The following is a 47,991-nucleotide window of genomic DNA, read 5'->3' as shown; positions in this document are numbered from 1 at the left end:
GAAGCCGGAACGCGGGTACCCTGAGCCTAGGCGAAGGGCCAATGGGCAGGGCGCGCCGCACAGGCCCGCAGCAAAGGCCCACACTGCAATCTCAAAACCCACCTCCAAAACGCTTCCCTGCTGTATTCGATGCAAGTCCCCCAGCGAAAGGCCGAAGCAAACTCAAAGTACCAACTGGTTTTAAGTTTATAACCTCAAGCATTAATCAATAATGTTCAGCCGTTTATATAACCATAGAACATAACGCTCTTTCCGTTCCGCGTGGCTTTGCTCTATTACTGCTGTGCCGTAACTGCGCGAGTGACTGCCTGAAAGTCGCCCCGCCAGTGCACGTTCTGTAAAGGAGTCATCGCCATGCGTCAGTCCGCTTCGCCCTTGTCGTCGCCCGCTCTCGAAGTCGCCGAGGTGCCTTTGGTCGAGTACCGGTTTCACGAGGGCGTGGGGGCGCCCGCTGGCTGGTTGGGGCGGGTGCGGCGTCAGGCCGGTCGGTTGGGCGGGTTGCGGTTGCTCATCCCGATTGTGCTGCTGTGCCTGTGGCAGCTCAGTGCCCAGGCCGGCTGGCTCAGCGAGTTCGTCTTGCCTTCGCCGTGGAGCATTATCCAGGCCTATCAGGAGCTCTGGCACACCGGCGAGTTGCAGGCAGCGCTGCCGGTGTCCCTCGGACGCGCCGGGTTGGGGCTGTTGATCGGCGGTGGTCTGGGGTTGGTGCTGGGCGTCGTCGCCGGCCTCTCGACCCTGGCCGAGCGTCTATACGACGCGCCGCTGCAGATGCTGCGCACCATCCCGTTCATTGCCCTGGTGCCGCTGTTCGTGGTGTGGTTCGGTATCGGCGAGTGGTCCAAGGTGCTGCTGATCATCGGCGCGTCGATCTTCCCGGTGTACCTCAACGCCTACCATGGCATCCGCGCCATCGACAAACGCTTGCTGGAACTGGGTGCCAGTTTCGACATGAACCAGCGCCAGGTGGTCCGCCTGATCGTGCTGCCGCTGGCCATGCCGAGCATCCTCGTGGGCTGGCGCTATGCCGCCGGCGCCGCGCTGCTGGGGCTGGTGGCCGCCGAACAGATCAACTCCAACGCCGGTATCGGCTACATCCTCAACAACGCCAACCAGTTTCAACGCACCGACATCATCATCGCCGGCATCCTTATCTATGCCGTGCTGGGGGTGATCGTCGACATCGTCATGCGCCTGATCGAACGCGCGCTGCTCAGCTGGAGACCCCGCCATGAGCCATCTTGAGAGCCTCGACCGTTACCACGCCGCGCGCCTGACTCCGCCTGCGGCAAAGCCGGCCGTCATTGAATTGCACGGCCTGAGTAAACGCTATGGCGACCAGGTGATTCTCGACGCCCTGGACTTCACCCTGCGCAAGGGCGAGTTCGTCGCCCTGGTCGGGCCTTCGGGCACCGGCAAGACCACCTTGCTGCGCATCGTCGGCGGCCTTGAAACCGCCAGCGCCGGCAGTGCCGCGATTGCCGAACAGACCTCGGTGGTGTTCCAGGACCCGCGTCTGATCCTCGCGCAGAAAGTCTGGCGCAACGTCGTGCTCCAAGACCACAAGGCCCCCGACAGCTATGCCCGGGCGGTGGCGGCGCTGACCGAAGTGGGGCTGGGCAGCAAGGCCGATGCCTGGCCGTCGAGCCTGTCCGGTGGCGAGGCGCAGCGGGTCGGCCTGGCCCGGGCGCTGTATCGCGCGCCTGACCTGTTGCTGCTCGACGAACCCTTCAGTGCGCTGGACGCTTTCACTCGGCGCAAGGCCCAGGATCTGGTCATCGACCTGTGGCGCGAGCACCAGCCCGGCGTGCTGCTGGTCACCCACGACATCGAGGAGGCGATCCTGCTGGCCGACCGCGTGCTGGTGCTTGGCGCCGGTTTCGTCAAGGCCGACATCGCCGTCGACCTGCCGCGCAAACGCGACCCCACGGCCAGCGATTTCAACCAGATCAAGCGCAGCGTGCTGCAAAACCTTGGCAGCGTCGCCTGAAAAAACTTCTGCCAGATGCCCTTATTCAACAGTAGAGAAGATCATGAACAAGATTGTCCGCGGCCTGCTGCTGCCCACCTTGGGGCTTATCGCCTTGCACGCCAGTGCCGAAGAACGCACTACGCTCACCATCGCCTATCAGGACGCTGGCTTCCCAGCCCTCATCAAGGAATCCAAGGTCCTTGACGGTGCGCCGTTCGACGTCAAATGGGTCCTGCTCACCGGCCCGGCCGCCAACCTCTCGGCGCTGTACGGCAAGGCCATCGACGTCGGCCATATGGGCGATACCTCGCTCACCATCGAGCAGGCCAATGCCCGCACCGACTGGACCAGCGCCAACGCACCGCTGAAGATCGTCGCCGGCTGGCGCAACGACTACAGTCCCGACTACTCGCCACTGGTCACCGCCGTGCGCACCTCGGCCAACATCGACACCCCGGCGCAGCTCGCCCATCACAGCTGGGCCTACAACTACGGTGGCTACAACCACGCCCAGTATCTGCTGTCGCTGGTCAAGGCCGGGCTCACCGAAAAGGACATCAGCCCGTTCAAGTTCAATGACGGCGCTTCTTCGGCGGCTGCGTTCAACTCCGGGCAGACCGACGCCTATTCCGGCAGCCTGGGGCCGATCCTGCAAAGTGTGAGCGGCGGCCAGGCCAAGGTGCTGCTGGATGATCGCGCCACCGGTATTCCGGCGCTGGGGGTATGGACTGCCCGCGCCGATGTGCTCGCCGATCCGGCCAAGAGCGAAGCGCTCAAGGGCTTCTTCCAGCGGGTGAGCAACTACTGGGCCTGGCACAAGAGCCACCAGCAGGAAGCCACCCAAGTGCTGCAGACCACCCTCAAGCTGACGCCGGAGCGCGCGGTCTACGAGTATCAAGTGCGCAGCGGCGCCTTCCGGCCGTTCGATGCCAAGTTGCTGGCCGAGGAGCAGAACGTCGCCGATGCTTTGCTCGCCGGTGGTGCGATCAAGAAGAAGGTCGACGTCAAGATCGGTTTCGACGACCGCTACAACGCTGTGCAGCAAGCCGTCGCTCCCCAAGTGGCGGGGCGCTGAATCATGACCGACGCCGTGAAATTTCTTGCCGACCTCAGTGCCCTGGCCGAAGGTATCGCCGCCACTGCCGATGCCCGCGATCGCCAGCGCGTCTACGCCCATGACCATATCGACCAGCTGCGCCAAATAGGCTTCTGGCGCCTTAACGTGCCAGTGGCCTACGGCGGCCTGGGCTTCGATCATGAGGTGCTGATCCAGGCTGTGGCCATCGTCGCCAAGGCTGATGGCAGCCTGGGGCAGATCCCGCAGAACCACTTCAACTCGGTGGAGCGCCTGCGCGTCGCTGGCAGCCCGGCGCAGCGCGACCATTATCTGTCGCAGATCGGCGCCGGACACTTTTTCGGCAATGCCACCGCCGAGCCTGGCGAGCGCCACCCCGGCGAGGCCGCCGCCGCGTTGACCAAAGCCGCCGACGGCTGGCGCCTCAATGGCCGCAAGGTCTATTCCACCGGCGCCTTGCTCGCCGATCACATCAGCGTGCAGTGCCTGGATGAAAACGGCCGCGGATGCTCGGCCATCGTCACTCAGGGGGCTCCCGGCGTGACCATCACCGATGACTGGGACGGCCTCGGCCAGCGCACCACTGCCTCCGGCAGCTCGGCGTTCGTCGACACCCCGGTGTCGGCCCTCGGGGTGATCGGCCACCCGCGCGACCCGCAGTTGTCGTACCGGATTTCGGCGCAAAGCCAGCTGCTGCATGCCGCCATCGATGTCGGCCTGGCCGAAGGCGCACTGCAGCGCGCAGTAGCGTTGTCGCGCCACGTGCATGGTGGCCGCGGCAGTGGCGCCAAGGCCTTTGCCGACGATGTGCTGGGCATCGCGCAACTGGGCGAACTGGTGCTGCTGGCCGGTTCCGCGCGGCGCCTGACTGAAAGCGCAGCGCGGCGCCTGGCTGCCAGTGACGAGCACACCGCGCTGGAAGACGTGCTGGACATTTTTTACGAAGTGGCCCAGGCCAAGATCCTCACCACCCGCGCGGTGCTGGAGGTGAGCTCGGCGCTGTTCGATGTCGGGGGCGCCAGTTCGGCGCGAATCGGCAGCGGTCTGGATCGCTACTGGCGTGACGCACGCACCCACACCCTGCACGATGCGGTGCGCTGGAAGCCCCATTCCATCGGCTTGTGGGCCAGCCAGCGGATCGTCGCGGACCCTTGGAGCATCGGCCATCCCTATCGCGCCTTCGACGAACTCCTCGAGCTGCACCGGGCGGCGCGCCTCACTTCAGCGCAGGAGCCACACCCATGACTCGCCAGCTGCACCTCAATGTCAACGTCAACAACAGCGGCCGCCACCCGGCCTCGTGGCGAGTAGCCGATGATCCGCTGGGCTTTCTCAGTCTGGAGTTTTACGAAAACATTGGCCGCCTGGCCGAGCGCGGCAAGCTCGATGCGGTGTTCTTTTCCGATGGGTTCGATTACGGCGGCCCCCATGTGGAGCGGCCCTGGCAGTCGCTCGATCCGTTCATAGCGCTGACCGCCGTGGCGCGGGTGACACGGCACGTCGGCCTGGTGGCGACGGTGTCTTCGAGCTTCCACGAGCCCTACAACATCGCCCGTACCGTGGCCTCGCTGGATTACATCTCCGGCGGCCGTGCGGCCTGGAACGTGGTCGGCACGCGCACCCCGGAAGTGGCGCAGCTGTTCGGCCTCGAGCAACTGCTCGACCACGACGCGCGCTATGCCCGCGCCGAAGAGGCCGTTGAGGTGGTCAAGGCGTTGTGGGGCTCGTGGGGCAAGGACGCCTTGGTGGCGGATCAGCGCAGCGGCAGATTCGTCGACGCGCAGGGCATTCATCCCATCGATCACCAAGGCACCTGGTTCAAGGTCAAGGGCGCGTTGAACGTTCCGCGCTCGCCCCAGGGCCGTCCGGTGCTGCTGCAGGCCGGCGGTTCGCCTCAGGGTATGGGCCTGGCGGCGCGGCATGCCGATGCGGTGTTCACCGTCAACCACAGTTTCGAGGCCGCGCAGGCGTTCTATCGCAGCATCAAGGCCGAGGCCGCCAGGCACGGGCGCAGCGCCAACGAGATATTGATCCTGCCGGGGCTGTTGCCGATTCTTGGCAGTACCGAGGAGGAGGCCATCGCACGCAAGGACTGGCTCGATGAGGTGTCCGGCTTTGAACGCGAGCGCCTCGACCTGGCCAACTCCCTGGCCATCGATCCCCAGCACTTGCAACTCGACGAACAGCTGCCGTGGGCCAAAATCGAAGACGCCGCCCGCAGCCGCGCCGGCCAGGGCTTCGCCAAGGCGGTGTTGGATCTGGCCGCGCGGGAGCGCCTGACCGTGCGCGAGCTGCTCAAGCGCAACCCCAACGGCCACCGCAATATCGTCGGCACCGCCGAGCAGGTCGCCGATTCCATCGAGCACTGGTTTCGCGGGCACGCCGCTGACGGCTTCAACTTGAACGCCGACTATTTCCCCCAGGGGCTGGAGGCGATCGTCGAGCAACTGGTGCCCGAGTTGCAGCGCCGTGGGCTGTTCCGCCGCGAATACGAAGCCAGCACCTTGCGCGGCAATCTCGGGCTGCAACTGCCGTGGGCGTGATCGTGCAGCGGTGCTACCAGGGCCGCAGGAGGGTGCATGCGCGGTGACTCCATCACCTTGCGGCTGGCCACCGCGGCCGCCGCGCTGCGTTATGAGGACCTGCCCTCCGAGGTGGTGGATCAGGCACGGTTGCTGATGACCGACACCTTGCTGGTCGCCGCCGCCGGGCAGACCTCGGCCCTGGCCCGCAACCTGTGCGCCACCGTGGCGCCCTCGGCCGGTAACTGCCATGCCTGGTTCGTCGATACGCGCGCGCCCATGGCGCCGGTGGACGCGGCCTTCATCAACAGCCTGCATGCGGCGATGCCCGGTTACGCCAGTATCAACGACAAGGTTCACGCCGATATCGTCTGCCTGCCGGCCGCCTGGGCGATGGCCGAACACCTGGGCAGCAGCGCTGCGGATCTGCTGCTGGCGTTCGTTGCCGCCATAGAAATCGTCGGGCGCCTGTCCCATCACGCCACCCAGCGCAGCGCCGGCTGGTCGCACACGTCGCTGTATGGGTGTCTGGGCGCGGCGTTGGCGGCTGGCTTGTTGCTGAAACTGCCGCCCGAACAACTGGCCGATGCCATGGGCCTGGCCCTGGCGCAGGGCGCAGGCACCCAGCAGGGCAGCCTGGAAGCCGCCATCAGCCGCCGCTTGCAGCCGGCCTTCGCCACCCGCAACGGCGTGTTTGCGGCGCAGCTGGCCGCCGCTGGCGCCACCGCAGCGAGTCAGGCGGTAGAAGGGCGTTTCGGCTTGCGCGCGCTGTATGAGGCCGGGGATGACAAGCGCCTGTTCACGGGGCTGTGGCAAGAATGGCAATTGCTCGACACCTCGCTCAAGCCGTGGCCGGTGTCCGCCTGCAGTCAGGCTGCAATCGCGGCGACGCTGGATCTGCGTCAGCGCCACGAGATCGACGAGCAGGAGATTCTGCAGATCGTCGCCTACGTCTCGCCGTTCATGTTTCGCTACGTCGGCGCCGAGTTCAGCCTCGACGGCGATATCGAAATGCTCGCCCAGTTCAACCTGCGCTATCACTTGGCGACTGCGGTGTTGCGCGGCCCCGTGACCTTCGCCCACCTGCGGCCCGAGGCGCTGCAGGATGCCGATATTGCCCGGGTGCTGCGCAAGGTGCATCTGCGCGTCGACCCGCGCAACCCCCATGATTTTGCGCCGGTCACCGTCGCCTTCACCCTGCGGGACGGGCGGGTGCTGGAGGCGCTGCAAGCGCACCTGCCAGGCTCGCGTCAGCAGCCGATGAGCGCCGCTGAATTCGCCGCCAAGGCCGCCAGCTGCGGCGCCCAGGCCGGTATCGACGGGCTGGCGCTGCTCGAGCGTCTGCGCCATTTCGAACACGCCACAATCGATGTGGGAGCGGGCTCTGCCCGCGAAGCGCTGCTGCGGTTTTCCCGCGTATGCCCCACGCCCATTCACTAACTCGATGAAGGATCACGACATGTCAGTCCCACAAAATACCGAACAGGCGGTGGTTCCGGCCGTGACCGTCAGTCAGCTGCGCGAGCGCCTGGCAGGCCATGGCGAAATCGCCTTGATCGACGTCCGCGAGCAGGGCGTGCAGGCGCGCGATGGCTACATCCTGCGCAGCGCCGGGCTGCCCCTGAGCCAGCTGGAGTTGCGCGCGGCGACCTTGCTGCCGCGTTTGCACACGCCAGTGATCGTCACCGATGCCGGCGACGAGACCCTGGCACGACGCGCAGTGGCCAAGCTGCAGGCGCTCGGCTACAACCAGGTCAGCGTGCTGCTGGGCGGCGTCGCGGCCTGGCAGGCGCAAGGCGGCGAGCTGTTCACCGGCACCAGCGCCTTGAGCAAGGGTTTCGGCGAATTCGTCGAGCACCAGTACGGCACGCCGCACCTGAGCGCCGAGGCACTCAAACAGCGCCTGGATGCCGGCGAGCAGATTGTCCTGCTCGATGGCCGCACCCTGGCCGAGTTCGACAACTTCAGCATCCCCGGCGCCCAGGCCTGCCCCAATGGCGAGCTGGTCTATCGCGTGCATCCGCTGCTGGCCGACGACAGCACGCCGGTGGTGGTCAACTGCGCCGGGCGCACGCGCTCGATCATCGGCGCGCAGACGCTGATCAACGCCGGGCTGAAGAACCCGGTGCTGGCGCTGGAGAACGGCACCATGGACTGGCTTAGCGCCGGTTTCGAGCTGCAAAGCGGCGTCGAGGCCACGGTGGCCGCGCCGGCTCGGTTGCAGGCCGCGGATGCAGCAGCCAGGCACTTGATCGAGCATTTCGAGGTGCCGGTGATCGATCTGCAGACCTTGGAGCACTACCGTCTGGAGGCCACTCAACGGACCTTGTATCTGTATGACGTGCGCACCCGCGCCGAGTACCAGGCCGGGCACTTGCCGGGCGCGCGCTGGGCCGAAGGCGGCCAGTTGGTGCAAGGTGTGGATGTGTACATCGGCGTGCAGAACGCACGGGTGGTGCTGGTCGACGATCAGCATGGCGCGCGCGCGGCGGTGGCCGGTTCGTGGCTGGCGCAGATCGGCTGGGCCGAAGTGTCGATCCTGCGGGTCGATGCCGAGCAGGCCAGCGAACGCGGCGACGATCCACAGCCGCTGCGCGCGCCCTTGCCCAAGGTGCAGAGCCTGAGCCCGGCGGCGCTGGCAGCGCTGTTGCCGGCGGGGCAGACCGTGGTGCTGGATCTGGACAGCAGCCTGGTCTATCGCGAGGGGCATGTACCGGGAGCCTGGTTCGCCATTCGTGCGCGGCTCGATCAGCGGTTGCGCGAATTGCCGGGCAGCGGCGCGGTGGTGCTGACCAGCGGCGATGGCCGCCTCGCACAACTGGCGGCGGCCGAAGTGCAGGCGCAGGTGGCACGCCAGGTGCTGGTGCTCGAAGGCGGCACTCGGGCCTGGATCAAGGCCGGGCTAGCGCTGGAGCAGGGCGAGACGCAGCTGTGGGACAAGGCCGATGACGTGTGGCGCTCGCCGTATCAACTGGAGGATCGCAACGCGGCGTTCCGCGAGTATCTGGACTGGGAGCTTGGGCTGGTGGAGCAGTTGAGGCGTGATGGAACGTCGCGGTTCAGAACCTTCCCGTAGCCCTGTAGCGAGGGGGCTTGCCCCCGATTGCGGTGTGTCAGATAAATCAATGTGGCTGACACACTGTTATCGGGGGCAAGCCCCCTCGCTACAGGGCCCGGCTTGATTGGGCCATCATCGCCGCACTGCCGACAACTGGCCGTTACACCCCATGGCGCACTCTGGGAAAGCCGTTAGCGTCACGCCGCATCGATCTCATGCCCCTTGGCTTCAGCGGCCTGGGCTCAGACGGGCGCGGCTACGACGGCGCCGTTGTCCTGCAGGTCGCGCTGCCAGGCGCGCAGGCCATAGATGGCCAGCAGAATGAAGCCGGCGTAGAGCACGGCAGTCAGCGGCAGCGCCTTGTAGAAGTACAGGCCGGTATAGAGCGCGTCGAGGACGATCCACAGCCACCAACTGGCGATGAACTTGCGCGCCGCCCAGTAGCTGGCCACCAGGCTGAAGCCGGTGAGGCTGGCATCGAACCAAGGCAGCGAGGCATCGGTAAAGTGCGCCATGGCCGCGCCCAGCGCCACCGAGATCAGTGCTCCGAATGCCAGACTGACCGCCGCCAGTGGCGCTGACAAGCTTTCGACGCGCACCTTGCCCTGGTCCATGCGCCCGGTCTGCCAGCGCCACCAGCCGTAGCCCTGCATGCCGGCGAAGACCAGTTGCAGGAGCATGTCCGAGTACAGCTTGACGTCATAGAAGATCCACACGTACAGCAGCACCGCCACCACCCCCACCGGCCAGCACCAGGGCGTGCGCCGCGCGGTCAGCCACACACCGACGACGTTGACCAGCACAGCGATGATTTCGAGTGGGGACATCGGCTAACTCCTTCAGAAATGATTTTGGCCAGGAGACGCGGAGTGCGCGCTACCCCGTCAAAGCCGGGAATGCAGCAGTCGCTCGACGGGCTGGCTCGCAACTTTGGCACATTGATCACCGAATGCCCATCTTCAGCGGCGCTGCCTCTGGCATTGCCCTTGGCGGATTCGACGTCTGAAATCCTATCCAGTCCATGCTGCTTGAATAGATCGGCTCATCCTGCAAACGCCCTAGGAATCCTTGGTTTTTTCACCGTTTTTTTCAAGATATTGATCACCAATGATGCTCATCAACAGCGTTGTCAGGAAAGACAGGGCATTTATCATTAACACAATGGATGCCAATGCCAGGAAGTCCAGATTTTTGAAATCACCGAATCGGGACACGACGATGGCCCATATCAGGTAGTAAATCCCGATCAGTGTTTCGGTGCTTGATGAGTATAAGTTGCTGATCAGATTGCTGCGTTGCTTGAATTTGTTCGTCCTGACCCAAGCCATTTTCACGCCTAGCAGCGGCAGAACAAATGCGAGAACGTTGGTCCAGCGCAAGGCGCGTTTTATGGATAAAGTCATCAAGTAGTCAACAATGTTTGCTTTTCTGAGATCTTTTACTTCAATCCATACCTGTATGTTCTTCTGTAGGTTTATCGCCAGGATCAAAAATAGAATGCCATAGGGAATATAGAGAGTTTGCTGATTCATGATCAAATAAAGGCAAAGCAGTGGCAATGTAAATTCCGCAACGAAGCGACAGGTATGCATGCAGTCTTTGATGAATGCGTAGAACCGAAGGCTTCGCTGTGCTGTGGTGAGTTTTGCTCCGGGAATCAGCCCGAAATAGCGTCGCCAATGCTTTTTGAGTTCTTGGTTAGGGCCTGCCCACCAGCGAAATTGCTGCTTCTTTATCCCTTCCATCGTTTCAGGAATCAAACCTCTGCCCCAGGTTTCAGAAAATACGTGCCCCGTATAACCTGCCGCCATGATCCTCATGGACAGTTCCAGGTCTTCAGTCAAACTCCATTCTGCCCAGCCTCCCAGGTCATTTAGCAGGGAGCGTCTTATGATACAGACGGTTCCCACCAGATAAGCTGTTCCATACTCATTCAGCGCTGGGTGTACAGTCTTGTGGGGAGATACATAATGGTGGTACACACCTGACAGCAGGGGGTTGGTTTCCCAGTCTCGATAATCGTGACTGGTTTGGATAAAACCAGTGCGTTCGTCTTTGAATAATGGCGTGAATCTGCTCAGGTAGTCGGGAAGTACAAGGTAGTCTGCATCAATGACCGTTATCAATTCGGCATCCGCAGCAGTGTGTAGCAGCGCGAAATTCAAAGCGCCTGATTTTGCGCCTGGTAATGGGTCGACGTGAAAGAAGCGAAAATGGGAACCCAAGGTTTTGCAGTGATCTTGTACAGGTTTCCAAAGGTCGGGGTTTTTGGTGTTGTTATCAATGACTAAAACTTCGAAATCAGGGTAATTCAAGCGTGAAACGGCTTCCAAAGTTTCAATGACCAGTTCTGGAGGTTCTGCGTAGCAGGGCACGTGAATCGATATTTTCGGATTGAGTGCGTCGTGGGTTAGGCTGATCGTTGCCAGTGATGCCTGTAGTCTGGGATAGCTGATAGAATATTTTGGAAGATCTATGACTAACGTGCACAGAATATAGAAACTTGTGATGAAGAGGAATGCGACGAGTAGCAGGAAGTATAATAAGAGCAAGGGACGGGACAGGTTGCTGTTTTGTATGGCTGCCGTGCAGGCTATCAGGATTGCTAGAGGAAAGCTAAATTTGCAGGCTAGATATCCAATGCCCCATGCATTGATGGAGTGGATTAAAGATTTCGCCGCTGCGGCAAATACAAGAGCGCCCGTGGCTGCCAAGAGTGTCGAGTATGTGTCTTTGGTTGTGTACAGCGCTATAGTCGACGCAATGAGCGCGGCGACCAGCCATAGGACTCCCCAGTAGGTCGTATTGAGTTGCTTGTAACGCCAGCGGCTCAAACTGATCAAGCTAGCGATGCAATAGAAACTAGCGGAGAAGTATAATGCACCCATGAGGATCATCCTCAGTAAAGAGCTGTAATGACAGCGGCTGTTGACTATCCGAAGCGCGGGTTTTTAATTAAGCTCAATGTCTTGGGGTGGACGATAATGCTAATCTTGATTATGCCTGCGTACTCGTTAGAGACTTTGGTGCGCCACGTTGTCGAGCGGGCTCAGAAATATAATCGCAATGCGTTGATCGTTGTTTGTCGTCAGCACCAAGGTGCAAGACTTGTGATAATCGATTGCGTATAAGAGGCCCGAGCCATCAGTACCGATGGGCTGGGCTCGAGTTTTGCATGATTATGAGTCATCCGGGTACTATCAGATCTGCTAGTTGCAAACTAGCAGCGTAGCCCAATGGATCGTATGCGAGTTATAAGTCAGCGCACTTACGCTTTTCCTTGTTCGCGGAGCCTGGATCAGTTATCTGGCTGGGCGCCCGGCTTCACGAACCGCAACGTCAACCGATCCGATTCGCCGATCGCGACATATCTGGCCCGGTCCTGGTCACCCAGTTTCAGCGTCGGCGGCAGTGTCCACACCCCGCCCGGGTAGTCCTTGGTGTCCTTGGGATTGGCGTTGATTTCGCTTTGCGCCTGCAGCTTGAACCCGGCATCGGTGGCCAGCTTGACCACGTAGGCGGTAGGCAGGTAGCCGCTGTCCTTAATGCTTTGCAGGTCGGCGCCGTCTTTGGCGCGATGGTCGACCACGCCGAGTACGCCACCGGGCTTGAGCACCTTGAAGAAGGCCGAGAACATCTGTGGCGCGTCGTCCGCCATGACCCAGTTGTGCACGTTGCGGAAGGTCAGCAGCAGGTCGGCGGAAGCCGGTTTGCCGAAGACCGGCGCGGCCGGATCGAAGGTCACGAATTGTGCCTTGGCGTAATGCTCGGGGTCGGCGTCGAACTTGTGCTTGAGCGTATCGCTGGGCGTCGGGCCTTGCAGGGCGGCGATGTAGTGGCCGTGATCCTTGAGCAGCGGGGCGAGGACTTCGCTGTACCAGCCAGCCCCCGGGGTGATCTCGATGACCGTCTGGTCGTGGCGCAGGCCAAAGAATTTCAGCGTCTGCTCGGGATGGCGATAGGGGTCGCGGACGCTGTTTTCCGGCGCCCGCCAAGGGCCTTTGAGGACCTGCTGGTATTGCGCATCGGTAATGGTGGCAGAGGCATTGGCGGCATGGGACAGGGCCGGGGCCAGCAAGGTGGCGAGGGTCAGGGCCAGTAGCGAACGGTTCATGGGTGTCCTTGGCGAAGTGAAGGGTTCATAGCGGACGCTATCACGTCAGACCCTGAGTGCGCTGCGTTGGTGGAGCATAAGGTCATAACCTTCTGGTCGCTGAACGGACCTGTGGCGAGGGGGCTTGCTCCCGATACGGTGGATCAGCTCGAGCGTGGGTGACTGAATGACCGTATCGGGGGCAAGCCCCCTCGCTACAGGGAGCGAGCCCCTTGCCACCGGGAGTGAGCCCTTTGCCGCAGGGAGCAAGCCCTTTTGCCACAGGGAGTGAGCCCTTTGCCGCAGGGAGCAAGCCCTTTTGCCACAGGGAGTGAGCCCTTTGCCATGGGGAGCGAGACTTCAAATCGAAAAGTGCGTCAACGGCGGGTTTTCCAGTGCCAGCAACGGCGCCCTTCGCTTGTTCACCACCAGGGCGCCGATCCGAATCAGATGCGCCCGGGTGATGTTGCGGCTCAAGCCCAGCAGCTCGGCGGTGTGCACCTGGTTGTGCTGGCAGTAGCGGTAGGCGGCCTGCACCAGCGCATCGCCGACGCGCTCGTGCAAGCGCTCGGGCTGATCCTGAAACAGCTGATCGAAAGCGCGCTGCAGCAAGGCGTCGGCGTCCTGCGGGGCGTCATAGGCGACGGCCGTGTGCGCGGGTGACGTATCGAACACCGCTGTCAGCTCGGACAGCTGCAGGTCGGCCTCGCGGATACGTTGGTCGCGGCACACCAGCAGCGCATGGTGGATGGCATTCTCCAGCTCGCGGATGTTGCCGGGCCACGAATAGCGCAGCAGCTTGTGCTGGGCCTGCAGCTCCAGCTCGATATGCCGCGCGCCCATACGCCGGCCATGGCGCGCGACGAAATGCCGAGCCAGCGGCAGGATATCCCCAGGCCGCGCACGCAGCGGCGGCAGGTCCAGGCGCGCGACGTTGATGCGGTAATACAGGTCCGCGCGAAAACGCCCGGCCGCGACCGCCTTCTCCAGCGCGACGTTGGTGGCGGCGACTATCCGCACATCCACGGCAATGCTTTTGCGTGAGCCTACGCGCACGATCTCGCGCTCCTGCAGAACCCGCAGCAGCTTGACCTGGATGGCCATCGGCAAATCGCCGATTTCATCGAGGAACAGGGTGCCGCCATGGGCCTCCTCGAACCATCCGGCCTTGGTCGTCAGGGCACCGGTGAACGCGCCTTTCTCGTGCCCGAACAACTCCGCCTCGACCAGATTCTCGGCGAACGCCCCGCAGTTGACCGCCACGAACGGCCCTTGGCGCCGTTCACTGAGCTGATGTACATGGCGCGCCACCAGTTCCTTGCCGGTCCCGGTGGCGCCGATCACCAGCACACTGGCGTCACTGGGGGCGATCTGCTCCAGGCGCGCCAGCAGCGCGCGCGAGCGCGGGTCTTCGAAGACTTGCGCCGTGGCGCGGATCGAGGTGGCCAGCAACGGGGTATCTGGCAGGGTAACGATGTGCATGGCAGGGCCTTGAGTCTAAGGGTGAAGAGATCGCCGGCGAGCGCATTCTTCACGGCGCGCCTGGGCAAATCCTGCCCGGGGCCGTGCAGCCTTGGAACCATAGGTAGCTGCAGTTCGTTCGTAAAAGAACTTGTGGTTATTTGCTAATGAACAGATGTCAGCAAGGGGGCCGCAGGCAGCCCCGTGCACAGGCCTAGCGCTCGATCGAGCGGCTCCAGCGGGCGTTCCATTCCGGGCGCTGCTGGTTGACCTGATCCCAATCGATGGAAATTGCCGTTTCCAGGTATTTGTCCATGGCCTCGACACCCGCGCGGGTCTTGTCGGTGGTCGGGGTCTTGGGGTTGGACGGGATCTGATCGCCTCCTTCCAGCGCCGGCGCCTGGGCCTCGGGAGAAAGCAAAAAGGCCACCAGCTTCTGCGCCAGTTCTGGCTGGTCGTTGTGGGCGATGGCGCATTCGGCAACGTTGAGCACTACCGCGCCTTCCTTGGGCTGGGCGTATTCCACCGGTATGCCCTTGAGTTTCAGCGCGCTGACCTGGGTCGGGGTAAGGGGGAACACGGCGGCTTCGTCGGTTTGCACCATCTCGGAGATCTGCGCGGAGCTGGCGATGTATTCCAGCACGTTGGCGCCGATGGTCTTCGGCCAGGCGGTGAAGCCGGGTTCTACGTTGGTTTCGCTGCCGCCCTGGATGCGGTTGAACATCAGGAAGCCGTGCAGGCCGAAGGTCGACGAGGCCAGGGACTGGAACACGACCTTGTCCTTGAACCGCGGGTCGGCCAGATCCATCCACGAGGTCGGCGCGGCCCAGCCTTTGTCCTTGAACAGGCGGCTGTTGTAGGCCAGCCCGGTGACGCCCAGGGACACCGCCACCGCTTGCTCCTTGATCTTCGCCTTGGCCGGAATGTCGGCCAGCACCGGGCTGTCTTCGAGCTTGTTGCACAGGCCCATGGAAATGGCGCGGTACATGATGCCGTCATCGAGAAACATCACATGCATCTGCGGGTTGTCCTTGCTGGCCTGGACCTTGGCGAGGATGTCGGAAGAGGTGCCCGGGACGATCACCACCTTGACGTGGTTGGCCTTCTCGAAAATCGGCAGCACCTTGTCGGCATACAGCCGCTCCATGGTGCCGCCGTTCATGCCCAGGTACAGGGTCGGGTCGGCCTGGGCGGCGCTGGCGGCGCCGAGCAAGGCCAGCAGCGACAGGGATGCAGTGCAACGTTTGACGTGGTTCATGGTGCGTCCTTCCTCTAGGCAATGGATTGAAAGCGGCGAATAGAAAACGCGTCGAGCGGTTGGGCGCTGCGGCCCTCGGCGACCCACTGGGCCAGCGCCTCGCCGACCGCCGGGCCGATCTGGAAACCGGCCCCGGCGAAACCGAAGGCGTGCAACAGGCCAGGCGTAGTACGGCTGGGCCCGATCACCGGTTCGCGGTCGGGCAGGTAACCTTCGGTGCCGCTCCAGGTGCGGATGGCCTGGGCACCGTTCAAGAAGGGATAGAGCTCGGCGGCGTTGCGCAGGATGTCCAGCACCGCTGCGTGGCCAGGGCGGGCCTTGGTGGTATCGAGCGCGAAACCCTGACCGCCGCCGAGCACGCAGTTGCCGCGCGTCACCTGTCGGGCATAGATGCCGCCGCCTTCGACCCCGGTGCTGACGTCCATCACCCGTGGCAGGGGCTCGGTCACCAGCATCGCCGGATGGCCCGAGTGCATCGGTACGGCTTCGTCGAACCAACCCGCCACGGTGCCAGCCCAGGCGCCGGCACAGTTCAGCAGCCAGGGCGCCTGGACCTGCAAGCCGTTGCTGCAACGCACGGTGAACAGCGTGCCGTTGTGCTCGACGGCCTCTACCGCACGCTGCTCGAACACCTGGGCGCCCGCACGTCTGGCTGCCTGGGCGAAGGCCGGCGACACCAGGCGCGGATTGGCGTGGCCGTCGTCGGGGCACAGCGAGGCGCCGACCGCGACATCGCCGATCCATGGGAAGCGCCGGCGCAACTGCGCGCGATCGAGCAGTTGCAGGTCGAGGCCGAAGCCGCTGCTGGCCTGGGCATAAGCGTTGAGCGCGGCCATATCGGTATCGCTGCGGGCGAGTTTCAGGTGGCCCGAGCGTTGGTATTCGCCGTCGATGCCGAGCAGCTCCGGCAGCTGGCCCCATATCTCGTGGGCCCGTTGCGACAGGGGCAGCTGGCACAGCGGCCGACCCTGGCGGCGCACGCCCCCGTAGTTGACGCCGCTGGAGTGAGAACCACAGAAGTCCCGTTCCAGCAGCACCACCGACCTGCCGCGGCGGGCCAGCCAGAAGGCCGCCGAGGCGCCGACGATGCCGCCACCGAGGACGATGACGTCACAGCGCGTCACCTGGCTCATGCGTCCACCTCGACACCGAACGGCAGCGGCTTGATCGGCGCCTGGGCGCGCAGGCGGCCGATCGCCTCGATGCCGCGGCCGCTGCTGTGGGCCACCAGCTCGCAGGCCGCGGCGCCGCACAGGCGGCCCTGGCAGCGGCCCATGCCGACTCGGCAATGGGCCTTGACGCGGTTGATCTCCCAATGGCCTTCGGCAACCACCTGACGAATGTCGCCGGCGCTGACTTCTTCGCAGCGGCAGATCAGCGTGCTGTCGGCCGTGTCCGCCGCCCACCGAGCCGGGAACGCAAACGCCTGTTCGAGACCCTGGCGAAAGCCCTGAATGTTCGCCAGCTGCTCCAGCAACTGCTTGCGCCGACCCGTGTCGATGGTCACGCCGCTGTCGGCGAGCAGTGCCAGGGCAGCCAGTTCGCCAGCCATCTGCGCGGCGTCGGCGCCCATGATGCCGGCGCCGTCACCCGCCAGGTACACCCCCGCGACGCTGCTGCGGCCCAGCTCGTCGCGCTGCGGCAGCCAGCTGCGGTTGAGGGCGCTCCAACTGAAATCGCAGCCCAGCAGGTCGGCCAGTTGGGTTTCGCTGCGCAGCGCGTGACCGAAACCGACGGCATCGCAGTCAAGCGTCTGACCGTTGTTCCAGCTCAGGCCGCTGACCCGTCGTTCGCCATGGATGGCGTCGACATGGGCGTCGCAATGGACCGGGATGCCATGGGCACTGAGCCAGGCGCGGTAATACAGGCCCTTGGCCAAGGTCCCCGGTTGGCGCAGCAGGGCCGGGGTCGCCCGCACCTGGGCGCTGAAGGGCGCGCTGTCGAGCACCGCGACCACCTTGGCGCCGGCCTTGGCGTACTGATAGGCGACCAGATACAGCAGCGGCCCGCTGCCGGCGAACACCACGCGCTGGCCGATGCTGCAGCCCTGAAACTTGAGGGCGATCTGCGCGCCGCCGAGGCTGAAGACGCCGGGCAGGGTCCAGCCCGGCACCGGCAGAATGCGGTCGGTGGCGCCGGTGGCGACGATCAGCCGCTGGTAGTCGAGGCGCTGCACATGGCCGTCGCACAGGGTGTCGAGCTGGCCGTGTTCGGCATTCCACACCAGCGTTTGCGGGCGGTAGTCGATCTGTTGCGCCAGGGCGTCGATGGCCTGATGCACGGCGCTGGCCTTGCGCGCTTCGAAGCCGTACAGCGCCTTGGCATCGCGCTTGAAGTTGGCCGGCTGGCGACGATAGATCTGGCCGCCGCCGCGCAAGCCCTCGTCAAGCAACAGCGGCTGCATGCCGTAGTGCACCAAAGTCTGTGCCGCGGCGATACCGGCCGGGCCGGCACCGACGATCACGGTGTTGTGCATGGCGTCGCTCATGGCTGGCGCCCCGGCTCACGTTCGACCACCAGGTCGGCTTCCAGCAGGGTCGAGCAGGCACGTACGCGGCGGCCGTCACCGAGCTTGACCCAGCAATCCTGGCAGGCGCCCATCAGGCAGAAGCCGGCCCGCGGCTGGGCGCTGAAGTCGCTGCCGCGCAGGTGCTCGGCCTGGGTCAGCACGGCGGTCAGCAGGGTATCCCCCAGCAGCCCGCTGACGGCGTGACCGTCGAGGGTGAAGGGCAGTATCGGGCGGTCCTGTTCGGTCAGGCGCTTGAGCAAGGTCATCAGTGTTTTCCTACCAATACGCGGTCCAGCCCGTACACCCGGTCGAGGACGATCATGGTCACGGCGGTGAGGGCGATGACCAGCGCCGAGACGGCGGCCATCATCGGGTCGATGGATTCGGTGGCGTACACGTACATGCGCACGGGCAGCGTCTGGGTGGCGGGTGAGGTGACGAAGATCGACAGGGTGACTTCATCGAAGCTGTTGATGAACGCCAGCAACCAGCCGCCCGCCACGCCCGGCAGAATCATCGGCAGGGTGATCTGGCGAAACAGCGTCCAGCGGCTGGCGCCCAGGGATTCGGCGGCCTGCTCGGCGCTGCGATCGATGCCGATGGCGGCAGCGATCACCAGCCGCAGCACATAGGGCGTGATCACCAGCACATGGGCCAGTATCAGCCAGGCGAAGCTGCCGTTGACGCCCATCAGCGCGAACAGCCGCAGCAGCGCCACCCCCAGCACCAGGTGCGGGATGATGATCGGTGACAGGAACAGCGCATTGAGAAAGTTGCGCCCACGAAACCGATAGCGGGTAATCGCCAGCGCGGCGGGCACCGCGATCAAGGTCGCCAGGCTGGCGGAGAGGAACGCCAGCTGCAGGCTGTTGTAGAACGCGTCGATAAAGTCGGCGCGCTCGAACACCGCGCGAAACCAGCGCAGGGAAAAACCGTGGGTGGGCAGGCTCAGGGTGTTTTCCGGGGTGAAGGCCACCAGGCACACCACCACCAGCGGCGCCAGCATGAACACCACCACCAGGGCATGAAAGGACAGCGCGAGCGGACCGTTACGGGACATCGTCATTCCCCCAGGGATTTCTTCACGCGGCCTTCGACCATTCGGTTCCAGGACAGCATGATCAGCAGATTGGCCAGCAGCAGGACCACGGCGATCGCCGCGCCCATGGGCCAGTTGAGTTCCGAGAGGTACTGGTCGTAGACCACCGTGGCGACCATCTTCAGGCGCCGTCCGCCGAGCAGGCCGGGGATGGCGAACGAACTGGCGGCCAGGCCGAACACGATCAGGGTGCCGGACAGCACCCCGGGCATGATCTGCGGCAGCACCACCAGCCGCATGACCTTGGCGTGGCTGGCGCCCAGTGACAGCGCCGCCTGTTCACCGGCCGGGTCGACCTTCTGCAGCGAGGTCCAGACCGGAATGATCATGAACGGCAGCATCACGTGCACCAGCGCGATGACCACCGCAAAGGGCGTGTAGAGCAGCTTCAGCGGTCGTCCGCCGAGGGCCTGGATGGCTTGGTTGACCAGGCCGTCGGCACCTAGCAGCAGGCTCCAGCCAAAGGCCCGCACCACCACCGAAATCAGCAGCGGGGTGAGAATCAGGATCAAGAACAACGAGCGCCAGGGCGTGCCCATGCGGCTGAGGATGTAGGCCTCGGGCACGCCGATCACCACGCACAGCAAGGTCACCAGGGCGCTGATCCAGAAGGTCCGCCAGAAGATCTCGTAGAAGTACGAATCGCTGAACACCGCCACGTATTGGTGCAGGGTCCAGGCATCGCTCTTGACCCCGACGCTGTAGTCGAAGACGTTGAACGACAGCACCAGCGTCAGGCACAGCGGCAGCACCAGCAGGGCGCTGAACAATAGCACTGCCGGGGCGGACAACAGGGCCGGCGCGGTCCAGCGGCGAGGCGCGCAACTCATGCCGACACCTCGTCCTGGGTCAGCACGCGCAGCAGTTCATCGGGCCAGTCGAGGCCGACCTCGGTACCTTCGGCCAAGGGCGCGCTGCCGTCGTTGCGGCGCACCACGGTGATCTCGCCCAGAGCGGTGCTGAGGCGGTACAGCCACTGGCTGCCGAGAAAGTAGCGGACCTGAATGCGCCCTGGCAGACGACCGCTACCGGTGGGCAGCAGGTCGATTTTTTCCGGGCGCAGGCTCAGCAGCAATTCACCCTTGCCTGGGCTGCTCAGCACCTGTGCGCGACCAGTGCCATCGAGATGGCCGGGCAGCAGATTGGCCTTGCCGACGAAATCGGAAATGAAGCGCGTGCGTGGGTGTTCGTAGAGTCTGTAGGGCTCGTCGATCTGCGTCACCCGGCCGGCCTGCATCACCACCACGCGGTCACTGATGGACAGCGCTTCGGATTGATCATGGGTGACCATCAGGGTGGTGATGCCGACTTCGCATTGAATGCGGCGGATCTCGAACTGCATCTCTTCACGCAGGTTGGCGTCCAGATTGGACAGCGGCTCGTCGAGCAGCAGGACTGGCGGTTCGATCACCAGCGCCCGGGCCAGGGCCACTCGCTGGCGCTGGCCGCCGGAGAGTTCTCGCGGATAGCGCTCGGCGTGGGCCTGCAAGCGCACCAGCTCCAGCACGCGGGCCACGCGGGTATCGATGGCAGCGGCGGCGACCTTGCGCATGCGCAGGCCAAAGGCGACGTTGTCGCGCACGCTCATGTGCGGGAACAGCGCGTAACTCTGAAACACCACGCCCAGGCCGCGGCTGCTGGGTTTGGCGTGGGTGATGTCGCGGCCATCGAGGGTGATGCTGCCGGCGCTGACGTCGACGAAGCCGGCGATCATCTGCAGGGTGGTGGTCTTGCCGCAGCCCGAGGGGCCGAGCAGGGAGACGAACTCGCCTTTGGCCACGCTCAGATCGGTGGCGACCACGGCATCGATGGCGCCGTAGCGCTTGCATAAACCTTGAAGTTGGAGAAAAGCCATGGCTGCGTTCCACCTCGTTTTCGGCCCTTGGCGGGCACTTGGTCTGGGGCAGAAGCGAAGGAATGCTGCGGATGGATTCGGCGCGCGATCTCGAGTCGGCTGCCGGGCTGTTGTTTTTGATTTCGCCCCTGTGGACTGGAGAGTAGGGCGAGGCATAGGATGGGCTCAACGGCTAATTTCACTGAGAGAAGATTATTTTCGTTTTCTTTCATTCATTGAATTTATATAAGGAACAAGGTGCAAATGGATTCCACTGAGCGGAATAACGAATCCAGAGAAACCGGCCCTGGCGGTGTCTCGCGGTTGTTCGCACTGCTGCGTTGTCTGGGCGAAGTCCCCGAAGGAGGCGAGCGGGTCACGCAACTGGCCCTCGCCGTGGGCCTGTCGCAGCCAACCACCCACCGCCTGCTGCGCAGCCTGGTGGATGAAGGCATGGTCGAGCAGGACGCGCGCAGCAAGCGCTACCGCTTGAGCCTGGAATTCTTCGCCCTGGCCGCGCGGGCCGGGCACAGCGGCAACCTGCGCGACCTGGTGCGACCCAGCCTGCTGCGGCTGTCGGCCTCCCTCGGGGATTCGCTGTTCCTGCTGGCGCGCAGTGGCTTCGACGCCATCTGCCTGGACCGCAGCGAGGGTCCGTACCCGATCCGCACCTTTACCGGCGACATCGGTGGCCGCGTGGCCTTGGGCGTGGGGCAGGGCAGTCTGGCGATTCTGGCGTTTCTGCCCGACGACGAGCGCGAGACGGTGATCCGTTACAACCTGCCACGGCTCAAGGATTTCCAGCTGTACGACGAGGTGTTCCTGCGCGCCGAGATCGATAACGTCCGGCGCCTCGGTTATGCCGGGCGCAACACCAACGTGCTGGATGGCATGGCCGGGCTGGCGGTGCCTATCCTCAATCGCGAGGGCCACGCGGTGGCGGCCTTGAGCGTCGCCACCATCACCGATCGACTGGGCCCGGATCGTTTGCCCACGGTGGTGGAGATGCTCAAGCGCGAGGCCCATGGGATCGGCCCGCGGATCAATCCGTTCGACCCGACCCTGCGGCGGCCGTCCCAGGTGTTCGGCCAACCGCCGAATTGAAGGGCTGCGTTTTTTTCTCAACTTTCTGCGGTCCGCCCAGTCGAAGCGTGACACCGGTATCCGCCGCACGGCAGATACCGCTCTGTTTCCTGCCCGTCACGCTGCGCAGATATTGGATGTCGAACATGTCTCGATTCACCCTAGCCCCCGCCCGCCTGTCCAGCTTGGCACTGATCGTCGCCAGCAGCTGTTCCTGGAGCATGGCCGGCCACGCCGATGATGCATTCGGCGCCGATTCACAATGGATGACCGGCGACTGGGGCGGCACGCGCTCGGCGCTGGTCGACAAGGGCATCGATATCCAGATGGAATATCTGGGGGAATCCGCCAGCAACCTGCGCGGTGGTTACGACAAGAGCCGCGCCACCCGTTATGCCGATCAGTTCACCCTGGGCGCGGAATTCGACCTGCAAAAGCTGCTGGGCTGGCAGGACGCGACCTTCGCGCTGGAGCTGAACAACACCAACGGCAAAAGCCTCAATGACGAACGCACCAACGATCCGCGGGTTGAAGGGCTGTCGGCGACTCAGGAGGTGTCCGGCAACGGCAGCGTCACTCGGCTGAGCAAGCTGTGGTTGAGCAAGGGCTGGTTCGACGATGCCTTGAATCTCAAGGCCGGTCGGTTCGCGGTGAGCGATGACTTTGCCGTCGAAGACTGCGAGTTCCAGAACATGGCGTTCTGCGATTCGCAACCGGGCAACTACGTCGACCGTTTCACTGAGAGCCCGCTCAGCACCTGGGGGGCGCGGATCAAGTACGGCATGACGGACGAGGTCTACGCGCAGGTAGGGGTGTTCGCCGTCAACGATGCCTATGCCGACAACGACAACGGATTCAAGCTCAATGGCGCGGGTACCTCGGGGGCGATGATCCCGGCGGAGCTGGTGTGGACGCCGACCTTCGGCCAGTTGCCGGGTGAATACCGCGCCGGTTACTACTACAGCACCGCCAAGGCCGATGATCTGTACAAGGACGCCGACAACCGCCCGGCAGCGGTGACCGGCAATGACTACCGCCGCGATGACAGCCAGCATGGCTGGTGGTTGACCGCCAAGCAGCAGCTGACCACGGCAGGCGGCGATGCCTCGCGCGGCCTGGTGCTGTACGCCAACATCAGCGCCTTCGATGCGGCCACCACCCAGGTGGACAGCCTGCAGAAACTGGCGCTGGTGTACAAAGGCCCGTTCGCTGCGCGCCCTGCGGATACCCTGGGTCTGGGCGTTGCGCGTCTGCATGCCAGCAATCGATACCTGCACAACGCCCGTGCGGCGAATCAGGCCAGCGGCTTGAGCTACGACGATGCGGATTTCGTCCCCGAGCAGCGCACCGAGTACGACATCGAGCTGAACTACGGCATCCAGGCGACCGAGTGGCTGAGCATTCGCCCCAACCTGCAGTACATCGCCCACCCGGGTGGCGTGCGTGAAGTGCAGAATGCGGTGGTGGCCGGGGTGCAGATTCAATCGACGTTCTAATTCGCACTTCACCCTGTAGCGAGGGGGCTTGCCCCCGAAAATTCACCGGCCTGAGTTTTTCGGGATGGGCGATATTTTTCGGGGGCAAGCCCCCCCGCTACAGGGTTGCTGCGGTGAGGAGGGCGATCTGTTCGTCTTCCTGAGACGTCAGCGTGCGCACCTTGCCTTGCAGATTCAGCCAGTGCAGGCCGTTGACGATCCGTTCGCGGACCTCCTGGTCGTGCTCACCGATGCCACCGGTAAATACCAGCAGATCCACCCCCTCCAGCACCGCGACCATGGCCGCGATCTGCTTGCGCGCGGCCTGACAGAACATCTCGATGGCCAGGCGCGCATCGGCATTGTCAGGCGCGGCCTGGTGCAGTTTGCGCATGTCGCTGGCCACCCCGGAGATGCCCAGCAGCCCTGATTGGTGGTCGATCAGTTGCTCCAGCGCCGGCACATCGAGTTGCTTTTCGCGCAACAGATAGATCAACACCCCTGGGTCGAGGTCGCCGCTGCGGGTACCCATGATGATCCCGCCGCTGGGGGTCAGGCCCATGCTGGTGTCCACCGACTTGCCCTGCTTGACCGCAGTGACGCTGGCGCCATTGCCGAGGTGGACGATGATCACCCGCGCCGGTAGCGCGTCACCCAGCTGGCGCACCACCGACGCGCAGGACAGGCCATGGAAGCCATAGCGGCGAATGCCCTGAGCATGCAACTCGCGAGGCAGCGCCAGGGTCTGCGCCACCGCTGGCAGGTCGGCATGAAAACCGGTATCGAAACAGGCGACCTGCGGCAGATGGGCGAAGTGCGCTCGAGCCTGGTCGATCGCTTCAAGTGCCGCCGGGGTGTGCAGCGGCGCGAAGACGCTGGCTCGTTGCAGCTGTTCGCGGACCTGGTCGTCGATTCGGCACGGTCGCAAGTGCTGCGGGCCACCGTGCACCAGCCGATGCCCCACTGCATCCAGCGCTGGCAACCGCGCCTGAGCGAGTGCCTCGCCGAGGCGCTGCATGACGCCGCTGATACTGGCATCGGCCAGGGGCGCCTGCTCGATGCCGGTGGCGCTGAAAGTAGCGCCGTCGTCGCCCAGCCCCTCGGCTTCGCCACTGAACAGGGTGTCGACGCGTTGGCCCTCGACGCGATAGACCCCGAACTTCAGCGACGACGAACCGCTGTTCAAAGCCAGCACCGTGCTCATGGCGCCGACCATTGCCAGCCGAGGATTTCCGGCAGGTCCTCACCCTGTTCGCTGACATACAGCTTGTGCCGCTCGATGCTGCTCCAGTAGCGCTTCTGCGCCTTGTCGACTTCGGCGTGCAGGCGCGGGACCCGCATGATGGCGTCGAGGGCCAGTTGGTAGCGGTCGAGGTTGTTGAGCACCACCATGTCGAACGGCGTGGTGGTAGTGCCTTCCTCACGGTAGCCGCGTACGTGGAAGTTGTCGTGGTTGCCGCGGCTGTAGGTGAGTTTGTGGATCAGCGCCGGGTAGCCGTGGAAGGCGAATATCACCGGCTTGTCGGCGGTGAACAGCAGGTCGAAATCGACATCGGTGAGGCCATGGGGATGATCGGCGCGGGTTTCCAGCACCATCAGGTCGACGACGTTGACCACGCGCACCTTGAGGTCCGGCACGTATTCGCGCAGCAAGGTGACGGCAGCCAGGGTCTCGAGGGTCGGCACGTCACCGGCGCAGGCCATGACCACGTCCGGCTCGGCGTCGCCGCAATTGCTCGCCCACTCCCAGATCCCGGCGCCGGCGGTGCAGTGACGCACGGCGGCGTCCATGTCCAGCCACTGCCACTCCGGCTGCTTGCCGGCGACGATCAGGTTGACGTAGTGATGGGTGCGCAGGCAGTGGTCGGCCACCGACAGCAGGCAGTTGGCATCCGGCGGCAGGTAGATGCGCACGGTCTCGGACTTCTTGTTGGCAACGTGGTCGATAAAGCCCGGGTCCTGGTGCGACAGGCCGTTGTGGTCCTGGCGCCAGACGTGGGAGGTGAGCAGGTAGTTGAGCGAGGCAATGGGCTTGCGCCACGGGATGGTGCGGGTTTCCTTGAGCCACTTGGCGTGCTGGTTGAACATCGAATCGATGATGTGGATGAAGGCTTCGTAGCACGAGAACAGGCCATGGCGACCGGTCAGCAGATAACCTTCGAGCCAGCCTTCGCACAGGTGCTCGCTGAGCACTTCCATCACCCGGCCGTTCTGGCTGAGGTTGATGTCGACCTCTTCGACATTGGCCATCCACGCCTTGCCCGAGACTTCGAGCACCGCTTCGAGGCGGTTGGAGGCGGTTTCGTCGGGGCCGAACAGGCGAAAGTTCTTGCTGGGCAGGTTGAGTTTCATCACGTCGCGGATAAAGCCGCCCAGTACCCGCGTGGCTTCGGCGCGCACGCTGCCGGGCGCGCTGACCTTGACCGCGTAATCATGAAAATGCGGCATGGCCAGCGGCTCGAGCAGCTCGCCGCCGTTGGCGTGGGGGTTGAAGCCCATGCGCTGGTGGCCGGTCGGGGCCAGGTCGGCGTATTCGGGCAGCAGTTGGCCGTTGGCACCGAACAACTCTTCGGGCTTGTAACTCTTGAGCCAGGTTTCCAGTTGGCGCAGGTGCTCCGGGTCCTTGAAGTCGGCGATCGGTACCTGATGCGCGCGCCAGGTGCCTTCCACCGGCAGGCCGTCGACGACCTTGGGCCCGGTCCAGCCCTTGGGGGTGCGGAAGATGATCATCGGCCAGCGCGGCCGGGGCAGAGGTGTATCGCCTCGATGCGCGCGGGCAGCGCCCTGGATATCGCGGATCTTGCCGAGCACGGTGTCCAGCGTGGCGGCCAGCGCCTGATGGACCAACTGCGGATCGTCGCCTTCGACTCGATGGGGTTCGTAGCCGTAGCCCTGCATCAGGGCGTCGAGCTCGGCGTCGTCGATGCGCGCCAGCACCGATGGATTGGCGATCTTGAAGCCGTTGAGGTGCAGGATCGGCAACACCGCGCCATCGCTGGCCGGGTTGAGGAATTTGTTGGAGTGCCAACTGGCGGCGAGCGGGCCGGTTTCGGCCTCACCATCGCCGACCACGCAGGTGACGATCAGGTCAGGGTTGTCGAACGCCGCGCCGTAGGCATGCACCAGGGAATAGCCCAGTTCGCCGCCTTCGTGGATCGAGCCCGGGGTCTGCGCCGACACGTGGCTGGGGATGCCCGCCGGCCAGGAGAACTGCCGGAACAGCCGATGCAGGCCATTGCGGCTGCGTTCGATGGCGGGGTAACGCTCGGTGTACGAGCCTTCGAGATAGGTGTTGGCGACCAGCCCCGGGCCACCGTGACCGGGGCCGGTGATGAAGATCATGTTCAGGTCGTTGTCGCGGATAAGTCGGTTGCAGTGCACATAGAGCATGTTCAAGCCGGGGGTGGTGCCCCAGTGGCCGAGCAGGCGACGCTTGACGTGTTCCTGGCGCAGCGGCTCTTCGAGCAGCGGGTTGTCGGCGAGGTAGATCTGTCCTACCGACAGGTAGTTGGCCGCGCGCCAGTAGGCGTCCATCTTGCGCAGCTGTTCGGTCGAAAGTGTCTTGCGCATGCTGTTCTCCGCGATAGACGCGGCCCGAGCGGGCCGCGGTATTGCACTTAGGCAGGGCGCGTGTAGCCCTCCAGGAAACCCCGGCCCGGGGTCAGATTCCAGGCCGCGATAATGGGTACGTTGGCGTGTTTCGGGTCCAGCGTCAGGACGCTCAGCGAGGCCGTGGCCAGCGGGAAATGCCCGGCTTCGGTCAACGCCTGGCCCAGCCAGCGGGTCGCCAGCACACAGCCGACATGGCCGTGGGCGAACAGCGCGACATCGCCGCTCAAGGTGCGCAGATGGGCAATCAGGCGATCGATGCGGGTGGTCATCTGCGCCGCTGATTCGCCTTGCGGGCAGCCGTCGCGAAAGATGTTCCAGCCGGCCTTCTGCTGACGAATCTCAGGGGTGCGCAGGCCTTCGTAGGCACCGTAGTCCCATTCGGCGAGGTCGGGCAGAATTTCCACCTCGTCGCCCAGGCCGGCCAGTTCGCAGGTCTGTCTGGCGCGCTGCAGCGGGCTGCTGAACACGTGGCTGAACTGCACGCCGCTCAACAGCGGCGCCACCGAACGGGCCTCGGCTTCGCCCTGTTCGGTCAGCGGGATATCACTGCGCCCAGTGTGCTGGCCGGTCAGCGACCATTCGGTCTGGCCGTGGCGCACCAGAAAAAGTCTCAGCTGCGGTGCCGGCGCATTCATTTAGGTTCCATCCCCGCGTCATAGCGGCCTTGCGCGGCGGCGCGATTGAGCGCGGCGCGTTGCTGCAGTTGCTCTTGCCCGGCGGCCACGTTGGCGGCCTCGCCGTTCCAGGCGCTCAGCGCCGGTTGCTGCAAGGCCCGTCCGTAGGAGAAGGTTACGGCCCATGGCAGCGCGGCGCCTTGATGCATGTCATTCAAATGGGCCGAAGCCAGCGCCGGCGATTGCCCGCCCGACAAGAAGGCGATGCCCGGTACTGCGGCCGGCACGCAACGGCGCAGGGTTTCGAGGGTGGCTGCGGCGACGGCCTGGACATCCGCCTGCTCACGGCTGTCGGCACCGCTGGTGACCATGTTGGGCTTGAGCAGCATGCCTTCGAGCAGCACGCCCTGGGTGTTCAGTTCGGCAAACACGGCGTGCAGGACTTTTTCCGTGACTTCGCTGCAGCGCGCCAGCGAGTGGTCGCCATCCATCAGCACTTCCGGCTCGACGATGGGCACCAGGCCGACGTCCTGGCACAACGCGGCGTAGCGGGCCAGGGCATGGGCGTTGACGGCGATGGCAGCGGCGGTAGGAATGCCCTCACCTATGTTGATGACCCCCCGCCACTTGGCGAAGCGGGCGCCGAGCTGGTGATAGTCCTCTAGGCGCGCACGCAGGCCATCGAGGCCCTCGGTGACGGTTTCGCCCGGGTGGCCGGCGAGCGGCTTGGCGCCGAGGTCGACCTTGATGCCGGGGATCATCCCGGCCTTGACGATGAGCTCGACGAACGGCGTGCCGTCCTTGTGCGCCTGGTGGATGGTTTCGTCGAAAAGAATCAGGCCGCTGACGCTGTCGCTCAGCCCTGGCGTGGTGATCAGCAGCTCGCGGTAGGCGCGGCGCATTTCTTCGGTGTCTTCGATGCCTTGCTCGACGAAGCGCTTGCGGCAGGTCGAGCTGCTTTCATCCATGGCCAGCAGGCCTTTGCCGTCAGCGACAAGGGCGTTGGCAATATCGATCAGTGCTTGGGTGTTCATGAGCTGTCCCCATTAACCGGAAGGTCGCGCCGCGCGCTGGAGCACTACGACGCACTGGGGTGTGACCATACATCGCGCGAGATGTTTCGTGTAGAAAGTGTTAACCGCGGCAGGTGTGCAACCGGCAGGAGGCGGGTTCGCCTGCGCAGCTGCCCTCGTTAGCGGCCGGGCTGCGCATACCCGCCAGGTGGCCTCAGTGAGACTGCCCGTGCCACGGTACCAGGCGCCGCTGCAACGCACGCAGCCCCAGTTCCATGGCGAAGGCGATCACCGCGATCAGCAGAATCCCGAGGATCACCACATCGGTCACCAGAAACTGCGCGGCCGACTGCACCATGAAACCCAGGCCTTGTGTGGCGGCGATCAGCTCGGCCGCCACCAGGGTCGACCAGCCAACGCCCAGGCCGATGCGCAAGCCGGTGAGGATGTCCGGCAGGGCGCTGGGCAGGATCACATGGCGGATCAATTGTGCGCGGGTGGCGCCCAGGCACTGCGCGGCCCGCAGGCGCGCCGGGTCGACGGTGCGCACACCGTTGGCAGTGGCGATGGCGATCGGCGCAAAGATCGCCAGGTAGATCAACAGCACCTTGGACAGCTCGCCGATGCCGCACCAGATGACGATCAGCGGCAGGTACGCCAGTGGCGGCACCGGACGGTAGAACTCGATCAGCGGGTCGAAGATGCCGCGGGCAATGCGGTTGCGGCCCATGGCCAGGCCCAGGGGGATGGCGGTGAGCACCGCAGCCACCAGGGCCAGGCCGATACGCCCCAGGCTGGAGCCCAGGTGTTGCCACAGGGTGACGTCCATGTAGCCGTTGTTGATGACGTCCCAGCCCTTTGCCAATACCGCGCCAGGGCCGGGCAGGAACAGCGGGTCGATCAGGCCCCAGTGAGTCACGGCCCACCACACCAGCAGCAGTACGGCGATGGTCACGGCGCTGATGCCGCGGGTGTCGTTGGACGCCACCTTGGGCAGCGGCGCGGGTTTGGCTACCGGTGTGCTTTCAACCAGTTCGATGCTGCTCATGTCGGCTCCTGAGCGCTGGCTTGCTGCAGGCTTTGCTGATAGGCGAAGACCTGCGCGAGTACATGTTCGCGGGTGGCGATGAAGGCGGGATCGGACTTGATCGCTCGGGCGGGTTCGCCGGCGGCGTGACGGCGGCCGAAGTCCAGTTGCAGACGTTCGACGATGCGCCCCGGATGGGGGGCCAGCAGCACCAGGTCGGTGGCCAGGAACACCGCTTCCTCGATGTCGTGAGTGATCAGGAACACTGGCTTGCGCGTGCGCTGCCACACGCTCAGCAGCAGCTCCTGCATCTGTTCGCGAGTGAAGGCATCCAGTGCGCCGAAGGGCTCGTCCATCAGCAGCACCCGAGGTTCGGCGGCCAACGCACGGGCCAGGCCGACACGCTGGCGCTGCCCGCCGGACAGCTCCCAGACCTTGCGTTGCTCGAAGCCTTCCAGGCCCACCAGTTGCAACAGCTCGCGGCCACGGCGTTCACGCTCGCCGCGGCCGACACCGGCCAGTTGCAGACCGAAGCTGACGTTGGACAGCACGTCCTGCCAGGGCAGCAGCACGTCGTCCTGGAATACCACGCCGCGGTCGGCCCCCGGCCCGCGCACGGGTAGTCCGTCGAGGGTCAGGGTACCGGCCGTGGGCGCCACGAACCCGGCGATCAGGTTGAGCAGGCTGGTCTTGCCGCTGCCGCTGGGGCCCAAGGCAACCACTAACTGATCGGGCTCCAGACGCAGCGACAGGTCCTTGAGCACCGGCTCCGGCGCCCCGGGGTAATGGGCGCTGATGTTTTGCAGTTCGAGGGTCGCCATGAATCAGACCTCAAGGGATGTATTTAGGGCTGACGAAGGTGCTGTAGTCGGGCAATACCGACGGGATCTTGTTCTGTTCCTTGAGAAATTCCGCCGTCGCGGCGATGTCCTTGGCAGTCCCGCCCCCCAGCAGCGCCGCGCTTTTTTGCGCGGCGGCATCGGGGTAGGCCGAGCCTGCGAGCAATTCCGGCACGTCGGCGGCATTGGAACCGGTGAGTTTGGCGATGGCCTTGATCGGCGCCGAGTCGACGGTCCACTGCGCCTTGTGCGCGGTGTAGTCGGCATAGGCGGCGAGGGTGGTGCCGGCGAACTTGGCGATCACGTCCGGGTGCTTGTCGGCGTAGTCCTTGCGGGCCACCCAGACTTCGAAGGTCGGCGAGCCCCAGCGGCCGACTTCGGCGGCGTCGGTGAGGGTCTTGCCGGTCTTGCGGATCTCGCCCAGGGCCGGCGACCAGACGAAGGCTCCATCGATGTCGCCACGCTTCCAGGCGGCGGCGATTTCGGTCGGGTTGAGGTTGACCACCTTGACGTCCTTGCTGCTCAGGCCCCAGTGCTTGAGGGCGCCGAGCAGGCTGTAGTGAGAGGTCGACACGAATGGCGTGGCGATGGTCTTGCCCTTGAGATCCTCGGGTTTGTCGATGCCGCTGCCGTTGCGTACCACCAGCGCTTCGGAGGAGTTGATCTGCGCCGAGACGATAAAGGCCACGATCGGGATGTTGCGGGACGTCGCGGCGGCCAGCGGGCTGGAGCCGAGGTTGCCGATCTGCAGGTCGCCGGAGGCCAGCGCCGCGACGACTTCAGGGCCGCTGTTGAAGCGGCGCCAGTCGATGGTCTGGCCGGTGGCTTTTTCATACTCGCCGGCGGCCTGCGGCACCTTGCTCGGATCGGTACCGGTCTGGTAGCCGATGGTCAGGTCGGCCGCGTGGGCGGTCCAGGTCAGGCCGGCCAGCAGGGTGGCGACGAACAGCTGGCGAAGCGAGGGCGATGTGGACATGTGCGAGAGGCCTTATGCGTTTTGGAATGGCATAAATCTATTTGATCTAAAAAAATTAAATCCAATAATTTAAGGGCATATGTATATAGCGGCGGGCGGATGTTTGCAGATGGAATTACAAGGGTAGCTGGTATATCGGGGGGAGCAGGTCTGGCCTCTTCGCGGGCAAGCCTTGCTCCCACAGGTGGATGCCATCTGGTTGTGGGGGCAAGGCTTGCCCGCGAAGAGGCCATCGAATTCAGATGAAATCATCTATGCATGGACCATTGGTTATTGGACCGATACACCGGCATGGTCGATGCTAGACGCTTCGACCATCAAGGGGCCCTTGACATGAGCACTTCCCGCCAACTCAAACTCGGCGCCTTCATGCGTCCGGTGAGCATCCACACTGGCGCCTGGCGTTACCCGGGCGCCTGGGCCGATGCCAACTTCAATTTCTCCCGCCTCAAGCGTCTGGCGCAGACCCTGGAGCAGGCGCGCTTCGATGCCTTCTTCATGGCCGATCACCTGGCGTTGCTGAACATGCCCATGGAGGCGCTCAAGCGCAGCCACACGGCGACCTCGTTCGAACCCTTCACCTTGCTGTCGGCCCTGAGCCAGGCCACCGAAAACATCGGCCTGATCGCCACTGCCTCGACCACCTTCGACGAGCCGTTCCACATCGCCCGGCGTTTCGCCTCGCTGGATCACTTGAGCAACGGCCGCGCCGGCTGGAACATCGTCACCACCTCCAACCCCGATGCCGCGCTCAACTTCGGCCTCAGCGAACACCGCGCCCACGACGAGCGCTACGCCCGTGCGCGGGAGTTCTATGACGTGGTCACCGGGCTGTGGGACAGTTGGGCCGATGACGCCTTCGTGCGCGACGCCGACAGTGGCATTTTCTTCGACCCCGACAAGCTCCACACCCTCGATCACAAGGGTGAATACCTCTCGGTGCGCGGCCCGCTGCACATCGCCAGGCCGCCTCAGGGCTGGCCGGTGATCGTTCAGGCTGGCGCCTCCGAGCCCGGTCGGCAACTGGCTGCGCAAACCGCCGAAGTGATCTTCGCCGCCCACGGCACTCTACAAGAGGGGCAAGCCTTCTACGCCGACGTCAAAGGGCGCATGCCGGCCTTCGGGCGCGACCCCGAGCACATGAAAATCCTGCCGGCGGCCTTCGTGGTGGTGGGCGATACGGTCGAGGACGCACAGCGCACTCGCGCGCATCTGGACAGCCTGGTGCACGAGCAAAGCGCCATTGCGTCGCTGTCGGTGTCCCTCGGGGTGGATGCGAGCAAATTCGATCTGGATGGCTACCTGCCGTCGATCCCGGAAACCAACCAGAGCAAGAGCTCGCAACAGCGGGTACTGGCCCTGGCCGACCGCGAGAAGCTGACCGTGCGCCAACTGGCGCAGCGCCTCGGCGGCTACGCCGGCTTGAGCTTTGTCGGCACCGCCAGAACCATCGCCGACGAGATGCAGGGCTGGCTGGAAGGGCGCGGCAGTGATGGCTTCAACATCATGTTCCCGTGGTTGCCGGGCGGCCTCGATGACTTCGTCGCCAAGGTGATTCCAGAGCTGCAACACCGCGGCATATTTCGTCGCGAGTATGAGGGCAAGACCCTGCGCGAAAACCTCGGTTTACCGCGGCCGGCGAATCGGTTTTTCCCCTGACCGAAGCCTTTTGATGGGGCTAGCCGTCCTTGGCGGCTCGCCCCACGACCTTAAGTTCCCCCTGTGAGGCGCATATCTTTCAATCGAGTCCATAGGCTCATGCAATTTAGGCCCTGTGCCTGGCGTCGGTACCCTCGTGGTTTCAAACCATAAGATCCATGAGGGATTTCGTAATGAAAACAACGACTTTTTCCGGGCACGCGGTCAGTGTTCTGGCCTTGAGCATGCTCTTTTCTTCAGCCTTCGCTGATACCTTGACCCGCGACAACGGCGCCGCCGTCGGTGACAACCAGAACTCGCAGACCGCCGGTGCCAGCGGGCCGGTGATGCTGCAAGACGTGCAACTGCTGCAAAAGCTCCAGCGCTTTGACCGCGAACGCATTCCGGAGCGCGTCGTACATGCCCGCGGCACCGGGGTGCATGGCGAGTTCGTGGCGTCGAGCAACATCAGCGACTTGAGCAAGGCCAAGGTCTTTACCCCTGGCACCCATACCCCGGTCTTCGTGCGCTTCTCCTCGGTAGTGCACGGCAACCATTCCCCTGAGACCCTGCGCGACCCGCGCGGCTTCGCCACCAAGTTCTACACCGCCGACGGCAACTGGGACCTGGTCGGCAACAACTTCCCGACCTTCTTCATCCGCGATGCGATCAAGTTCCCGGACATGGTCCATGCCTTCAAGCCCGATCCGCGTACCAATCTGGATGACGACTCGCGCCGGTTCGACTTCTTCTCCCATGTGCCGGAAGCCACTCGCACCCTGACCCTGCTGTACTCCAACGAAGGCACGCCGGCGAGCTATCGCTACATGGATGGCAATGGTGTGCATGCCTACAAGCTGGTCAACGCCAAGGGCGAAGTGCATTACGTCAAGTTCCACTGGAAAAGCCTGCAGGGCCTGAAAAATCTCGATCCAGCCGAGGTGGTGCAGACCCAGGGCAAGGACTACGCGCACCTGACCCATGACCTGGTCGGCGCCATCGACAAAGGCGACTTCCCCAAGTGGGACCTGTATATCCAGGTGCTCAAGCCCGAGGATCTGGCCAAGTTCGCCTTCGACCCGCTGGATGCGACCAAGATCTGGCCTGATGTGCCTGAGCAGAAGATCGGCCAGATGGTGCTGAACAAGAACGTCGATAACTTCTTCCAGGAAACCGAGCAGGTGGCCATGTCGCCGGCCAACGTCGTGCCGGGGATCGAGCCGTCCGAAGATCGCCTGCTGCAGGGCCGGGTGTTCTCCTACGCCGATACGCAGATGTACCGCCTGGGCGCCAACGGCATGAACCTGCCGATCAACCGTCCGCTGGTGCCGGTCAACAACGGCAATCAGGACGGCGCGCTGAACAGCGGGCATACCACCACGAGCGTCAATTACGAGCCCAGCCGCCTGAATCCGCGCCCAGCGGACGACAGCGCTCGCTATAGCCAGATGGCCGTGAGTGGCACGACCCAGCAGGCCAAGATCCAGCGCGAGCAGAACTTCAAGCAGGCCGGTGATCTGTATCGCTCCTACTCGCCCAAGGAGCAACAGGACCTGATCAACAGCTTCGGTGGTTCCCTGGCCGATACCGATGCCGAGAGCAAGAACATCATGCTCTCGTATCTGTACAAGGCCGACCCCGCCTACGGCACCGGTGTGACCAAGGTCGCCAAGGGTGATCTGGCCAAGGTCAAGCAACTGGCCGCCAACCTGCAGGACTGACCTGTGAGTTCACCGGCCGCTTTGCTGCGGCCGGTGACGCACTGCAAGGAGATCTGTCATGCGTGACCTGGTGATTTTTTTGTTCATGGGCCTGATGGCGTCTGCCGTCATGGCCGACGAGGCGCCAGCCGGCGATACCCGCCAACAACTCCGGGCGCTGTATTTCGATGCCGCGCGCGAAGGCAGCACCGAACGCCTCGGGGTGTTTATCGAAGCCCACTATGACCTGGATACCCGCGACGAGAATGGCTACACCGCGCTGATCCTGGCGGCCTACCATGGCCAGCGCGCGGCCGTGGAGCAATTGCTGCAGGCGGGCGCCAATCCGTGCAGCCAGGACAAGCGCGGCAACACGGCGCTGATGGGGGCGATCTTCAAGGGCGAGCTGAGCATCGCGCACCGGCTGATGAATGCCGATTGCGCGGTCGATGAGCGCAACGGTTCGGGGCAGACGGCGGCCATGTATGCGGCGCTGTTCCAGCGCAAGGACATTCTCGATGCGTTGGCGGCGAAGGGCGCCGATCTGGATGCTCGTGATGTCACCGGCAATGATGCACGATCGCTGGCGAAGGGGCAGTTCAGTGCGGCGCCGGTGCGTTGATCAAGCCCCGCTGGCGTTGGCCGGAGCGCCACGCTTGAATCACGCGATCACCTTGGCCATCTCCGAAGTCGCCTTCCACCCCGACTGCTCGTACACCGGCTTGCCGACCTGAGTGGCGTGCAGTATCGCGAAGCTCAGCCCGCGGCGCTTGAACTCGGCGTCGGCCAGTTGCATCAATGTCGAGGCCAGGCCGCGGCGGCGGTGGCTGGGTTCGACGAAGACGTTGAGCACGTAGCCGCGTTGATCCTCGGTGGGGTGGGAAGGGTGCGGTGGCCAGTCGATGCTCATCAGGCCAATGGCGGCGACGGGGCGATCGGCGTCGAGCAGGGCGAAGCCGTAGTAGCGGCCATCGGCGAGTCGTGGTTGCAGCCACGGACGAAAATGCTCGGTCATGAGCCTGAGTTGCTCTGGATCGCCACCGGCTTCGAGGAACATTTGGTAGCGGTGTGCGCAGATCATTTCCAGGTCGTCTGGTGTGAGCGATCTGCTAGTCAAACCTGCCCGTTCTGTGTCGTCGGCCATCTTCATCCCTGCCTGTATCCGGTCGTGGCGAACGATAGTAGGAGACCGTGGCGACGAGCGTCAGACACAGATCGATGGATAAAACGCCATACAGCCACCTTGCCCGTGCGCGGGTGAGCGCCGAGTTGTTCGAGCAGACCTGGCGCGCTTCGATCGGCAACGACTCTGTGGCGACAGGACTGGCCCTTTCGCGAGCAAGCTTCGCTACCACGGCGTTGGCTGCGGCTGCGTCGGACGCCTGTAAAAGCGAGACTTGCCCGCGAAGGGGGCAGCGGCCTCGCCACAGAGTGGTTCATGCTCGTGGAAACATCGCGGCGGGGAAGATCGAACAAAATGTGAAAAAGAGTATAAATAAATAATTAAATATTCCTTCCGGTTCTAATCGACAACCTTGATCATCGTCCGGTCGAGGGGGGCGTCCTGCTCTTCCTGATGTGTGCCAACCAACCCGATAACAATCACTCGACAGTAAGAGAGGACCGCCCATGCAGCCGAACAACCAGCGCCGACTGTTTCTCAAGAATTGTGCCGTGGTGGGCGCCGCCGGTGCCTTGGGCCTGGGGCTCAGCGGCTGCGACAAGGGGGACAAGCCCAAGACCGCCAGCGCCGGCCCGGCAGTGGTCGGCAGCGTCGGCGACAAGGTCGTCGAGTTCAAGTACCCGGACAACCCCACCTTCGATCTGATCTACGTCGCCGATTCGCTCGGCTACTTCGATGGCTCGCGCGCCAGGCCCAAGTACATCGGCAAGATCGCCGCGCCGCAGGTCATTCCGCTGACCGGCACCGGTGAAATCGACTTCGGCTCGCGCATGGTGCCGCTGGTGATTTCCGCGATCGCCAGTGGCCTGGACCTGAAGGTGGTCGCCGCCGGCGGCAAGACCCTGCAGGAAGCGCCGCACATGAAGTATTTCGTGCGCAACGACTCGGGCATCTTCAAACCCAAGGACATGGAAGGCAAGACCGTCGGCTTCAACAGCTTTGGCGCCTGCGCCGAGTTCGTGACCAAGAAGTACCTGCGCGAGCAGGGCGTGGATGTGGCAAAGATCAACTGGGTGGTGATCCCCGACAACCAGGCCGAACAGACCCTGGCGACCGGCAACGTCGACATCGCCATCATCCATCCGCCGGCCTCGGGCGGTGCCGAGCACAACCCGGCGCTACGCAAGCTGTGGAGCGACTACGACCTCGATGGCGGCCTCGGCGGCATGGCGCCCTACAGCGTGTACGGCAAGTTCATGCGCGAGCACCCGGAAGCTACCCGTGACGTGGTCTCGGCCATCGCCCGTGCCGCCAACTGGGTCAACGCCAACCCGGACGACGCGCGCAAGATCACCTCGCAACGCATCGGCATGAAGCTCGAACTGGTCGAGCGTTTCGCCTATGTCGACAACTTGGTGGTGACCGAGCCGCCGATCCAGTACTACATCGATATCCTCGAAAACGAGGGCAAGCTGAAAAAGGGCTCGATCCAGGTCAAGGACGTCTACACCAACGAATTCAACCCCTTCGTCAAGGCTGCCGTGTAATGAGTTCAGGTGTCTCCCACAAGATCGTCGCCAGCAATGTGCAGATGGCTTATCAGGCCCGGGATGAAGCCGGGCGAGAAGAGCGCGTGGCGGTGCTGGATGATTTCAACCTGCAAGTGCGCGAAGGCGAGTTTCTGTCGATCCTCGGGCCCTCGGGTTGCGGCAAGTCGACCTTCCTCAACATTCTGGCCGGTTTGACCAAGAAGACCGGCGGCCAGCTGGACATCGACGGCCAGCCGCTGCAAGGCATCAACCGCAGCCAGGGCGTGGTGTTCCAGGGCTATGCCTTGCTGCCCTGGCGCAACGTGCTCGACAACATTGCCGTGGGGCTGGAGATCCGCGGTGTCGGCAAGCGCGAGCGGCTCGAACGCGCGCGCGAATACCTGTCGCTGGTGGGCCTGGACGGCTTCGCCGCGCGCTATCCCCATGAGCTGTCGGGCGGCATGCGTCAGCGCGTGGCTATCGCCCGCTCGCTGGCCTATCAGCCGGACGTGCTGCTGATGGACGAACCCTTCGCGGCGCTGGATGCGCAGACCCGCGAGAACCTGCAGGACGAGTTGCTGCGAATCTGGGAGCTGCACAAGAAGACCATCGTGTTCATCACCCACAGCCTCGATGAGGCGATTTTCCTGTCGGATCGGGTGGCGGTGATGACCCAGCGGCCGGGGCGCATCAAGGAGATCTTCGACATCGACCTGCCGCGCCCGCGGGCCTCGGGTCTGCGCAACACCCACGCCTTCGTCGAGCTGCGCCAGCGTGCCTGGGAGGCCCTGCGCGACGAGGTCAGCCATGACACTAGTGAACCCGAGCCACCGCTGTCTTGGCAGGGCGTGGCGACATTGGGCGGTTATCGCATTGGAGTGTGATTCATGAGTGTCAAAGCGTCTTCGCGCAAGCTGCTCGACAGCAGCCTGGGCATCCTCCTGTTTCTGTTGTTGTGGGAAGCCCTGCCGCGCCTCGGCATCGTCAACCCCGGCTACCTCAGCCCGCCATCGGCGGTGGTGGCGGCGATCTTCGATCTGGCCGCCAACGGCGAATTGCTCAAGCACCTGGAGGCCAGCCTGTGGCGCTCGTTGGCGGGCCTGGCGCTGGCGATCGTCCTGGGCGTCGGCCTGGGCTTGCTGATGGGCTGGTTCACGCGTCTGGAAAGCGTCCTCGATCCGTTGCTGCAGCTGTTTCGGCAGACCTCGGCGCTGGCGCTGTTTCCGGTGTTCATCCTGTTCCTGGGCATTGGTGAGGGCTCGAAAATCGCCATCATCTTCTGGGCCTGCTTCTGGCCGATCCTGTTGAGTACCATCAGCGGGGTCAAGCAGGTCGATACGCTGCTGATCAACTCGGCGCTGTCGATGGGCGCCAACCGGCGCTTTCTGTTTCTCAAGATCGTGCTGCCTTCGGCATCGCCCTCGATCTTTACCGGTGTGCGCCTGGCGGGTGCCTATTGCATCACCGCGCTGGTGGCGGCGGAGATGATCGGCGCGCATTCGGGCCTGGGCTTCCTGACCCTGAACTCCCAGGAGGTGTTTCAGATTCCGAGCATGTACGCGGGTATCCTGCTGCTGGCGCTGGTCGGCCTGGCGCTGAACTTCCTGCTGGCGTTGCTGGAGCGGCGTTTCACCCGCTGGCGTCGGGGCCTGAAACACAGTGGTTAAGCCGCGCTGGGTATTGGCGGCGGCGCTGTGGCTGGGGCTGGTCGTGACCATCGTCTGGCTGCAGCGCACACCCGATGTCCACAGCGTGACACCAGGCCCGCAGTTGCAGGCGGCGCAGGCGCGGCAGGTACTGCGGGTGGGCGTGCGCAGCTACCCGCGGCCCACCGACAGCCGCGAGGCGCTGGTGTCGGAGCCGGATGAAATGGACAGCGCGCTGGCGCGGGCCCTGGCAGGGTACCTGAAGGTGCCGGTGCAACTGCGTGCCTTGCCGGACCGTGACCCGCAGGCGCTGCTCAAGGATGGCAGCATCGACGTGCTGATCGCCGGCAGCCTCGATTTGCCCACGCTGCAAAGCCAGAGTCGCGCACTGGAGGCGCCGCCCAGCGACTACCGCGAGGGCCGTCTGCTGGCGTTGCGCAATGCGCCTTTGCCGAAAAGCGGCCTGCAGGGCGTCAGCGTCTGCGTGGCCGAAGGCAGCCCGTGGCAGGCGCCGTTACGCAAGTTGGGGACCGACCCGCATATCTATCCGTCGTCGATCCGTGCGGCGGTGGCGTTCATGGCGGGCGATTGCAGCTTGCTGGCCGATGAGCGCAACACCCTGGAGCGCCTGCAGGCGCAGCCGGACTGGCGCTTCTACCGTATGCTCGACACGCGTCTCAAGGCCAGCGACGACGCGCGCATCTACCTGGCGAGCAACGACCGCCAAAGCCTGGCCTACCTGCGCGCCGCGCTGCACAGCTGGCAACGTGAGGGCGGGCAGGCACAGGCCTGGGGGCTGCATGACAATGCGGTGCTGATCGACAGTTTGAAGGTGGGGCAGGGGTTGGTGTGTCATTGACCTCTGTAGCGAGGGGGCTTGCCCCCGACAAAACGATCAGCAAAATCCAAAGTGACTGATCCTCCGCCATCGGGGGCAAGCCCCCTCGCTACAGGGGTGAGCTAGGCTTTGCGGACGATTTCAGGGAGCTCGGTGGATGCGGTTGGTGCATCCAGCGTGACCTTGTTGCGCGGCATGAAGATCATCCCCAGCCCGCCCGCCGCCACGAATGCGGCAATCACCAAAAAGCCCGCGGTGTAACTGCCGGTCGTGGTGAACAGCACTCCGGTCAGGTACGGGCCGGTGAAGCCGCTGAGGTTGCCGATGGAGTTGATCAAGCCGATCCCCGCCGCCGCGCCGACGCCGGTCAGCACCTGACCCGGCACCGCCCAAAACACGTTGATGGCGCTGTACACCCCGATTGCCAGCAGAATGAAGCCGATGACAATCACCCAGGGTTGATTGATCACCAGTGCCACGGCGATCGACACCGCCGCCAGCAGCGCCGCGCCGCCCGCATGCCAGTGGCGTTCCTGCAAGCGGTCGGAGCGCCGACTCCAGAGGATCATCGCTACCGCCGCCAGGGCGTAAGGGATGGCGGTGATCAGGCCGTTCTGCATCAGCCCCAGCTCCAGCCCGAACGAGGCGCGGAAGGACTGCAGCACGCTGGGCAGGAAGAAGTTCATGGCGTTGGAGCCTGAGGTAATGCCGAAGTAGATCAACGCCAGCATCCACACCTGACGATTGGCCAGGGCCTTTTTCACCATCTGCCACTTGGTCGGCTGCACGCCCACCACCAGCGGCTTGGCGCGTTCTTCGCGCTCCAGGGTGTCCATCAGCCAAGTGCGTTGCTCCACGGTCAGCCAGTGGGCATCGGCCGGGCGATCGGTGAGGTAGAAGTAACAGACCACGCCGAGGATGATCGCCGGCACCGCTTCGGCGAAATACATCAGCCGCCAGCCAACCATGCCATAGGCATCGCCCAGTTGAATCAGGCCCACCGACAGCGGCCCGCCGATGACCTGGGCGATGGGTACGCCGAGGTAGAAGGTGGCGATCATGCGCGCCCGATAGCGGCTCGGGAACCACAGCGAGAGCAGATAGATCACCCCCGGGAAAAAACCCGCTTCGGCGATGCCGAGCAAAAAGCGCAGGGTGATGAAGTGCCCGGAGGTCTGCAACAGCCCCATGGCGCCGGCGATGATGCCCCAGGTGACCATGATGCGGGCGATCCACACCCGCGCGCCGAAGCGATGCAGCATGACGTTGCTGGGCACTTCGAAGAGGAAGTAACCGAGGAAGAAAATCCCCGCGCCGAGGCCGAAGATCGCCTGGCTTATGCCGATGTCGCTGTTCATCTTCAGCGCGGCGAAACCGACGTTGTTGCGGTCGAGGAAGGCGATCACGAACAGCAGGATCAAGAACGGGATCAGCCGCTTGGTGACGCGGCCGATGGTTTGTCTTTCGATATCGCTGACGTCTGCTGGCGGTATATTCATGGTGCGCGTTCTCGTGTTGTTATTGTTGTGATCTGCAGTGGGCAAGCGGGTAAGGATCTAGGGCTGGGCGGTGTCCTCGATATGGGCGCGCACGATGCTGTCGAAGTCGGCATCGGCCGTGAAGCCCAAGGCGCGGGCCCGTGGTGCATCGACCTGGCTGGGCCAGCTTTCGACGATACGCTGGATGGTCGCGTCGGCCTCCCAGCGAATCAGTTCGACCGCGGCGGGCCCGGCAACTCGCTCCAGCGCCGCGACCATGTCGGCGACCGTGGTGGTCAGGCCCGGCAGCGGGATGATGCGTTCGTTGCCCAGGCGCTGTGGTGACAGGGTCATGGCCAGCAGCATCGATTCCACCGCACGGCGCGGCGATGACAGGTACACCTGGGTGTCCGGGCGCACCGGGCATACCGCCGATTGTCCGGTCAGCGGTTCGCGAATGATCGAGCTGAAGAAGGTCGAGGCCGCCTTGTTGGGCTTGCCCGGGCGCACCACGATGGTCGGCAGGCGCAATACGCGGCCGTCGATGAAGCCCTTGCGCGCGTAATCCGCGACCAGCAGTTCGCCCACGGCTTTCTGCATGCCGTAGGACGATTGCGGGGTCAGGGCGGTATCGTCGTCGACCACCGCCGGCAGGGCGCCGCCGAACACCGCGAAGCCGCTGGCATACACCACCCGTGGGCATTGGCCCTGGCGCCGCAGGGTTTCCAGCAGGTTCAGCAGGCCGTAGAGGTTGACCTGCATGCCGAGGTCGAAATCGGCTTCGGCGGCCGAGCTCACCACCGCCGCCAGATGCCAGATCAGGTCGACGCCCTCGCAGACCTGGGCCAGGGTGGCGGCGTCGCTGATATCGCCCGTCACCACCTCGATACGCGGATCGCGGGGCACACCCTCACCGGCGAAAGCGTCGAACAGCACGATGCGTTCGATGGCCTGGGCGGGTTGTTCGTCGAGGCGCAACTGGCCCGCATCGAGCAGGCGCTGGGCCAGTTGCTTGCCGATGAAGCCGGTGCCACCGGTGATCAGAATTCGCATGGTTGTCCCTTGTTGTTATGGGTAGTGCAGCTTGTAATGGGCAGTGCAGCGCGCACCCTGTGCGCGCTCATGAATCCGCCGACGCTCAGTCCGCCTGCACGGTGCGCTGGCGCTGTTCGCCCAGGCCCTCGATGCCCAGGCGGATTTCCTGGCCGGGGCGCAGATACACCGCGTTGGGCTTGACGCCCATGCCCACACCAGGCGGCGTGCCTGTGGAGATCACATCGCCGGGCTGCAGCGACATGCAGCGGCTCAGGTAAGCGATCAGCGCCGGGATCTGGAACACCAGGGTGCGGGTATTGCCATCCTGATAACGATGGCCGTCGACCTCCAGCCACAGGTCGAGCTGGTGCGGATCGGCGATTTCATCGCGGGTCACCAGCCAGGGGCCCAGTGGCCCGAAGGTGTCGAAGCCCTTGCCTTTGTCCCAGGTGCCGCCGCGCTCCAGCTGCCACTCGCGCTCCGACACGTCGTTGATCACGCAGTAGCCGGCCACGTGCTCCAGCGCGTTGGCCTCATCGATATAGCGTCCGCCCTTGCCGATCACCACGCCGAGCTCGACCTCCCAGTCGGTCTTCTTCGAGTCGCGGGGGATCTGCACGTCATCGTTGGGACCGTTGATGGCACTGGTCCACTTGTTGAAGATCACCGGTTCGCTGGGCACCGCCATGCCTGATTCAGCAGCATGATCAGCATAGTTGAGGCCGATGCAGATGAACTTGCCCACCTGGCCCACGCAAGCGCCGATACGCGGCGAACCGCTCACCAGCGGCAGGCTGGCCGGGTCGAGGCGGGCGAGGGTGGCCAGGCTGCTGGCGTCGAGCGCGGCGCCGGCGATGTCGCTGACGTGGGCGGACAGATCGCGGATCTGCCCCTGGCTGTCGAGCAGGCCGGGTTTTTCCTGGCCTTTGTTTCCGTATCGCAGCAGTTTCATTGGATAGCTTCCCTGAAGGGGTGCAAGAAAGGGGTTCAGACGCTCATGCCGCCATCGATGACGTGCACGCCGCCCGTAGTGTAGGCACTGGCGTCGTCGGCGAGGTAGACCGCGAGCCGGGCGATTTCTTCCGGGGTGCCGATGCGGCCCATGGGTTGACGCGCGACGAAGGCCCGATAGACCTCGTCCTCGCTGCGACCTTCGGCTTTTGCCTGGGTGGCGATGCGTTGGCGCAAGGACGGCGAATCGACGGTGCCAGGGCAAATGGCGTTGCAGCGAATGCCCTGGGCGACGTAGTCGGTGGCGACCGACTTGGTCAGCCCGATCACCGCCGCTTTGCTGGCTGAATAGGCGAAGCGGTTGGGCACGCCTTTGACGCTGGATGCCACCGAGGCCATGTTGACGATGCTGCCACTGCCGGCAGCCAGCATGCCGGGCAGGAAGGCACGGATCATGTGATACATGGCGGTGACGTTGAGATCGAAGGAAAACTGCCAGCCGTGCTCGTCACAATCGAGCAGGGCGCCGCTGTGCACATAGCCTGCGCAGTTGAACAGTACGTCGATTTCGCCGGCCTGCTCGTGGATCGACTCGATGGCCGAAGGCTGGGTCACATCCAGGGTCAGGGCCTGAATGCCGGGCAGGTCGCGCAGGCTGTCGATGTGCAAGTCGGTGGCGATGACCTGGGCGCCGGCCTGCTGGAATGCCAGCACCGATGCCCGGCCAATGCCTTGGGCGGCAGCGGTAATCAGGACGCGTTTATGCTCGAGGCTCATGGGCTGAGGGCTTCCTTGTTGTTATTGGATCGAAGGCCGTGACGCTATGAACCCTAGTGCGGGAATTCGATAATCTCCAATGAGAAATTCTTAATGCTTGATAACGGTCGGTTATCACCTATCCCCTGTAGCGAGGGGGCTTGCCCCCGAAATCCCGGGCTCACAGCCGTGCGGCCAGGCAAGTTACGTCGTATCGGGGGCAAGCCCCCTCGCTACAGGGATGTGCGATAACCAGGGGTTATTGCTTGATGTGGGTATGTCATTGGGCAATCGTGACCGCGCTCACTAGAGTGACCGATGCCCGACCACCCGAGTCTGGGCATCGAACGCTCAGCAGAGGCGCTTATGAGAACAATAAAAAGCTTGCAGACGATGACGATCGTCTTTCTGTTCATGATCGGTGTGGTGAACTACCTCGACCGTAGCGCACTGTCCATTGCCAATACCTCCATTCAAAAAGACCTGTTGATCAGCCCGACGCAGATGGGCTTTCTGCTGTCGGCATTTTCCCTGGCCTATGCGTTTTCGCAATTGCCGCTGGGGGCGCTGATCGATCGACTGGGCAGCAAGCTGGCGCTGGGCGGATCGTTGATCCTCTGGTCGCTGGCGCAGGCCGCGTTCGGCCTGTTCAGCGGCTATGGCCAGTTGCTGGGCATGCGCGTGCTGCTGGGGATTGGCGAGGCGCCGGTGTTTCCGTCGGCGGCCAAGGCCCTGTCGGAATGGTTCGATACTCAGGAGCGCGGCACCGCGACCGGTTGGGTGTGGTCCTCGACCTGCATGGGGCCGTGCCTGGCGCCGCCGCTGCTGACCTTGTTCATGGTGCACCTGGGGTGGCGTGGGATGTTCATCCTTACCGGCGCGATCGGCATCGTCCTGGCGCTGTGCTGGTTTGCCTTCTACAAGAGCAAGGCGCAGTACATGGCCGAAACCGGGCGCGCCGAGCCGCAACCGCTGCAGCGCAGCAAGGCGCCGCGGATCCCGTGGACCACGGTGTTCAAGGATCGCAATACCTGGGGGGCGTTTCTGGGCTTCATGGGGGTGATCTACATGATCTGGCTGCACCTGACCTGGATGCCGGGTTATTTCGAGCGCGAGCATGGTCTGGACCTGTACCGCACCGCCTGGGTGGTGTCGCTGGCCTACCTGTTCGGCGCCATCGGCACGGTATTCGCCGGCAAGGCGTGCGACTGGCTGGTCAAGCGCGGCATGAAGGTGCTGGCCAGCCGCAAGTTGATGGTGATCCTCGGTCTGGTGGCAGCGGCGCTGTTCACCCTGATCGTGGCGTTCGTCGCCAACGTGGTGGCCTGCGTGGTGCTGCTGTGCCTGACCATGTTCTTCATCAATATTTCCAGCGCCACGGCGTGGATGATCGTCAACACCATAGTGCCTTCGGAGCGCGTGGCGTCGTTCGGTTCCATACAGAATTTCGGCGGTTACCTGGCAGGCTCGATTGCGCCGATCCTCACCGGCTTCAGCGTGCAACAGAGTGGCTCGTTTTCATCGGCGTTCGTGATCAGCGCAGTGGTGGCGGCCTGCTCGGCGCTGGCGTATTGGCTGCTGCTCAGAGAGCCACGGGTGGTGCAGGCAGCAGCCCCGGCCGTTAACCCCGGACTGACGCCGCGGGCGTTGTGATCGATTGAAACCGGCCTGCAAGGGCCGGTTAACGCAGGCGGCGCCGACTGAAAATCGCAAGTCTCGCCTCACGCCCCCGCGCTGGTCTCAATGACCATCGTCGCTACTCAGGCAGATGCTGCCCCTGATACAGCGAGCTATTGGTTTCGTCTTCCACCGCGTTGTCGGTGTGGGACTTGACCTGCTCGTGGCTTAGCTCGGGGTCGGCGCTGGTTTCGTCGTCTTCGTGGGGAATGTCCTCATCGCCGCCGAACAGTTCGTGGATGCTGCGCAGTTCTTCAGGGTCCAGTTGCACGTTGCCGGGCGTGCGCGAATCATCTGCTGCGCTGAGCGGAGTGGACTGGGGTGCGTTGGCTTCGATCTTCATGGTCACCTCGCTTGGGCCCGAAAGTGGGCGCATAGCATGTGGAGGTGGCGCAGCTGCAGACGTTCGATCGCCGTGCCGAACGGTCATCAGGACGGCATTGCGTGACCCCGACGGGCGTCGGGGTCGGGAGCGGCTTATTGGGTCAATGCGGCCTTGGCGGCATCCAGGCCAGGCTTGCCATCGAGTGTGGTCACGCCCGCCAGCCATTTGTCGAGGACCTGCGGGTTGGCCTTGATCCATTCGCGCGCGGCGACTTCGGGGCTCTTCTTGTCGGTCAGGACCTTGTCCATCAACTCGTTCTCCATCGGCAGGCTGAACTCGAGGTTGGTCAGGAACTTGCCGACGTTGGGGCAGGAGGCGGAATAGCCTTTGCGCTCGATGGTTTCGACGGTGGCGCCGCCATAGTTGGGGCCGAAGGAGTCATCCCCACCTTCGAGGTACTTCATCTTGTAGTGGGTGTTCATCGGATGCGGTTCCCAGCCCAGGAACACGATCCAGTCCTTGCGCTTGGTGGCCCGGTCGACCTGGGAGAGCATGCCGGCTTCGCTGGACTGCACCAGCTTGAAGGTGCCCAGATCGAACTTGTTGCCGTCGATCAGGCCCTGGATCAGCTTGTTGCCGCCGCCCCCAGGCTGGATGCCGTAGATCTCGCCACGGAATTCCTTCTTGTGCTTGGCGAGGTCGGCGAAGCTGTGCACGCCGGCATCATAGACGTAGTCGGGCACGGCCAGGGTGTACTTGGCACCGGTGAGGTTGACCCGCACCACGCTCAGGCTGCCGTCCTTGAGGTAGGGGGCGATGACGTCGACACCGGAGGGCATCCAGTTGCCGAGGAACACGTCGATCTTGTTGTCCTGCATCGATTTGAAGGTCACCGACACGGCCAGCAGGGTGGTGGTGGTCTTGTAGCCCAGCGCTTCGAGAACCGCAGCGGTGCTCGCGGTGGTCACCGCGATGTCGGTCCAGCCGACGTTGGACAGGCGCACGGTATTGCAGCTTTGCGGGTCGTCGGCATGGGCCATCAAAGGCGTGACGAGCAGGGGAGAGCACAGCGAAATTGCAGCAAGCATCGACTTGAATTTATGCATTCGAGAGTTCCCTGAAGAGTGATGTGACCATCATTTCCGTAAAGCGCCAGCGCCCGGATTCACATCCGGGCGCTGGTGACCGCTCTACTATGGGGGACTCGTGTGACAGTGCCTAGCCTGTTGACGCGTTCAGTTAGATTGCGTCGCATTTGGCACAGGGTCGCCGATGTTGTCCAACAGAATGCGTCCAGATCGAGCTGCGGGCGGTGTCACTGCTGCTTACCGCTCGCGCCAATGGCCCGGTACCCAGATCCAGTCGCGCTCGCCCTCACGATAGTGGCCGGGCACCCAGTGCAGACCAGGCGCGGGCATCACCGGCACGACTTCGACCGGTGGCGGGGGTGGCGGACGACGGTGGTGGGGCTCTTCAACGACGCAGCCCGCCAGCGCGGCGGCAATCAGGGTAGCGGCGAGGGTGGCACGGAAAATCGGCTTCATGGCAGATCCTTGTGGGCAGTCACCTGCGCTCGTTAGCGCGGCGTACGGGGGTTAAACGCGGCTGTCGAGGAAATCCGTCGGTGGCTGTGCACATCCAGCGGGCCTCTTCGCGGGCAAGCCTTGCTCCCACGGGTGTACGACTGGGTAGCAAGGCTTGCCCTGTGGTGGGGGGGGGGGGGGGGGGGGGGGGGGGGGGGGGGGGGGGGGGGGGGGGGGGGGGGGGGGGGGGGGGGG

At 64.0% G+C, this 47,991-nt stretch carries 43 protein-coding genes; 17 read left to right on the top strand and 26 right to left on the bottom strand.

Annotated elements, in window-relative coordinates; translation table 11 throughout:
* Positions 1-354 precede the first annotated feature (354 nt).
* Genes AC3WJP_RS26015 through AC3WJP_RS25985 form a run of 7 tightly spaced genes read left to right on the top strand, consistent with a single transcriptional unit; the run spans position 355 to position 8,642 of the window.
* Positions 355-1,242, top strand: coding sequence for an ABC transporter permease (locus tag AC3WJP_RS26015; protein WP_493723998.1), 888 nt, complete (start codon positions 355-357; stop codon positions 1,240-1,242).
* Positions 1,229-1,987 (top strand): ABC transporter ATP-binding protein, encoded by a 759-nt coding sequence (locus AC3WJP_RS26010; protein ID WP_493723997.1) that lies wholly within the window; start codon positions 1,229-1,231, stop codon positions 1,985-1,987. Before AC3WJP_RS26015 ends, AC3WJP_RS26010 begins: the two co-directional genes overlap by 14 nt.
* 43 nt (positions 1,988-2,030) lie before the next feature.
* Positions 2,031-3,044 carry a type 2 periplasmic-binding domain-containing protein gene (locus AC3WJP_RS26005; RefSeq protein ID WP_493723996.1) on the top strand — a complete coding sequence of 338 codons (1,014 nt, stop codon included), beginning with the start codon at positions 2,031-2,033 and terminating at the stop codon, positions 3,042-3,044.
* A 3-nt stretch (positions 3,045-3,047) separates the two neighbouring features.
* Entirely contained in the window at positions 3,048-4,289 is a 1,242-nt protein-coding gene (locus AC3WJP_RS26000) for an acyl-CoA dehydrogenase family protein (protein WP_493723995.1), read from the top strand.
* The gene (locus AC3WJP_RS25995) at positions 4,286-5,587 is read left to right on the top strand and encodes an NtaA/DmoA family FMN-dependent monooxygenase (RefSeq protein WP_493723994.1); all 1,302 of its coding nucleotides are present in this window, start codon (positions 4,286-4,288) and stop codon (positions 5,585-5,587) included. The genes AC3WJP_RS26000 and AC3WJP_RS25995 overlap by 4 nt, the downstream gene beginning before the upstream one ends.
* A gap of 36 nt (positions 5,588-5,623) precedes the next feature.
* Complete coding sequence (locus AC3WJP_RS25990) at positions 5,624-7,006, top strand: MmgE/PrpD family protein (RefSeq protein ID WP_493723993.1); 1,383 nt, start codon at positions 5,624-5,626, stop codon at positions 7,004-7,006.
* Between the two features lie 19 nt (positions 7,007-7,025).
* Entirely contained in the window at positions 7,026-8,642 is a 1,617-nt protein-coding gene (locus AC3WJP_RS25985) for a rhodanese-like domain-containing protein (RefSeq protein ID WP_493723992.1), read from the top strand.
* 224 nt (positions 8,643-8,866) lie between these two features.
* Here the strand turns inward: AC3WJP_RS25985 and pnuC are convergent, their stop codons facing one another.
* From pnuC to AC3WJP_RS25930, 11 genes are all read right to left on the bottom strand, one after another.
* Positions 8,867-9,451 carry a nicotinamide riboside transporter PnuC gene (pnuC, locus tag AC3WJP_RS25980; RefSeq protein WP_493723991.1) on the bottom strand — a complete coding sequence of 195 codons (585 nt, stop codon included), beginning with the start codon at positions 9,449-9,451 and terminating at the stop codon, positions 8,867-8,869.
* A 231-nt stretch (positions 9,452-9,682) separates the two neighbouring features.
* The gene (locus tag AC3WJP_RS25975) at positions 9,683-11,512 is read right to left on the bottom strand and encodes a glycosyltransferase family 2 protein (protein WP_493723990.1); all 1,830 of its coding nucleotides are present in this window, start codon (positions 11,510-11,512) and stop codon (positions 9,683-9,685) included.
* A 410-nt stretch (positions 11,513-11,922) separates the two neighbouring features.
* On the bottom strand, positions 11,923-12,738 hold the full coding sequence (locus tag AC3WJP_RS25970) for a class I SAM-dependent methyltransferase (RefSeq protein ID WP_493723989.1): 816 nt from the start codon (positions 12,736-12,738) through the stop codon (positions 11,923-11,925).
* A gap of 339 nt (positions 12,739-13,077) precedes the next feature.
* The gene (locus AC3WJP_RS25965; RefSeq protein WP_493723988.1) at positions 13,078-14,199 is read right to left on the bottom strand and encodes a sigma-54 interaction domain-containing protein; all 1,122 of its coding nucleotides are present in this window, start codon (positions 14,197-14,199) and stop codon (positions 13,078-13,080) included.
* A gap of 193 nt (positions 14,200-14,392) precedes the next feature.
* The gene (locus tag AC3WJP_RS25960) at positions 14,393-15,436 is read right to left on the bottom strand and encodes an ABC transporter substrate-binding protein (protein WP_493723987.1); all 1,044 of its coding nucleotides are present in this window, start codon (positions 15,434-15,436) and stop codon (positions 14,393-14,395) included.
* Positions 15,437-15,450: 14 nt separating this feature from the next.
* Positions 15,451-16,569 carry an NAD(P)/FAD-dependent oxidoreductase gene (locus tag AC3WJP_RS25955; protein ID WP_493723986.1) on the bottom strand — a complete coding sequence of 373 codons (1,119 nt, stop codon included), beginning with the start codon at positions 16,567-16,569 and terminating at the stop codon, positions 15,451-15,453.
* Positions 16,566-17,912 carry an FAD/NAD(P)-dependent oxidoreductase gene (locus AC3WJP_RS25950; RefSeq protein WP_493724000.1) on the bottom strand — a complete coding sequence of 449 codons (1,347 nt, stop codon included), beginning with the start codon at positions 17,910-17,912 and terminating at the stop codon, positions 16,566-16,568. The genes AC3WJP_RS25955 and AC3WJP_RS25950 overlap by 4 nt, the downstream gene beginning before the upstream one ends.
* 8 nt (positions 17,913-17,920) lie before the next feature.
* Positions 17,921-18,211 carry a (2Fe-2S)-binding protein gene (locus AC3WJP_RS25945; protein ID WP_493723985.1) on the bottom strand — a complete coding sequence of 97 codons (291 nt, stop codon included), beginning with the start codon at positions 18,209-18,211 and terminating at the stop codon, positions 17,921-17,923.
* A complete protein-coding gene (locus AC3WJP_RS25940) occupies positions 18,211-19,005 on the bottom strand; it encodes an ABC transporter permease (protein ID WP_493723984.1) in 795 nt (264 codons plus the stop codon). Before AC3WJP_RS25940 ends, AC3WJP_RS25945 begins: the two co-directional genes overlap by 1 nt.
* A gap of 2 nt (positions 19,006-19,007) precedes the next feature.
* Complete coding sequence (locus tag AC3WJP_RS25935) at positions 19,008-19,874, bottom strand: ABC transporter permease (RefSeq protein WP_493723983.1); 867 nt, start codon at positions 19,872-19,874, stop codon at positions 19,008-19,010.
* Positions 19,871-20,899 carry an ABC transporter ATP-binding protein gene (locus AC3WJP_RS25930; protein WP_493723982.1) on the bottom strand — a complete coding sequence of 343 codons (1,029 nt, stop codon included), beginning with the start codon at positions 20,897-20,899 and terminating at the stop codon, positions 19,871-19,873. Before AC3WJP_RS25930 ends, AC3WJP_RS25935 begins: the two co-directional genes overlap by 4 nt.
* Before the next feature lie 243 nt (positions 20,900-21,142).
* On the opposite strand from AC3WJP_RS25930, the gene AC3WJP_RS25925 reads away from it, so the two are divergent.
* Positions 21,143-21,982, top strand: a complete 840-nt coding sequence (locus tag AC3WJP_RS25925) for an IclR family transcriptional regulator (RefSeq protein ID WP_493723981.1) — start codon at positions 21,143-21,145, stop codon at positions 21,980-21,982.
* A 116-nt stretch (positions 21,983-22,098) separates the two neighbouring features.
* Positions 22,099-23,457 carry a carbohydrate porin gene (locus tag AC3WJP_RS25920; RefSeq protein WP_493723980.1) on the top strand — a complete coding sequence of 453 codons (1,359 nt, stop codon included), beginning with the start codon at positions 22,099-22,101 and terminating at the stop codon, positions 23,455-23,457.
* A gap of 97 nt (positions 23,458-23,554) precedes the next feature.
* Here AC3WJP_RS25920 and AC3WJP_RS25915 read toward each other — a convergent pair whose 3' ends face one another.
* The 7 genes from AC3WJP_RS25915 to tauA form a co-directional block, all read right to left on the bottom strand.
* Entirely contained in the window at positions 23,555-24,640 is a 1,086-nt protein-coding gene (locus AC3WJP_RS25915) for an acetate/propionate family kinase (protein ID WP_493723979.1), read from the bottom strand.
* Positions 24,637-27,006 carry a phosphoketolase family protein gene (locus AC3WJP_RS25910; RefSeq protein ID WP_493723978.1) on the bottom strand — a complete coding sequence of 790 codons (2,370 nt, stop codon included), beginning with the start codon at positions 27,004-27,006 and terminating at the stop codon, positions 24,637-24,639. The genes AC3WJP_RS25915 and AC3WJP_RS25910 overlap by 4 nt, the downstream gene beginning before the upstream one ends.
* 47 nt (positions 27,007-27,053) lie before the next feature.
* Positions 27,054-27,683, bottom strand: coding sequence for a histidine phosphatase family protein (locus AC3WJP_RS25905; protein WP_493723977.1), 630 nt, complete (start codon positions 27,681-27,683; stop codon positions 27,054-27,056).
* Positions 27,680-28,696 carry a class I fructose-bisphosphate aldolase gene (locus AC3WJP_RS25900; protein WP_493723976.1) on the bottom strand — a complete coding sequence of 339 codons (1,017 nt, stop codon included), beginning with the start codon at positions 28,694-28,696 and terminating at the stop codon, positions 27,680-27,682. The genes AC3WJP_RS25905 and AC3WJP_RS25900 overlap by 4 nt, the downstream gene beginning before the upstream one ends.
* Before the next feature lie 193 nt (positions 28,697-28,889).
* Entirely contained in the window at positions 28,890-29,723 is an 834-nt protein-coding gene (gene tauC / locus AC3WJP_RS25895) for a taurine ABC transporter permease TauC (RefSeq protein WP_493723975.1), read from the bottom strand.
* Positions 29,720-30,523, bottom strand: a complete 804-nt coding sequence (gene tauB, locus AC3WJP_RS25890; protein WP_493723974.1) for a taurine ABC transporter ATP-binding subunit — start codon at positions 30,521-30,523, stop codon at positions 29,720-29,722. Before tauB ends, tauC begins: the two co-directional genes overlap by 4 nt.
* Before the next feature lie 10 nt (positions 30,524-30,533).
* Entirely contained in the window at positions 30,534-31,517 is a 984-nt protein-coding gene (tauA, locus tag AC3WJP_RS25885; RefSeq protein WP_493723973.1) for a taurine ABC transporter substrate-binding protein, read from the bottom strand.
* A 333-nt stretch (positions 31,518-31,850) separates the two neighbouring features.
* Between tauA and AC3WJP_RS25880 the strand changes: the two genes are divergently transcribed.
* The 3 genes from AC3WJP_RS25880 (at position 31,851) to AC3WJP_RS25870 (ending at position 35,477) form a co-directional block, all read left to right on the top strand.
* The gene (locus AC3WJP_RS25880; protein WP_493723972.1) at positions 31,851-33,176 is read left to right on the top strand and encodes an LLM class flavin-dependent oxidoreductase; all 1,326 of its coding nucleotides are present in this window, start codon (positions 31,851-31,853) and stop codon (positions 33,174-33,176) included.
* Positions 33,177-33,400: 224 nt separating this feature from the next.
* Entirely contained in the window at positions 33,401-34,876 is a 1,476-nt protein-coding gene (gene katB, locus AC3WJP_RS25875) for a catalase KatB (RefSeq protein WP_493723999.1), read from the top strand.
* A gap of 58 nt (positions 34,877-34,934) precedes the next feature.
* Positions 34,935-35,477, top strand: coding sequence for an ankyrin repeat domain-containing protein (locus AC3WJP_RS25870; protein ID WP_493723971.1), 543 nt, complete (start codon positions 34,935-34,937; stop codon positions 35,475-35,477).
* A gap of 39 nt (positions 35,478-35,516) precedes the next feature.
* Here the strand turns inward: AC3WJP_RS25870 and AC3WJP_RS25865 are convergent, their stop codons facing one another.
* Positions 35,517-36,005 carry a GNAT family N-acetyltransferase gene (locus AC3WJP_RS25865; protein WP_493723970.1) on the bottom strand — a complete coding sequence of 163 codons (489 nt, stop codon included), beginning with the start codon at positions 36,003-36,005 and terminating at the stop codon, positions 35,517-35,519.
* Positions 36,006-36,484: 479 nt separating this feature from the next.
* Here AC3WJP_RS25865 and AC3WJP_RS25860 point away from each other — a divergent pair, with 479 nt between their 5' ends.
* The 4 genes from AC3WJP_RS25860 to AC3WJP_RS25845 are packed head-to-tail and all read left to right on the top strand — an operon-like array spanning position 36,485 to position 40,012.
* On the top strand, positions 36,485-37,525 hold the full coding sequence (locus AC3WJP_RS25860) for an ABC transporter substrate-binding protein (protein ID WP_493723969.1): 1,041 nt from the start codon (positions 36,485-36,487) through the stop codon (positions 37,523-37,525).
* Entirely contained in the window at positions 37,525-38,391 is an 867-nt protein-coding gene (locus AC3WJP_RS25855) for an ABC transporter ATP-binding protein (RefSeq protein WP_493723968.1), read from the top strand. The genes AC3WJP_RS25860 and AC3WJP_RS25855 overlap by 1 nt, the downstream gene beginning before the upstream one ends.
* A gap of 3 nt (positions 38,392-38,394) precedes the next feature.
* Entirely contained in the window at positions 38,395-39,174 is a 780-nt protein-coding gene (locus AC3WJP_RS25850; protein ID WP_493723967.1) for an ABC transporter permease, read from the top strand.
* A complete protein-coding gene (locus AC3WJP_RS25845; protein ID WP_493723966.1) occupies positions 39,167-40,012 on the top strand; it encodes a type 2 periplasmic-binding domain-containing protein in 846 nt (281 codons plus the stop codon). Before AC3WJP_RS25850 ends, AC3WJP_RS25845 begins: the two co-directional genes overlap by 8 nt.
* Before the next feature lie 101 nt (positions 40,013-40,113).
* On the opposite strand, the gene AC3WJP_RS25840 is transcribed toward AC3WJP_RS25845, so the two are convergent.
* The 4 genes from AC3WJP_RS25840 to AC3WJP_RS25825 all read right to left on the bottom strand — a co-directional run bounded on the left by AC3WJP_RS25840 (position 40,114) and on the right by AC3WJP_RS25825 (position 44,232).
* Positions 40,114-41,490, bottom strand: coding sequence for an MFS transporter (locus AC3WJP_RS25840; protein WP_493723965.1), 1,377 nt, complete (start codon positions 41,488-41,490; stop codon positions 40,114-40,116).
* A gap of 57 nt (positions 41,491-41,547) precedes the next feature.
* Entirely contained in the window at positions 41,548-42,522 is a 975-nt protein-coding gene (gene denD, locus AC3WJP_RS25835) for a D-erythronate dehydrogenase (RefSeq protein ID WP_493723964.1), read from the bottom strand.
* An 85-nt stretch (positions 42,523-42,607) separates the two neighbouring features.
* Positions 42,608-43,456, bottom strand: coding sequence for an ureidoglycolate lyase (locus AC3WJP_RS25830; protein ID WP_493723963.1), 849 nt, complete (start codon positions 43,454-43,456; stop codon positions 42,608-42,610).
* A 35-nt stretch (positions 43,457-43,491) separates the two neighbouring features.
* Positions 43,492-44,232 carry an SDR family oxidoreductase gene (locus AC3WJP_RS25825; RefSeq protein ID WP_493723962.1) on the bottom strand — a complete coding sequence of 247 codons (741 nt, stop codon included), beginning with the start codon at positions 44,230-44,232 and terminating at the stop codon, positions 43,492-43,494.
* A gap of 345 nt (positions 44,233-44,577) precedes the next feature.
* Here AC3WJP_RS25825 and AC3WJP_RS25820 point away from each other — a divergent pair, with 345 nt between their 5' ends.
* A complete protein-coding gene (locus AC3WJP_RS25820) occupies positions 44,578-45,864 on the top strand; it encodes an MFS transporter (RefSeq protein ID WP_493723961.1) in 1,287 nt (428 codons plus the stop codon).
* Positions 45,865-45,967: 103 nt separating this feature from the next.
* Here the strand turns inward: AC3WJP_RS25820 and AC3WJP_RS25815 are convergent, their stop codons facing one another.
* The 3 genes from AC3WJP_RS25815 to AC3WJP_RS25805 form a co-directional block, all read right to left on the bottom strand.
* Positions 45,968-46,231, bottom strand: a complete 264-nt coding sequence (locus AC3WJP_RS25815) for a hypothetical protein (RefSeq protein WP_493723960.1) — start codon at positions 46,229-46,231, stop codon at positions 45,968-45,970.
* Between the two features lie 134 nt (positions 46,232-46,365).
* The gene (locus tag AC3WJP_RS25810; protein ID WP_493723959.1) at positions 46,366-47,319 is read right to left on the bottom strand and encodes a choline ABC transporter substrate-binding protein; all 954 of its coding nucleotides are present in this window, start codon (positions 47,317-47,319) and stop codon (positions 46,366-46,368) included.
* 219 nt (positions 47,320-47,538) lie between these two features.
* A complete protein-coding gene (locus tag AC3WJP_RS25805) occupies positions 47,539-47,757 on the bottom strand; it encodes a YXWGXW repeat-containing protein (RefSeq protein ID WP_493723958.1) in 219 nt (72 codons plus the stop codon).
* Between the last annotated feature and the right edge of the window lie 234 nt (positions 47,758-47,991).

The sequence above is a fragment of the Pseudomonas sp. GW821-FHT01A09 genome (assembly GCF_058986725.1).
The sequence above is the reverse complement of the archived record's forward strand: the minus strand, read 5'-3'. Positions and strand labels throughout refer to the sequence as shown.

Coding starts and splice junctions, on each gene's coding strand:
- AC3WJP_RS26015 (WP_493723998.1), top strand. CDS start 355: ATGCGTCAGTCCGCTTCGCCCTTGTCGTCGCCCGCTCTCGAAGTCGCC.
- AC3WJP_RS26010 (WP_493723997.1), top strand. CDS start 1,229: ATGAGCCATCTTGAGAGCCTCGACCGTTACCACGCCGCGCGCCTGACT.
- AC3WJP_RS26005 (WP_493723996.1), top strand. CDS start 2,031: ATGAACAAGATTGTCCGCGGCCTGCTGCTGCCCACCTTGGGGCTTATC.
- AC3WJP_RS26000 (WP_493723995.1), top strand. CDS start 3,048: ATGACCGACGCCGTGAAATTTCTTGCCGACCTCAGTGCCCTGGCCGAA.
- AC3WJP_RS25995 (WP_493723994.1), top strand. CDS start 4,286: ATGACTCGCCAGCTGCACCTCAATGTCAACGTCAACAACAGCGGCCGC.
- AC3WJP_RS25990 (WP_493723993.1), top strand. CDS start 5,624: ATGCGCGGTGACTCCATCACCTTGCGGCTGGCCACCGCGGCCGCCGCG.
- AC3WJP_RS25985 (WP_493723992.1), top strand. CDS start 7,026: ATGTCAGTCCCACAAAATACCGAACAGGCGGTGGTTCCGGCCGTGACC.
- pnuC (WP_493723991.1), bottom strand. CDS start 9,451: ATGTCCCCACTCGAAATCATCGCTGTGCTGGTCAACGTCGTCGGTGTG.
- AC3WJP_RS25975 (WP_493723990.1), bottom strand. CDS start 11,512: ATGGGTGCATTATACTTCTCCGCTAGTTTCTATTGCATCGCTAGCTTG.
- AC3WJP_RS25970 (WP_493723989.1), bottom strand. CDS start 12,738: ATGAACCGTTCGCTACTGGCCCTGACCCTCGCCACCTTGCTGGCCCCG.
- AC3WJP_RS25965 (WP_493723988.1), bottom strand. CDS start 14,199: ATGCACATCGTTACCCTGCCAGATACCCCGTTGCTGGCCACCTCGATC.
- AC3WJP_RS25960 (WP_493723987.1), bottom strand. CDS start 15,436: ATGAACCACGTCAAACGTTGCACTGCATCCCTGTCGCTGCTGGCCTTG.
- AC3WJP_RS25955 (WP_493723986.1), bottom strand. CDS start 16,569: ATGAGCCAGGTGACGCGCTGTGACGTCATCGTCCTCGGTGGCGGCATC.
- AC3WJP_RS25950 (WP_493724000.1), bottom strand. CDS start 17,912: ATGCACAACACCGTGATCGTCGGTGCCGGCCCGGCCGGTATCGCCGCG.
- AC3WJP_RS25945 (WP_493723985.1), bottom strand. CDS start 18,211: ATGACCTTGCTCAAGCGCCTGACCGAACAGGACCGCCCGATACTGCCC.
- AC3WJP_RS25940 (WP_493723984.1), bottom strand. CDS start 19,005: ATGTCCCGTAACGGTCCGCTCGCGCTGTCCTTTCATGCCCTGGTGGTG.
- AC3WJP_RS25935 (WP_493723983.1), bottom strand. CDS start 19,874: ATGAGTTGCGCGCCTCGCCGCTGGACCGCGCCGGCCCTGTTGTCCGCC.
- AC3WJP_RS25930 (WP_493723982.1), bottom strand. CDS start 20,899: ATGGCTTTTCTCCAACTTCAAGGTTTATGCAAGCGCTACGGCGCCATC.
- AC3WJP_RS25925 (WP_493723981.1), top strand. CDS start 21,143: ATGGATTCCACTGAGCGGAATAACGAATCCAGAGAAACCGGCCCTGGC.
- AC3WJP_RS25920 (WP_493723980.1), top strand. CDS start 22,099: ATGTCGAACATGTCTCGATTCACCCTAGCCCCCGCCCGCCTGTCCAGC.
- AC3WJP_RS25915 (WP_493723979.1), bottom strand. CDS start 24,640: ATGAGCACGGTGCTGGCTTTGAACAGCGGTTCGTCGTCGCTGAAGTTC.
- AC3WJP_RS25910 (WP_493723978.1), bottom strand. CDS start 27,006: ATGCGCAAGACACTTTCGACCGAACAGCTGCGCAAGATGGACGCCTAC.
- AC3WJP_RS25905 (WP_493723977.1), bottom strand. CDS start 27,683: ATGAATGCGCCGGCACCGCAGCTGAGACTTTTTCTGGTGCGCCACGGC.
- AC3WJP_RS25900 (WP_493723976.1), bottom strand. CDS start 28,696: ATGAACACCCAAGCACTGATCGATATTGCCAACGCCCTTGTCGCTGAC.
- tauC (WP_493723975.1), bottom strand. CDS start 29,723: ATGAGCAGCATCGAACTGGTTGAAAGCACACCGGTAGCCAAACCCGCG.
- tauB (WP_493723974.1), bottom strand. CDS start 30,523: ATGGCGACCCTCGAACTGCAAAACATCAGCGCCCATTACCCCGGGGCG.
- tauA (WP_493723973.1), bottom strand. CDS start 31,517: ATGTCCACATCGCCCTCGCTTCGCCAGCTGTTCGTCGCCACCCTGCTG.
- AC3WJP_RS25880 (WP_493723972.1), top strand. CDS start 31,851: ATGAGCACTTCCCGCCAACTCAAACTCGGCGCCTTCATGCGTCCGGTG.
- katB (WP_493723999.1), top strand. CDS start 33,401: ATGCTCTTTTCTTCAGCCTTCGCTGATACCTTGACCCGCGACAACGGC.
- AC3WJP_RS25870 (WP_493723971.1), top strand. CDS start 34,935: ATGCGTGACCTGGTGATTTTTTTGTTCATGGGCCTGATGGCGTCTGCC.
- AC3WJP_RS25865 (WP_493723970.1), bottom strand. CDS start 36,005: ATGAAGATGGCCGACGACACAGAACGGGCAGGTTTGACTAGCAGATCG.
- AC3WJP_RS25860 (WP_493723969.1), top strand. CDS start 36,485: ATGCAGCCGAACAACCAGCGCCGACTGTTTCTCAAGAATTGTGCCGTG.
- AC3WJP_RS25855 (WP_493723968.1), top strand. CDS start 37,525: ATGAGTTCAGGTGTCTCCCACAAGATCGTCGCCAGCAATGTGCAGATG.
- AC3WJP_RS25850 (WP_493723967.1), top strand. CDS start 38,395: ATGAGTGTCAAAGCGTCTTCGCGCAAGCTGCTCGACAGCAGCCTGGGC.
- AC3WJP_RS25840 (WP_493723965.1), bottom strand. CDS start 41,490: ATGAATATACCGCCAGCAGACGTCAGCGATATCGAAAGACAAACCATC.
- denD (WP_493723964.1), bottom strand. CDS start 42,522: ATGCGAATTCTGATCACCGGTGGCACCGGCTTCATCGGCAAGCAACTG.
- AC3WJP_RS25830 (WP_493723963.1), bottom strand. CDS start 43,456: ATGAAACTGCTGCGATACGGAAACAAAGGCCAGGAAAAACCCGGCCTG.
- AC3WJP_RS25825 (WP_493723962.1), bottom strand. CDS start 44,232: ATGAGCCTCGAGCATAAACGCGTCCTGATTACCGCTGCCGCCCAAGGC.
- AC3WJP_RS25820 (WP_493723961.1), top strand. CDS start 44,578: ATGAGAACAATAAAAAGCTTGCAGACGATGACGATCGTCTTTCTGTTC.
- AC3WJP_RS25815 (WP_493723960.1), bottom strand. CDS start 46,231: ATGAAGATCGAAGCCAACGCACCCCAGTCCACTCCGCTCAGCGCAGCA.
- AC3WJP_RS25810 (WP_493723959.1), bottom strand. CDS start 47,319: ATGCATAAATTCAAGTCGATGCTTGCTGCAATTTCGCTGTGCTCTCCC.
- AC3WJP_RS25805 (WP_493723958.1), bottom strand. CDS start 47,757: ATGAAGCCGATTTTCCGTGCCACCCTCGCCGCTACCCTGATTGCCGCC.